Source organism: Neisseria sp. 83E34 (assembly GCF_001308015.1).
Classification (GTDB): domain Bacteria; phylum Pseudomonadota; class Gammaproteobacteria; order Burkholderiales; family Neisseriaceae; genus Neisseria.
In genome coordinates this window covers 115,343-173,013 of sequence record NZ_LGYH01000002.1, presented here as the reverse complement: position 1 = coordinate 173,013, position 57,671 = coordinate 115,343, and the positions used below count along the sequence as shown (strand labels likewise).

General features: G+C 50.7%; 55 protein-coding genes, 1 pseudogene and 1 CRISPR repeat array (2 of these 57 running past the window's edge). Of the genes and pseudogenes, 16 read left to right on the top strand and 40 right to left on the bottom strand.

Annotated features, from left to right (window positions below):
* The 3 genes from AKG09_RS03065 to AKG09_RS03055 all read left to right on the top strand — a co-directional run.
* A protein-coding gene (locus AKG09_RS03065) for an alpha-ketoacid dehydrogenase subunit beta (RefSeq protein WP_054618021.1) crosses the window boundary here: on the top strand, window positions 1–273 show its 3' end. It extends 747 nt beyond the left edge of the window; only the last 273 of its 1,020 coding nucleotides appear in the window; its start codon lies off the left edge, out of view; its stop codon occupies window positions 271–273.
* Between the two features lie 115 nt (window positions 274–388).
* Window positions 389–706 (top strand): biotin/lipoyl-containing protein, encoded by a 318-nt coding sequence (locus AKG09_RS03060; RefSeq protein WP_054618020.1) that lies wholly within the window; start codon window positions 389–391, stop codon window positions 704–706.
* Between the two features lie 271 nt (window positions 707–977).
* Window positions 978–1,604, top strand: coding sequence for an opacity family porin (locus AKG09_RS03055; protein ID WP_054618019.1), 627 nt, complete (start codon window positions 978–980; stop codon window positions 1,602–1,604).
* Window positions 1,605–1,873: 269 nt separating this feature from the next.
* Here the strand turns inward: AKG09_RS03055 and AKG09_RS03050 are convergent, their stop codons facing one another.
* Window positions 1,874–3,331, bottom strand: a complete 1,458-nt coding sequence (locus AKG09_RS03050; RefSeq protein ID WP_054618018.1) for an efflux transporter outer membrane subunit — start codon at window positions 3,329–3,331, stop codon at window positions 1,874–1,876.
* Between the two features lie 99 nt (window positions 3,332–3,430).
* Window positions 3,431–4,084 (bottom strand): DNA alkylation repair protein, encoded by a 654-nt coding sequence (locus AKG09_RS03045; protein ID WP_054618017.1) that lies wholly within the window; start codon window positions 4,082–4,084, stop codon window positions 3,431–3,433.
* Window positions 4,085–4,670: 586 nt separating this feature from the next.
* On the opposite strand from AKG09_RS03045, the gene cas9 reads away from it, so the two are divergent.
* The 3 genes from cas9 to cas2 all read left to right on the top strand — a co-directional run bounded on the left by cas9 (window position 4,671) and on the right by cas2 (window position 9,194).
* Window positions 4,671–7,880 (top strand): type II CRISPR RNA-guided endonuclease Cas9, encoded by a 3,210-nt coding sequence (gene cas9 / locus AKG09_RS03040; RefSeq protein WP_054618016.1) that lies wholly within the window; start codon window positions 4,671–4,673, stop codon window positions 7,878–7,880.
* 83 nt (window positions 7,881–7,963) lie between these two features.
* Entirely contained in the window at window positions 7,964–8,875 is a 912-nt protein-coding gene (gene cas1, locus AKG09_RS03035) for a type II CRISPR-associated endonuclease Cas1 (RefSeq protein WP_054618015.1), read from the top strand.
* Window positions 8,868–9,194 carry a CRISPR-associated endonuclease Cas2 gene (gene cas2 / locus AKG09_RS03030; protein WP_054618014.1) on the top strand — a complete coding sequence of 109 codons (327 nt, stop codon included), beginning with the start codon at window positions 8,868–8,870 and terminating at the stop codon, window positions 9,192–9,194. Before cas1 ends, cas2 begins: the two co-directional genes overlap by 8 nt.
* Window positions 9,195–9,257: 63 nt before the next feature.
* A CRISPR array of direct repeats spans window positions 9,258–12,264; the repeat unit is 36 nt; unit sequence ATTGTAGCACTACGAGATGAGAGAGGAAGCTACAAC.
* Window positions 12,265–12,311: 47 nt separating this feature from the next.
* Here cas2 and AKG09_RS12360 read toward each other — a convergent pair.
* Window positions 12,312–13,064: a methylated-DNA--[protein]-cysteine S-methyltransferase gene (locus tag AKG09_RS12360; RefSeq protein ID WP_054618013.1), complete on the bottom strand. Its 753-nt coding sequence runs from the start codon at window positions 13,062–13,064 to the stop codon at window positions 12,312–12,314.
* A gap of 244 nt (window positions 13,065–13,308) precedes the next feature.
* Here AKG09_RS12360 and AKG09_RS03020 point away from each other — a divergent pair, with 244 nt between their 5' ends.
* A complete protein-coding gene (locus AKG09_RS03020) occupies window positions 13,309–14,298 on the top strand; it encodes a nuclease-related domain-containing protein (protein WP_054618012.1) in 990 nt (329 codons plus the stop codon).
* Between the two features lie 78 nt (window positions 14,299–14,376).
* Here the strand turns inward: AKG09_RS03020 and AKG09_RS11845 are convergent, their stop codons facing one another.
* The 8 genes from AKG09_RS11845 to AKG09_RS02985 form a co-directional block, all read right to left on the bottom strand.
* Window positions 14,377–14,535 (bottom strand): hypothetical protein, encoded by a 159-nt coding sequence (locus tag AKG09_RS11845; RefSeq protein WP_156320784.1) that lies wholly within the window; start codon window positions 14,533–14,535, stop codon window positions 14,377–14,379.
* An 18-nt stretch (window positions 14,536–14,553) separates the two neighbouring features.
* Window positions 14,554–15,597 (bottom strand): ACP S-malonyltransferase, encoded by a 1,044-nt coding sequence (locus tag AKG09_RS03015; RefSeq protein WP_054618011.1) that lies wholly within the window; start codon window positions 15,595–15,597, stop codon window positions 14,554–14,556.
* Window positions 15,598–15,662: 65 nt separating this feature from the next.
* Window positions 15,663–16,784 (bottom strand): ABC transporter permease, encoded by a 1,122-nt coding sequence (locus AKG09_RS03010; protein ID WP_054618010.1) that lies wholly within the window; start codon window positions 16,782–16,784, stop codon window positions 15,663–15,665.
* Between the two features lie 31 nt (window positions 16,785–16,815).
* A complete protein-coding gene (locus tag AKG09_RS03005) occupies window positions 16,816–17,682 on the bottom strand; it encodes an alpha/beta fold hydrolase (RefSeq protein WP_054618009.1) in 867 nt (288 codons plus the stop codon).
* Window positions 17,683–17,804: 122 nt separating this feature from the next.
* Window positions 17,805–18,257, bottom strand: coding sequence for an isoprenylcysteine carboxylmethyltransferase family protein (locus AKG09_RS03000; RefSeq protein WP_054618008.1), 453 nt, complete (start codon window positions 18,255–18,257; stop codon window positions 17,805–17,807).
* 35 nt (window positions 18,258–18,292) lie between these two features.
* On the bottom strand, window positions 18,293–21,427 hold the full coding sequence (locus AKG09_RS02995; RefSeq protein WP_156320783.1) for an ATP-binding cassette domain-containing protein: 3,135 nt from the start codon (window positions 21,425–21,427) through the stop codon (window positions 18,293–18,295).
* A 56-nt stretch (window positions 21,428–21,483) separates the two neighbouring features.
* Window positions 21,484–21,786: a hypothetical protein gene (locus AKG09_RS02990; RefSeq protein ID WP_054618007.1), complete on the bottom strand. Its 303-nt coding sequence runs from the start codon at window positions 21,784–21,786 to the stop codon at window positions 21,484–21,486.
* Between the two features lie 176 nt (window positions 21,787–21,962).
* On the bottom strand, window positions 21,963–22,379 hold the full coding sequence (locus tag AKG09_RS02985) for a VOC family protein (protein ID WP_054618006.1): 417 nt from the start codon (window positions 22,377–22,379) through the stop codon (window positions 21,963–21,965).
* 325 nt (window positions 22,380–22,704) lie between these two features.
* Here AKG09_RS02985 and AKG09_RS02980 point away from each other — a divergent pair, with 325 nt between their 5' ends.
* The gene (locus AKG09_RS02980; RefSeq protein WP_054618005.1) at window positions 22,705–22,956 is read left to right on the top strand and encodes a hypothetical protein; all 252 of its coding nucleotides are present in this window, start codon (window positions 22,705–22,707) and stop codon (window positions 22,954–22,956) included.
* A 128-nt stretch (window positions 22,957–23,084) separates the two neighbouring features.
* Here AKG09_RS02980 and AKG09_RS02975 read toward each other — a convergent pair whose 3' ends face one another.
* From AKG09_RS02975 to AKG09_RS02900, 17 genes are all read right to left on the bottom strand, one after another.
* Complete coding sequence (locus AKG09_RS02975) at window positions 23,085–24,227, bottom strand: NADH-dependent flavin oxidoreductase (protein WP_054618004.1); 1,143 nt, start codon at window positions 24,225–24,227, stop codon at window positions 23,085–23,087.
* Window positions 24,228–24,266: 39 nt separating this feature from the next.
* Window positions 24,267–24,884 (bottom strand): alpha/beta fold hydrolase, encoded by a 618-nt coding sequence (locus AKG09_RS02970; protein ID WP_054618003.1) that lies wholly within the window; start codon window positions 24,882–24,884, stop codon window positions 24,267–24,269.
* 270 nt (window positions 24,885–25,154) lie between these two features.
* A complete protein-coding gene (locus AKG09_RS02965) occupies window positions 25,155–25,598 on the bottom strand; it encodes a hypothetical protein (RefSeq protein ID WP_054618002.1) in 444 nt (147 codons plus the stop codon).
* Window positions 25,595–27,031 (bottom strand): amidase, encoded by a 1,437-nt coding sequence (locus AKG09_RS02960; protein ID WP_054618001.1) that lies wholly within the window; start codon window positions 27,029–27,031, stop codon window positions 25,595–25,597. The genes AKG09_RS02965 and AKG09_RS02960 overlap by 4 nt, the downstream gene beginning before the upstream one ends.
* A 140-nt stretch (window positions 27,032–27,171) precedes the next feature.
* A complete protein-coding gene (locus tag AKG09_RS02955) occupies window positions 27,172–27,837 on the bottom strand; it encodes a glutathione S-transferase (protein WP_054618000.1) in 666 nt (221 codons plus the stop codon).
* A 33-nt stretch (window positions 27,838–27,870) separates the two neighbouring features.
* Complete coding sequence (locus AKG09_RS02950; RefSeq protein WP_054617999.1) at window positions 27,871–28,191, bottom strand: TfoX/Sxy family protein; 321 nt, start codon at window positions 28,189–28,191, stop codon at window positions 27,871–27,873.
* A 234-nt stretch (window positions 28,192–28,425) separates the two neighbouring features.
* Entirely contained in the window at window positions 28,426–29,391 is a 966-nt protein-coding gene (locus tag AKG09_RS02945) for a S9 family peptidase (protein ID WP_054617998.1), read from the bottom strand.
* Window positions 29,392–29,605: 214 nt separating this feature from the next.
* Window positions 29,606–30,472, bottom strand: a complete 867-nt coding sequence (locus AKG09_RS02940) for an ABC transporter six-transmembrane domain-containing protein (RefSeq protein WP_054617997.1) — start codon at window positions 30,470–30,472, stop codon at window positions 29,606–29,608.
* Between the two features lie 63 nt (window positions 30,473–30,535).
* Window positions 30,536–30,964 carry a hypothetical protein gene (locus AKG09_RS02935; protein ID WP_054617996.1) on the bottom strand — a complete coding sequence of 143 codons (429 nt, stop codon included), beginning with the start codon at window positions 30,962–30,964 and terminating at the stop codon, window positions 30,536–30,538.
* Between the two features lie 326 nt (window positions 30,965–31,290).
* On the bottom strand, window positions 31,291–33,048 hold the full coding sequence (locus tag AKG09_RS02930) for an ABC transporter ATP-binding protein/permease (protein WP_054617995.1): 1,758 nt from the start codon (window positions 33,046–33,048) through the stop codon (window positions 31,291–31,293).
* Between the two features lie 184 nt (window positions 33,049–33,232).
* Window positions 33,233–35,440, bottom strand: a complete 2,208-nt coding sequence (locus AKG09_RS02925) for a TonB-dependent siderophore receptor (protein ID WP_054617994.1) — start codon at window positions 35,438–35,440, stop codon at window positions 33,233–33,235.
* A gap of 390 nt (window positions 35,441–35,830) precedes the next feature.
* A complete protein-coding gene (locus AKG09_RS02920) occupies window positions 35,831–36,187 on the bottom strand; it encodes a DUF4298 domain-containing protein (protein WP_054617993.1) in 357 nt (118 codons plus the stop codon).
* Complete coding sequence (locus tag AKG09_RS02915) at window positions 36,184–36,963, bottom strand: hypothetical protein (protein WP_054617992.1); 780 nt, start codon at window positions 36,961–36,963, stop codon at window positions 36,184–36,186. Before AKG09_RS02915 ends, AKG09_RS02920 begins: the two co-directional genes overlap by 4 nt.
* A gap of 41 nt (window positions 36,964–37,004) precedes the next feature.
* Window positions 37,005–37,976 carry an HlyD family secretion protein gene (locus AKG09_RS02910; RefSeq protein WP_054617991.1) on the bottom strand — a complete coding sequence of 324 codons (972 nt, stop codon included), beginning with the start codon at window positions 37,974–37,976 and terminating at the stop codon, window positions 37,005–37,007.
* Entirely contained in the window at window positions 37,973–38,602 is a 630-nt protein-coding gene (locus AKG09_RS02905; protein WP_054617990.1) for a TetR/AcrR family transcriptional regulator, read from the bottom strand. The genes AKG09_RS02910 and AKG09_RS02905 overlap by 4 nt, the downstream gene beginning before the upstream one ends.
* Window positions 38,603–38,933: 331 nt before the next feature.
* Entirely contained in the window at window positions 38,934–39,104 is a 171-nt protein-coding gene (locus AKG09_RS12380; RefSeq protein WP_197272103.1) for a bacteriocin, read from the bottom strand.
* Between the two features lie 191 nt (window positions 39,105–39,295).
* Entirely contained in the window at window positions 39,296–40,351 is a 1,056-nt protein-coding gene (locus AKG09_RS02900; protein ID WP_054617989.1) for a nitronate monooxygenase family protein, read from the bottom strand.
* Window positions 40,352–40,632: 281 nt separating this feature from the next.
* Here AKG09_RS02900 and AKG09_RS02895 point away from each other — a divergent pair, with 281 nt between their 5' ends.
* The 5 genes from AKG09_RS02895 (at window position 40,633) to AKG09_RS02875 (ending at window position 44,384) form a co-directional block, all read left to right on the top strand.
* On the top strand, window positions 40,633–41,595 hold the full coding sequence (locus AKG09_RS02895) for an amidase family protein (RefSeq protein WP_054617988.1): 963 nt from the start codon (window positions 40,633–40,635) through the stop codon (window positions 41,593–41,595).
* A complete protein-coding gene (locus AKG09_RS02890) occupies window positions 41,513–42,001 on the top strand; it encodes an amidase family protein (protein WP_197272102.1) in 489 nt (162 codons plus the stop codon). The genes AKG09_RS02895 and AKG09_RS02890 overlap by 83 nt, the downstream gene beginning before the upstream one ends.
* A 176-nt stretch (window positions 42,002–42,177) precedes the next feature.
* The gene (locus AKG09_RS02885) at window positions 42,178–43,062 is read left to right on the top strand and encodes a polysaccharide deacetylase (RefSeq protein WP_054617986.1); all 885 of its coding nucleotides are present in this window, start codon (window positions 42,178–42,180) and stop codon (window positions 43,060–43,062) included.
* A 294-nt stretch (window positions 43,063–43,356) separates the two neighbouring features.
* Window positions 43,357–43,983, top strand: coding sequence for an FMN-dependent NADH-azoreductase (locus tag AKG09_RS02880; RefSeq protein WP_054618133.1), 627 nt, complete (start codon window positions 43,357–43,359; stop codon window positions 43,981–43,983).
* A 101-nt stretch (window positions 43,984–44,084) separates the two neighbouring features.
* Window positions 44,085–44,384 (top strand): hypothetical protein, encoded by a 300-nt coding sequence (locus tag AKG09_RS02875; protein ID WP_054617985.1) that lies wholly within the window; start codon window positions 44,085–44,087, stop codon window positions 44,382–44,384.
* A 216-nt stretch (window positions 44,385–44,600) separates the two neighbouring features.
* Here AKG09_RS02875 and fabG read toward each other — a convergent pair whose 3' ends face one another.
* The gene (fabG, locus tag AKG09_RS02870) at window positions 44,601–45,362 is read right to left on the bottom strand and encodes a 3-oxoacyl-ACP reductase FabG (protein WP_054617984.1); all 762 of its coding nucleotides are present in this window, start codon (window positions 45,360–45,362) and stop codon (window positions 44,601–44,603) included.
* Window positions 45,363–45,631: 269 nt separating this feature from the next.
* On the opposite strand from fabG, the gene AKG09_RS02865 reads away from it, so the two are divergent.
* Window positions 45,632–46,594: a GTP-binding protein gene (locus AKG09_RS02865; RefSeq protein WP_054617983.1), complete on the top strand. Its 963-nt coding sequence runs from the start codon at window positions 45,632–45,634 to the stop codon at window positions 46,592–46,594.
* 60 nt (window positions 46,595–46,654) lie between these two features.
* Here AKG09_RS02865 and yidD read toward each other — a convergent pair whose 3' ends face one another.
* Both yidD and AKG09_RS02860 read right to left on the bottom strand, forming a co-directional pair.
* Window positions 46,655–47,095 (bottom strand): membrane protein insertion efficiency factor YidD, encoded by a 441-nt coding sequence (gene yidD / locus AKG09_RS11600; protein WP_082391743.1) that lies wholly within the window; start codon window positions 47,093–47,095, stop codon window positions 46,655–46,657.
* 148 nt (window positions 47,096–47,243) lie between these two features.
* Window positions 47,244–49,160: a sigma-54-dependent Fis family transcriptional regulator gene (locus AKG09_RS02860; protein ID WP_054617982.1), complete on the bottom strand. Its 1,917-nt coding sequence runs from the start codon at window positions 49,158–49,160 to the stop codon at window positions 47,244–47,246.
* Between the two features lie 228 nt (window positions 49,161–49,388).
* On the opposite strand from AKG09_RS02860, the gene AKG09_RS02855 reads away from it, so the two are divergent.
* Window positions 49,389–49,721 (top strand): zinc ribbon domain-containing protein YjdM, encoded by a 333-nt coding sequence (locus tag AKG09_RS02855; protein WP_054617981.1) that lies wholly within the window; start codon window positions 49,389–49,391, stop codon window positions 49,719–49,721.
* Between the two features lie 581 nt (window positions 49,722–50,302).
* Here the strand turns inward: AKG09_RS02855 and AKG09_RS02850 are convergent.
* From AKG09_RS02850 to AKG09_RS02845, 3 genes are read right to left on the bottom strand one after another with little or no spacing between them, the layout of a single operon-like run.
* A complete protein-coding gene (locus AKG09_RS02850) occupies window positions 50,303–50,896 on the bottom strand; it encodes a hypothetical protein (RefSeq protein ID WP_054617980.1) in 594 nt (197 codons plus the stop codon).
* A 55-nt stretch (window positions 50,897–50,951) separates the two neighbouring features.
* Window positions 50,952–51,083 (bottom strand): hypothetical protein, encoded by a 132-nt coding sequence (locus AKG09_RS12325; RefSeq protein ID WP_255351113.1) that lies wholly within the window; start codon window positions 51,081–51,083, stop codon window positions 50,952–50,954.
* A gap of 50 nt (window positions 51,084–51,133) precedes the next feature.
* Entirely contained in the window at window positions 51,134–51,727 is a 594-nt protein-coding gene (locus AKG09_RS02845; RefSeq protein WP_054617979.1) for a hypothetical protein, read from the bottom strand.
* Window positions 51,728–51,911: 184 nt separating this feature from the next.
* Here AKG09_RS02845 and AKG09_RS11595 point away from each other — a divergent pair.
* A pseudogene (locus AKG09_RS11595) lies at window positions 51,912–52,251 on the top strand (transposase); the annotation flags it as partial.
* Window positions 52,252–52,458: 207 nt separating this feature from the next.
* On the opposite strand, the gene AKG09_RS02840 reads toward AKG09_RS11595, so the two are convergent.
* The 6 genes from AKG09_RS02840 to AKG09_RS02815 form a co-directional block, all read right to left on the bottom strand.
* Window positions 52,459–53,055: a hypothetical protein gene (locus AKG09_RS02840; RefSeq protein ID WP_054617978.1), complete on the bottom strand. Its 597-nt coding sequence runs from the start codon at window positions 53,053–53,055 to the stop codon at window positions 52,459–52,461.
* A 152-nt stretch (window positions 53,056–53,207) separates the two neighbouring features.
* Window positions 53,208–53,633: a F0F1 ATP synthase subunit epsilon gene (locus tag AKG09_RS02835; protein WP_009115497.1), complete on the bottom strand. Its 426-nt coding sequence runs from the start codon at window positions 53,631–53,633 to the stop codon at window positions 53,208–53,210.
* A gap of 10 nt (window positions 53,634–53,643) precedes the next feature.
* Window positions 53,644–55,041 carry a F0F1 ATP synthase subunit beta gene (atpD, locus tag AKG09_RS02830; protein ID WP_054617977.1) on the bottom strand — a complete coding sequence of 466 codons (1,398 nt, stop codon included), beginning with the start codon at window positions 55,039–55,041 and terminating at the stop codon, window positions 53,644–53,646.
* A 39-nt stretch (window positions 55,042–55,080) separates the two neighbouring features.
* A complete protein-coding gene (gene atpG, locus AKG09_RS02825) occupies window positions 55,081–55,956 on the bottom strand; it encodes a F0F1 ATP synthase subunit gamma (protein ID WP_054617976.1) in 876 nt (291 codons plus the stop codon).
* Between the two features lie 27 nt (window positions 55,957–55,983).
* A complete protein-coding gene (gene atpA / locus AKG09_RS02820; RefSeq protein ID WP_054617975.1) occupies window positions 55,984–57,531 on the bottom strand; it encodes a F0F1 ATP synthase subunit alpha in 1,548 nt (515 codons plus the stop codon).
* 10 nt (window positions 57,532–57,541) lie between these two features.
* Window positions 57,542–57,671, bottom strand: the final stretch of a protein-coding gene (locus AKG09_RS02815; protein WP_054617974.1) for a F0F1 ATP synthase subunit delta. It continues 419 nt past the right edge of the window; the window shows 130 of its 549 coding nt (coding positions 420–549); its start codon lies off the right edge, out of view; the stop codon is at window positions 57,542–57,544.

Genomic DNA, 57,671 nt, shown 5'->3' with positions numbered 1-57,671 from the left:
CCGCTCGACATCGACACCGTATTGAATTCCGTAGAAAAAACCGGCCACTTGGTTGTGGTCGACGAAGCCAGCCCGCGCTGCAACATCGCCACCGACATTTCCGCCCAAGTGTGCCAGCACATGTTCGGCGCACTCAAAGCAGGCATCCAAATGGTGTCGCCGCCGCACACGCCCGTGCCGTTCTCCAACGTGCTGGAAAAACTATATCTGCCCAGCGGCAAACAAATCGCCGAAGCCGTGCACAAAACATTAGGTAAGGTTGAGGCCGTCTGAAAACCATGATCAAACAAACGGCGGGCAAAAATGCCCGCCCCGCCGAAGCCATACCTTACCTGCACCCGCTGAAAACTTTTTCAGACGGCATTCACAATAAACAAAGGAGAAAACAATGAGCAACATCAAACCCGTTATCATCCCCAAATGGGGTCTGACCATGGAAGAAGGCACCATCAGCGAATGGCTGGTTGATATCGGCACCCCCGTAACCGTCGGCATGGAAATCCTCAGCATCGACACCGACAAGCTCACCAACGCCGTCGAAGCCGCCGACGCAGGCGTATTGCGCCGCATCCTGCACGGCGCAGGCGAAACCCTGCCGGTCAAAACCCTGATCGGCATCCTCGCCGACGCCGACACCCCCGAAGCCGACATCGACGCCTTTATCGCCAACTGGATACCGCCCTCTGCCGACGAAGTGGACGAATAAGCCACATTTTAAAATGCACAAACCCGGTTTGAACGGTTCGTAACCATGCCTGTCTGAAACCCAATTTAACGTTTCAGACAGGCATCTGAAACTCGTTGAGCTGTTTTTACAATCCGCAACAATTCCGGCACAAATAAAAAACAACCTTACACAAAACCTGTTTGCTTTAACATCAGGCTTGCTACAATTTTAAGCACCTGTGTCAATATTGACGAAACAGGCAAATGAGCATATCCGCTCATAATCAAATCAACTCAAGAAAGGTTTCCGCATGAAACATCAATCTGCACGTTTGGCTGCCTTTATGGTGGCAGCTTTGGGAGCATCGTTTTCTACCGCTGCAATGGCCGATGAAGTAACCGGCCCCTACATTCAAGGCGATATCGGCTTGGCCAATGTAAAAGTAGATGATGACGAGAAATTCAAAGTGCGTGACACATTCAAAAGCCTGAAAAACTCGTACAAAGATTCGGGCTTTATGCCCCGTGTGAGCGCCGGTTATGATTTCGGCGACGTGCGCGTGGCCGGTGATTACACCCACTACAAAAACATGAATGACAGCGCCAAAAAAGGCGATGAGCAGCTGGACGTTAAAGTGAAAGCCCAAGGCATGGGCGCATCTGTGATTTACGATATTCCGCTGCAATCCAACTTCCAACCCTACGTTGGCGCGCGCTTATCTGCCAACCGGTTGAAGTATGAATCGCATGGCGTTTCAGCCGGCATACGCTCTCACTCTTCCGAAAGCAAAACCAAAGTAGGCTACGGTGCGATGGCCGGTGTGGGCTACAAATTCAGCAACAATCTGGCCGCCGATGTGGGCTACCGCTACAACCGTTTGGATTCAGACCTGAAAGCGCACGAAGTATCTACCGGTTTGCGCTACACATTCAACTGATTCAAAACCCTTTGTGGCTGACATAAATAAAGCGTACTGCTTCGGCGGTACGCTTTTTTACATCATATAGTCAATCAACTTAAGAAAAAGTACACACGTCATACTCGGGCTTGCCCCGAGTATCTTGAGTTTCAGTAAATTTGGGGGTATTCGGGTCAAGCCCGAGTATGAGGGTACTATTATTATGTAAGTGGTTTAACTATATGCCTGTCTGAAAACGCATTTTTCTTTTTCAGACAGGCATGCTCTGTTTTCTTTTAAGTTTTCTTCTAATTGGCAGCCCAGCCGCCGCCCAATGCCTTATACAAACCAATCAGCATCCGCGCGCGCGCCAGTTGCGATTGAATCAGGTTTTCCTGCATCTCTTCTTCATTCAAGCGTGCGGTAAGAGCGTTATCCAGCGTTTTATTGCCGTATTTAAACAGTTTTTCGGCATCGCCCGCCTGTTTGGCCGCCTGTTTATGCGCAGTAACGAGCAAGGTGTTTTGGCGGGTAAGCGCGCTGTGTGCCTGATATGCGCTGTCCACTTCGCCGAGGGCTTTAAGGATGTTTTGGTCGTATTGCAATAAGGTCGTCTGAAGCCGTGCATCGGCGGCGGCGATATTGGCTTTGATGCGCCCGTTGGTGAAAATCGGCACTTGGATGCCTGCTTTGATTAAGCTGCCCCAGCCTTTTAAATCACTGTCGCTGTCGATGCTGATGGTGCCCCTGCCCAAAAATTCGATGGTAAACCGCGGCAGCAAATCGGCTTTGGCGCTGGCGAGCTTGGCGGCATAGGCATTCACTTGCGCGGCATGGGCGCGGATGTCGGGGCGGCGTTCAAGCAAGCCTTGCGGGGTTTGGCCGCTGGGCGCGGCGGGTTGCGCGGTTAAAACGTCGGCCTTGCTTTCGGGTAAAGTGAATGTTTGCGGGGTTTGGCCGGTAAGCACGGCGATGCTGCGCACATGGGCGGCGTATTCCGATTCGATGGTGCTTTGTTTGGCACGCAAAGCGGTGAGCTTGCTGGCGACTTCGTCTACTTCATAAGCGGTAACGTGGCCTGCTTTGAAACGGCCCTGCACATATTTCGCCAGCCGCTCAACGGTGGCGATATTGCGGTTTACCGATTTCAAACGCGCTTGGGCGGCGCGGGCTTGCAGATAATGCTCGGCGATTTCCCCGCCAATCAGCACTTGCGTGCCGTACACCTCTTCCTGCCGGCCGAGCGCGGCATAAGCGGCGGCATCGGCATCGCTGCGTTTCTGCCCGAAGATATCCGGCTCCCACGACGCGGAAAAGCCGCCCGTGAGGCTGTTGCCTTTCAAGGTAAAATGCTCGCCTGCCAAATCGGCAGCCTGCGGAATCCTGCCGAGCATGACGCGGGTTTCGTCGCTCAGCGGGTTGCTGATGCGGGCATTGATGCGCGAGGCTTCAGCGCCCGCACCGACTGTCGGACCTTTATCGGCATTCGCTAACCGCATAATGGCGCGCGCTTCGTTTAAACGGCTGCGGACGATTTGGATATCGTGGTTTTGCTGCAAGCCTTGTTCGATTAAACGGCTGAGTACGGGATCATTCCAATGCTGCCACCAGCGGCCGATTTCCACGCTGCCGCCCGCTGCTTCCGCCTGACTGAAGGCTTGCGGAACGTCGATTTTGCTTTCGAGCGGCACGGTAGTGCTTTTACAGGCGGCAAGTGCCAACGCCAGCATCAAGCTGCTTGTAAGATGGTTCAAATGGGGTTTCATAGCTTTTCCTTTATTCTTTTTTCAGACAAGCATAGAGGCCGTCTGAAGACTCCTTGTGTATATCGTTTAAGTAAATTCGAGAATCCGACTTACGGCGGGCTACACATATTTCTCCGCCTCACGGATACTGAGTTTCGCCATGCGGCTGCGGTATCGCTCGATAAATGCCCGCACCCATTCGGGGTTGGTTTTGCTGTAATCGCGCAAGGCCCAGCCGATGGCTTTATTAATGAAAAATTCTTTTTGATCCAAATTGTTGCAGAGGATTTGCTCCAGCAAAGCAGTGTCGGTTTTGTCTTTGCGCAAAAGCTGGTGATCGATGGCCACGCGCCGCAGCCAGATATTATCGCTGTTGCTCCAATCCAGCAGCACGGCATTGGTTTCGGGGTAAACCAAAGCGATGCCGCCGACAATGCGGTCGAGCACGTCTGACGTATCCCACCATGATTTTTCGGTAATCAGCTTTTGCAGGCGCGGAATATCCTGCGGCGTGAGCTTTTTCTGCATGGTTTTCAGATACTCAAGCGCACAGTATTGCAGCTCGCGGTGCGGATTGGCCCAGCATTGTTCGACAAACCGCCAATCAACCTCTTCCGCTGCTCCGCTTTTAAAAAACGGTTTGCAGATTTTTACCAAGCGCGGCTTAGAAATACCGAGATAGTCGAAACGGTGTCTCATATAGGCTTTCATCGGCATGGCGCGCTCAGGGTCGGCTTCGCGGGTAAGGATAGCAAGCAGTTCTTCGTAATTCATTGTATGCACCTTTTCAGACAGGCATTGCGCCTTCCTGTTCCAACAATATTTTTTGTCCAACCAAACTGCCATATCAAGATTCACGGCTTGGGTATATTGGATATTTTATATTTATTAAGAATACCGCACCTTTGATATCAATTTTAAGGTTCCTAACTTTGGAACAGTTGATTGTTTTCAGACGGCCTGCTCCTTGTATAGTCAATCCACTTAGATAACAACGATAGCGTCATACTCGGGCTTGATCCGAGTATCTTCTGAGTTTATCGGAGCTCGAGATACTCGGGTCAAGCCCGAGTATGACGAGCGTACTATTTCTAAGTTGATTCACCATAACAGGCTTTTTCAGATATTAATAAAGACGATGCCCCTGTTTAAGCGGACTTAAACAGGGGCTCAACTCATTTCTGAATCTTTACGTCGCGGCACGTCTTTTCAGACGGCCTTATTGTAGCAACGGCTCTCATCTCGTAGTGCAACAATAAATTTGATTCTAATGATGATGAAAACACTTGTCAAATATTTATTTCTTTACTATAAATAAGCGTATGTATTTTTTTGTAAATCAAGATGAAAAGGGGAAGAAATGAAAAAACAGCCGCAACGCTATATTTTGGGTTTGGATTTGGGTATTGCTTCAGTAGGCTGGGCCTTGATCTTAGTGGATGGAGCGGAAAATCCCGTCGGCCTGCTGGATTGCGGGGTACGCACGTTTGAACGGGCGGAAGTGCCGAAAACAGGCGATTCTTTAGCCTTGGCCCGCAGGCAGGCGCGCAGTGTGCGCCGCTTAATCCGCCGCCGCGCCCACCGTTTACTGCGGTTGCGCCGCCTGCTCAAGCGCGAAGGTATTTTGAGTGCTGCCGACTTTAATTCAGACGGACTGCCTAATCTGCCGATTGATGCTTGGCAGTTGCGTGTGGCGGGCTTGGAGCGAAAACTGACAAATCAAGAGTGGGCGGCGGTATTGCTGCATTTGGTCAAACACCGCGGTTATCTGTCGCAACGAAAAAGCGAAACCCAAACGGAAAACAAAGAATTAGGACGTCTCCTTGCCGGCGTGGCCGAAAACAGCAAACTGCTGTCAGAAAGCTCCGAACAATACCGCACGCCTGCCGAATTGGCGGTTAAATTATTTGCGGAACAATCGGGGCGTTTGCGCAATAAAGGCGGTGATTACACCCACACTTTCAACCGCTTGGATTTACAGAAAGAGCTGCATTTGCTGTTCGAGCGGCAATGTGCGCTCGGAAACCCGTTTGCTTCGGCAGAGTTGCAAAGCAAAGTTGACGAATTACTGATGACGCAACGCAGTGCCTTACAGGGTGAAGCAGTGTTGAAAATGCTCGGTAAATGCACATTTGAGCCTTCCGAATACAAAGCGGCTAAAAATACTTATTCTGCCGAGCGGTTTATTTGGCTGACCAAACTAAACAACCTGCGGATTCTGTACAACGGCGAAGATCGGGCTTTGGATGAAGGAGAGCGCAAACAACTGTTGGACGAGCCGTATAAAAAAGCCAAACTAACGTATAAACAGGTGCGTTCAATATTGAATCTGCCTGAAAGCGCAGTATTCAAAGGGCTGCGTTACGGAAAAGATTCAGACGGCCTCAAGGCGGAAAACGGCGCATTGATGGAAATGAAGGCCTACCACAAAATCCGCACAGTACTGGAAAAAGCAGGTTTGAAAGGCGAATGGGAAAACCGCATCCGCAACCCCGAAATACTGGATCAGATTGGTACGGCATTTTCAGTATATAAAACCGATGAAGACATTAAAGCAGAGTTGGCCGCTTTAAGGCTGCCTGAAAACGTGTTGGATGCGCTGCTGGCCGGTTTGAACTTCGATAAGTTCATCCAACTTTCACTGAAAGCCTTAAGCAATATTCTGCCTTTAATGGAACGCGGCATACGCTATGACGAAGCCTGCAAAGAAGTTTACGGCGATCACCGTGCCTTGGCAGAATCAAAAAACCAAATGCTGCTGCCACAAATTCCTGCCAACGAAATCCGCAATCCCGTGGTACTGCGCACACTCACACAAGCACGCAAAGTGATTAACGCGATTATCCGCCGCTACGGTTCGCCACAACGGGTGCATATCGAAACGGCGCGCGAGTTGGGCAAATCGTTTAAAGACCGAAAGGAAATCGAAAAACGTCAGGAAGAAAACCGCAAAGAACGCGAACGTGCGGCGGAACATTTTAAAGAATTGTTCCCGCGTTTTACCGGAGAACCTAAAAGCGGCGATATTCTGAAACTGCGCCTGTACCAACAGCAACAGGGCAAATGCCTGTATTCGGGCATACCGATAGATTTAGGCCGTCTGAATGAAAAAGGCTATGTGGAAATCGACCACGCCCTGCCGTTTTCCCGCACGTGGGACGACAGCTTTAACAACAAAGTGCTGGTGTTGGGCAGCGAAAACCAGAAAAAGCGCAACCAAACGCCTTATGAATATCTTGATGGTGCTCGCGACAGCCAACGCTGGCGCGAATTTCAGGCGAGAGTACAAGGCTGTCGTTTTCCTTATGCTAAAAAACAGCGTATTCAGACGGCCAAATTGGACAGCAAAACCGAACAAGGCTTTTTGGAACGCAATCTGAACGATACCCGTTATATTGCCCGCTTTTTATGCGGCTTTATTGAAAAAAGCCTGCATCTGCAAGGCGCGGGCAAACGACGCGTATTCGCCTCAAACGGCCAAATCACTGCCTTGTTGCGCGGTCTGTGGGGCTTGAAAAAAGTTAGGGAAGACAACGACCGCCACCACGCACTCGATGCTATCGTAGTCGCCTGCTCCACCGTTTCCATGCAGCAGAAAATTACCAAAGCCATGCAGCGGCGTGAAACCTTGGAAACAATAAATACCGAAACCGGCGAAGTCAAAACCCGCATTCCGCAGCCGTGGGATTTCTTCCGCCAAGAAGTGATGATACGGGTGTTCAGCGACGCCCCGCGCGAAGAGTTGGCAGAGAAATTAAACAGCCGGCCTGAAGCGCTGCATGATTTTGTATCGCCTTTATTTGTCTCACGCGCCCCCAACCGCAAGATGACAGGGCAAGGGCATCTTGAAACCGTCAAATCCGCCAAACGCCTGTCTGAAAACATCAGCGTGGTGAAAAAACCGCTGACAGCGTTAAAACTGAAGGATATTGAAAACATTGTCGGCTATCCCGACCGCGAGCCTGCTTTATATCGAGCTTTGCAGGAGCGATTGCAGGCATATAAAGATGATCCTGCCAAAGCGTTTGCCGAGCCGTTTTACAAGCCTGCGAAAGATGGCGGACAAGGGTCATTGGTCAAAGCAGTGCGGATTATTGAAAATACCAAACATGGCTTAAAAGTACGTAACGGCATTACCGATACTAACGGTGATATGGTTCGGGCGGATGTCTATCAAAAAGCCGATAAAAAAGGGAAAAGGCAATATTTCATTGTTCCCGTCTATGCTTGGCAAGTTGAAAAAAATGAGCTGCCGACAGTTGATTGTAAAGGATATGAAATTGATGACACTTATGAATTTTGTTTTAGTTTATATAAATATGACATTATTGAAATTCAAAACCCTGATAACATGAGCAAAGAACTCCGAGTTTACTATATCAATTGTGACAGCTCGGATGGTAGATTTTGGCTGGCACATCATGATAAAAGCGCTAAAGAACAGCAGTTCCGGATCAGTACGCAAAATCAGCCGATCATAAAAAAATACCAAGTCGACCCATTGGGCAAAGAAATCCGCTTGTGCAAAGCAGAAAAACGCACTGAATTGAATGGCAAAAAGAAAAAATAAATCCTCAGCGGCTGCACCTTCAATGGTGTAGCCGTTTTGCTGTATAACCCATTTAAAAACAGAATACTTACGGAGAAAACCAAATGACTTGGCGCAGTATTCTAATCAGCCGCCCTGCACGCCTGTCGCTGCAACAAAGCCATCTGCTGATTCAACAGGACGAAGCCATACCTATACCGCTGGAAGACATCGCCGTGATTGTGGTCGAAGCACGGGAAGTGGTACTAACCGCACCGTTACTGTCAGCCCTGGCACAACACGGCATCACCCTGCTTACCTGCGACGAACAGTTCTTGCCCTGCGGCCAATGGCTGCCGTTTGCACAATATCATCGCATCCTGAAAGTGCTCAAACAACAAATCAATATGACAGAACCGCAAAAAAAGCAGCTGTGGCAACAGATTGTGAAACAGAAAATCCGCAATCAGGCTTGGCTGCTCGATTACAGCGGCCACGATATTGCCGCAGGCCGTCTGAACGCCTTGGCCGACAGCGTAAAATCCGGCGATAAAGACTTTGCCGAAAGCCAAGCTGCCGCTGTGTATTTCCGCGTACTGTTCGGAGAACAATTTACCCGCAGTCATGAAAACAGCGTCAATGCCCATTTGAATTACGGTTACAGCATTCTGCGCTCGGCCGTTGCCCGCGCGCTTGTGCAATACGGCTTTCTACCTGCGCTCGGACTGCACCACCGCAGCGAACTCAATCCTTTCAATTTGGCCGACGACTTTATCGAACCATACCGCCCCATTACTGATTTATTGGTTTACGACAAGATGCTTTCAAACAGTCTGCCAGAGGAGCTTACACCCGCAAACAAACAACAACTAATCTCTTTGTTATGCTGCCAAACAGCTTTGGACGGAAACAAATATAGTGTATTGGCTGCCATAGACCGCACCATACAATCTTTTCAGACGGCCATCAGCCAAAACAAGCCCAAGCTGTTAAAGTTGCCACAAATGCTGAGCTTAAAGGTACATGATTATGAGTGAGGCCCAATTTATGCGCTTAATCGTTTTCTTTGACTTACCTGTAACCACTACAGCCAAGAGAAAAGCCGCCAATCAATTTCGTAAATTTTTACAGAAAGACGGCTATCACATGCTGCAATTGTCAGTTTATTCGCGCATTGTAAAAGGAAGAGATGCGTTGCAGAAACACCACAAAAGACTGTTACTACATTTACCCGAAGAAGGCCAAGTCCGCTATTTAGAGGTAACAGAAAAACAATATGCAAGCATGGTTATGCTTATTGGTGAGCCAAAACCTCGCGAAAAAAAGGTGAATGCCGACCAACTTTTGCTTTTTTAAAGTCGTTTTTTTAACCAAAATAAAACAGGGAAACCTTATTTTATAAGGCTTCCCTGTTGAGGTATTGTAGCACTACGAGATGAGAGAGGAAGCTACAACGGAAGTGCTGTTTCTACACTAATCCACCTAATTGTAGCACTACGAGATGAGAGAGGAAGCTACAACTGCCCCTCGCCTCAAACAATCAGTATTATGATTGTAGCACTACGAGATGAGAGAGGAAGCTACAACGATATTATTCTTATAACCCAGCATCCGAGTATTGTAGCACTACGAGATGAGAGAGGAAGCTACAACGACTGACGCCGTCTTCCGCTGCCCGGTAAAATTGTAGCACTACGAGATGAGAGAGGAAGCTACAACTTAACGTAAGACCGCCTGTTTAAATTCAATATTGTAGCACTACGAGATGAGAGAGGAAGCTACAACCGGCGGTTCGGGTGGTGGCTCTAAGGTTAAATTGTAGCACTACGAGATGAGAGAGGAAGCTACAACGCAAAAAGCGAAGCATACGAACATTTCGTAATTGTAGCACTACGAGATGAGAGAGGAAGCTACAACGATAGTCATATTGCATACACAACCTTAAGCATTGTAGCACTACGAGATGAGAGAGGAAGCTACAACTCGTTTTTTATGCTGTTTGCCGTGATGTTCATTGTAGCACTACGAGATGAGAGAGGAAGCTACAACACCACGATCAACAACACGGAAAATAACACGATTGTAGCACTACGAGATGAGAGAGGAAGCTACAACCCCGCATCGGCTTTCAGCATGGCCACTATCATTGTAGCACTACGAGATGAGAGAGGAAGCTACAACATGATTAATGCCGTTATCTCCATGTTTCCGATTGTAGCACTACGAGATGAGAGAGGAAGCTACAACTTGATCTTGAGGGAGGGGGGAACTGCTAGTATTGTAGCACTACGAGATGAGAGAGGAAGCTACAACGCAAGATGCAAAACTAATAGCTGAATATTGATTGTAGCACTACGAGATGAGAGAGGAAGCTACAACATGATAGTTGTCGTAGCAATGAAATTAGTGATTGTAGCACTACGAGATGAGAGAGGAAGCTACAACCCAAATTCAACAGGCAGCATCGCCGAAAGGATTGTAGCACTACGAGATGAGAGAGGAAGCTACAACAGGGAAAGAATTGGGTGATAACTTGGTTTTATTGTAGCACTACGAGATGAGAGAGGAAGCTACAACCGGCGTAAGACTGATAAAAAAATGCAGCGTATTGTAGCACTACGAGATGAGAGAGGAAGCTACAACAAAATCTTATCATTTGGCCGTCTAAAGCGTATTGTAGCACTACGAGATGAGAGAGGAAGCTACAACTCACTTATTTGTGGGAATACCGCCATTAATATTGTAGCACTACGAGATGAGAGAGGAAGCTACAACCTGAAAGTATGTCCCAGCGCATTGATGCGTATTGTAGCACTACGAGATGAGAGAGGAAGCTACAACAAGTACGTTAGGCTTAGACGATAAGGTGAGATTGTAGCACTACGAGATGAGAGAGGAAGCTACAACTATGTTGCTAAGGTCTATGCTGAAAAAGCAATTGTAGCACTACGAGATGAGAGAGGAAGCTACAACTCAGGTTGCTTAGCTTTACTTCGGCTACCCATTGTAGCACTACGAGATGAGAGAGGAAGCTACAACATCAGGTTCAAAATCTCAAGCAAAGGCTCTATTGTAGCACTACGAGATGAGAGAGGAAGCTACAACCGGCAGCCTGTTGCCTGATTTGATAGATGCATTGTAGCACTACGAGATGAGAGAGGAAGCTACAACGCGTGGCGTGGCCATAACACCATGCCCAATATTGTAGCACTACGAGATGAGAGAGGAAGCTACAACCGGTTGCAACGCGGCAAAAACGGGTTGGGAATTGTAGCACTACGAGATGAGAGAGGAAGCTACAACGCGAAAAAGTCGGTTCCGATTGGGAATCCAATTGTAGCACTACGAGATGAGAGAGGAAGCTACAACCGAGTATTTGGAGCGGCACGCATCTTTACGATTGTAGCACTACGAGATGAGAGAGGAAGCTACAACATAGCTGGTATTGTTGTTGGTGAGGCTGCTATTGTAGCACTACGAGATGAGAGAGGAAGCTACAACATAGCTGGTATTGTTGTTGGTGAGGCTGCTATTGTAGCACTACGAGATGAGAGAGGAAGCTACAACCTTGGAAACTTGCCATACACCATGACAGGAATTGTAGCACTACGAGATGAGAGAGGAAGCTACAACTGCCGATAAAGTGGATTAAATATCTCCCGCAATTGTAGCACTACGAGATGAGAGAGGAAGCTACAACAGAAGACACAGCCCACTCCTCCGCATTATTATTGTAGCACTACGAGATGAGAGAGGAAGCTACAACGAAGCGAGTAATGCGGTTATCACCGTTTTTATTGTAGCACTACGAGATGAGAGAGGAAGCTACAACCGAACGCTGCCCGGGATGGTATCAAAACCGATTGTAGCACTACGAGATGAGAGAGGAAGCTACAACCCAAAAATGCCTGCATGGTTGCCATTTCCTATTGTAGCACTACGAGATGAGAGAGGAAGCTACAACTTTTAAAGGGGCAGGAAATGACTAATTGGGATTGTAGCACTACGAGATGAGAGAGGAAGCTACAACAAGCCACTCAATCGCTTTATCGGGCTTCAAATTGTAGCACTACGAGATGAGAGAGGAAGCTACAACTATAACGGGCGTTTTCCGGAGGAGGCACGCATTGTAGCACTACGAGATGAGAGAGGAAGCTACAACTATAACGGGCGTTTTCCGGAGGAGGCACGCATTGTAGCACTACGAGATGAGAGAGGAAGCTACAACTATAACGGGCGTTTTCCGGAGGAGGCACGCATTGTAGCACTACGAGATGAGAGAGGAAGCTACAACGAGATGGATGTGTTGGCGCATATCGGCCAGATTGTAGCACTACGAGATGAGAGAGGAAGCTACAACAAATCAGGACGCGGGGTGCGGGTTTCCCTTATTGTAGCACTACGAGATGAGAGAGGAAGCTACAACCACTTTCCACACCATTATGACTATATCAACTTCCATCTTATCCTTTTTCAGTCAAGCATTGCGCCTTCCAATTCCAACAACGCCCTTTTTCGCACAAGGCCGCCGCCGTAACCGGTTAAATCGCCATTGCTGCCGATCACGCGGTGGCACGGTATCAGGATGGAAATTTTGTTCTGACCGTTGGCAGAGGCTACGGCACGCACGGCCTGCGGTTTGCCGATGCGTTCCGCCTGCTGCTTGTAGCTGCGTGTTTCACCGTAAGGAATACTTTGCAGCTCGCGCCAAACTTGCTGCTGAAACGGTGTGCCGACCGGATCGAGCGGCGTGGTGAAATTTTTCAGACGGCCTTCAAAATACAGATCCAACTCTTGCTGCAAAGTTTGGCTGCGCACCGTGTCGCGCCACACAAAATCCGCCTGAAATGCTTTTTGCACGGCCAAGAGTTCGCTCTCCAGCATTCTGCGCTCGGGAAACTCCAGCAGGCACAAACCTTGTGTGCTGAATACGGCCAGCATCTGCCCCAATGGGGTGGCGCGCACAGAGACTGTCAGCCTGTTGTCGTATTTGCTATTGCGTTGTGCCATCAGGTGCGTGATGCGTTTTAGACGGATATACTGCCCGAGCGACATGCCGACGTGCCGCTCGAAATCTTTTTTCAACATAACCAGTTCGTCTGCCGATTCAAGCGGGTGTGCGTGATAAGATTTAGGCGGATTTTCCTGTGCTGCCAGCCATGCGGCATAAGGTTGCCACTGTGATGAAAGCAAGGTTTGCGGATCGGGCAGCCGGCGGATATTCATGGAGTTTCCTTGCAGTGTTCAGATAGGTATCAGCATTTCAAAACTAAAAGTCTGATAAACAATCAAAAGAACGAATTTTTGATATTAATGTATTACCCAAGTTCAATATTATATTTATCTCATCAATTTTCAGACGGCCTGCACAGGCTTCGCAAGCCCGTGTCAGCCTATTGTTTTCAATCTATCTTTGTTAGAATTATATTCTTTTGAAATATTAAATAAGCTAATCAAGCAAAACACCGTCATGATTATCAAACAAGGACATAATCGGGAACATGATATTGAGGATCTAAACACATTATTGGCTTTGCCTTATATCGATTCCGATACCAAAGACAAAATCAGCCGTGAAATCAGAAATATCCAGTCCGGCATCAAAGGCGAAAAAGAAGCGGCCTACCACATGAATTTTCAGTGGAGTGAATCCAAAAATTGGATGGTTATCCATGATTTAAGGCTGGAATATAAAGGTCATGTAGCTCAAATAGACCATTTGCTGCTTAACCGCTTTATGGAAATTTATGTCTGCGAAAGCAAACGCTTCGGCGAAGGCATTGCCATTAATGAACATGGCGAATTTTCAGCATTTTATAAGGGAAAATCTTACGGCATACCTTCCCCGATAGAGCAAAACAACCATCATATCAAACTGCTTCAAAGACTTTTCGACAGCGACTGCATCGAGCTGCCAATCAGGCTGGGCGTTAAAATGAAGCCCAAGCTCATCAGCCTGATTTTAATCGCCAACTCAGCGCGTATTTCACGCCCTAAAAATGAAAAAAGTGTTGAGAGCTTAGACAGAATCATTAAAAACGAGCAAATCGTTAAAAAAATCAACAGAGATATTGATGATGAAAATATCTTTAGCATGGTTAGGTCGGTATCTAAAATCATCTCTCCGGAAACTTTGCAGTCGTTCGCCGAATCTTTAGCCGCTCTGCACAGGCCATTGGAAATGAATTGGCGGGCAAGGTTCGGTATCAATGAGCCGGCTGAATCCGATCCGGTTAAAGCGGAACATGTCGATTCTGTTCAATCTCAAGATGAGATTCAGCACCAAGCCGATGTGCAAGATAATGCTCCGAATGCTGCGCCGGCCCGCTTGTTCTGCGCCGGCTGCAAAAAAACGGTCAGCCCTAAAGTGGCAAATTTTTGCTGGAGCAACAAAGCCCGCTTTCAAGGCAGGGTGTATTGTTACAACTGCCAAAGAAGTATCAAAAAAACGGTAGATTAGCGGATACACACGCTCTTTACACGGCAGGCATGATGGATAAAAATGCACAATCTGCTACGCGCTTGATGCCTTAAAGTATTAGCGTGAAATTACCTTGCCCGCCGCCTGATTGCTTTGGTCTTTGGCTTGCTGCTGGTTTATATAGGGGCGGAAGGATTGATCAGCCTTTTTGTATAAAGTTTTCAGACAGGCATAACTTTGCGCAATGCCTGTCTGAAAACAATGCTTTCTTTTCAACGTAAAAACCAACGTTTATCACGCACCGAACAACACGGCCTTGCCTTTCGCGTCGGACACATCCAACACATCTATATTCTCCCCGTCCAACACCGCCTCTGTGAGCATGGCCACGCCGCCGGAGGGGCCGATTTCCAAAATGCGGCGGACGCCCAAATCTGCCATGCGGCGGCATTCTTCTACCCAACCGACCGGATCGACCAATACATTTTGCGCAATGCCGCGCGCCTGTTCTGCGTCCAAACCGCAGGCCGCCGCCCATTCGGCTACTTGCGCTACGGCGGGTACCAGCGCGGGATGGTGGAAGCCGACTTCCACTTCAAGCGGCACAAGCAGCGATTCGGGGGTAAGGCCGTCTGAATCTTTTATTGTGGCTGAGAGCTCATCACACACGCGCTGCACCGATTCCGGCCGCCCGCTGACCACAAAGGCTTCTTGGCTGTTGCGCAGGCCGATGCACGGGCGAGCGGCTGGGTCGGTTGAGGCGGCGGGGAACAGGCTATCCACCATATCGGCAAGCTGCGATCGGCTCACGCCCTGCACCATCACCATCGCATGGCCGCCGTCGTGCATATACATGCCGGTTTTTCTGCCTTGCAAAGTAGCGGCCGCGCCGATCAGTTCGGCCAATGCCAGAATTTCGGCGGAGCGTTGCGGTTCGCTAACCAGATAACGCCCGAGTATGCCTTGCGAATGCCCGATCACGCCTGCTGCTTTGCCGATGTCCAACCCGCGTGCTTTCAAGGTGTGCAGATTGGCGATTTGCGAAAGGAAAATGCCGGGCACGCTCACGGCAGCGCGTACTAAATCAATTTCGCTACTGTCGCTGTCTGCCCACGCAATCGGCGCAAAACCCTGCGGGCGGGCGGCGGCGAGCTGCTCCGCCACGGGCGCCACCATTTGGGCGGCGGCATCGGCAATCTTGCCGGTTTCCTCCCGCGCGCCTTCGGCCAAAGCCTCGCGCAACATGCTGATCCAATCAAACCCTTGACCGGAAAAACACAGCGCAAACGGTTCGGCATGCACACGCTCAAGCAGGCGTTTTTGTTCGGTTTCACTCATTGTCTCACTCCTTTGTATGATGGTTTTCAGACGGCCTCAGCGGCCTTTGTCCGCATCCTCAACACTCAGCCATGCTGCTCCAGCATTTTTCTAAACCGCATCAAGGCAAATGCCAAAAACAGCAGCCCCGTCAAAGCCATTGCCAAAAGCTGCGGCCACACGATGCTCAAGCCGGCATTGCGGAACAGCACGCTTTGGGCAAACTGGATAAACTGCGTGCTCGGCCAATATTCGCTGATCCATTGCGCCGCTGCGGGCATATTGTTGCGCGGCGAACCCACGCCGGAAAACAGCAGCAGCACCATATACAGCGGAATCATCAAGAGGCCGAACTGCGCCATGCTCGGCGCAATCGTGGCAAGCATCACCGCCAGCGCGGCAATGGAAAACAGATACACGGCCACGCCGAAGCCGTAGAGCAGAAGGGAGCCGTAAATCGGCACACCGAGTATCCCCTTTACCACCAACCACATCGACAGCATACTCACCAGCAAAATCACCGCACTGTTGGCCAGCACTTTCGCCAGCATGATTTCGGCGGCGTTTACCGGCATCACCAGCAGATGCTCGATGGTGCCGTGTTCGCGTTCGCGGATCACCGCCGCGCCCACCAAAATCAGCGCCAACACCATCACCATATTGCCCAACTCCATCGGCGGCCCGTAATAGCTGCCTTCGGCATTGGCGTTGAAATGCGAATGGATCACCGGCTTCACAGGCAGCCATTTCTCCGCCGACTGCTGCCGCGCAAACTCCGCCGTTTCACGCTCCAGAATGCGGGTCAGATAAGCCGCGCCCAAACCTGCCTGCGACATGGCGGTGGCGTCCACTTGCAGCAGCAATTCGGGGCTGCGCCCCATCAGCACGTCGCGCTCGAAGTTCGGCGGAATTTCCAAGGTAAAAATGTACTCGCCCTTATCCATCGCCTCATTCACCGCTTCTGCCGCCACTTCCTGCGGCGGCTGGAAAAACGGCTCGCGCACGGCATCGCGCAGGCGGTAGGAAAGCGCCGAACGGTCGCCGTCCACCACCGCCACGGCAGCGTTTCTCACTCCGGAGTCGATTCCAGCTGCGGACAAAACCGTTATCGTAAACATAAACACAATCAACACCATCAGCACCAAGTCGGAAAACAGGCTGCGGAGTTCTTTTTGTGCTAAGTAGAAGATGTTTTTAATGCTGCGCATGGGCTTGCCTTGGGGGTTTCAGACAGGCATTTCACACCGATTCGGCGGTTGCATCGGTAAATTCGGCCAGTGTCTGCAAAAATCGTTCGGGGCTTTCTTTTTGCGGCCAGTGCTTGTGCTCTTCAAACACTTCCAGCCGCGCCTGCGGCATGATGGTGGCGGCCGCTTCGGCATCGGCCAGCGGCACGGCCGGGTCTTTGCTGCCGTGAACCAGCAGCACGGGGCAGTCGATTTTCGGCAGCTCCGGCAGCAGGCGGCCTGTGGGTTTGCCGCCGTAGGTTTCGCTGAGCTGGAAAGATTGGAACGCTTTGCCGGCATCTTCTGCCAAGGCGGCCGCGCGCACTTCGTCCACCAGTTCGGTGCTGATTTTGCCGGCATCGCCGAATAGTGTGGCGGCAATCAGGCGGCGGGTCAGCAGGCGGCTGGTGCACAGGCGGTAGGCCGGCAGGTTCCAGCGCGAGCGGGCATACCAGCCGCCCAACCGCGGCCACGGCAGCTCGGTGCTGATGCCCCACGGCGCCACCAACACCAGCCGCTTGAGCAGGTGGGGGTAGCGCAAAGCAAACTGCAAAGCCACGCTGCCGCCGAGCGACAGGCCGCATAAGTTGATACGCTGCAGGCCCAGCGTTTTCCAAAGCGTGTAGAGAAGCTCGGTGTAAAAATCCAGCGTGTAGTCGATATCGGGTTTGCTGCTTTGGCCGTAGCCGGGCAGGTCGGGGGCAACCAGGTATTCGTTGCCCGGCCACTGCGTTATGATTTCGCGCCACGACAGCATCGCCGAATCCAAACCGCCGCCGTGCAGAAATACCCAGGCTTCTTCTTCGGGCCGGCCTGCGGTGTGGCAGGCGACCGAAAGGTCGTCAGACAGGGTTAAAGTATGTGTTTCGATAGTGTTCATAATGCATCTTTTCCAAAATATGAAGCGCGTTTATATTTTCAGCCAACCCGTATGGATTCAGTATCTCAATATTCGGGCCGGCTTATAGAATGGTTGTATAGCCTTTTCAGACAGGCATTCCCTCAAACCCAACGCCGTACCTTACGGCAATAGCTCAAATAATCCTCGCCAAACTTGTGCGCCAGCACGCGCTCTTCGTGGCGGATTTGAAAGCGGTTCATACCGGCGACAAACAGCGGCAGCCCGAGCCAAGACAGGACGTGCCCCAGCCACAACGCCCAAGCCGCCAGCATCAGCAATAAGCCCAAATACATCGGATTGCGGGTAAAACGGTAAACGCCGCTGCTCACCAAACGGGAGGCTTTGTCGAGATAAACGGGGTTTATCGTGGTTTGCGCCTGCCTTAACGCCGCCACGCCCGCCGCGCCGACGGCCAAACCTGCCGCCGCGGGCAGCAAGGCCCAAACTCCGGCAGACGGCCATTGCAAAGCCGCCACCGGCACGCCCGCCAACAGCCGCATCAATAAAGCGCAGGCGATCAATTGCAGCACCGGCGGGATTTTCAGGTTTTCCATATCGCCTCCTTTTGCCCGATACGTTCAGACAGGCATTATTTTTCCTGCTTCTTCAAAATCCAGCAGGCCGAAGTGAAATACACCACATAAAACGCCAGCAGCACCAGCATTTCGCGGCTCAGGTCGTGCCCGCCCAAGCCTTTGGTGAAGCTGCCGATGCTGATGTTGAGATACCACGACGCGGGCATCAGCTTGCCCATCCAGTATGCCCCGCCTTCCATCGACGAGAGCGGATGCAGAAAGCCGGAATAGTTGAAGGTCGGGATCATAATCACAATCGCGGTGAGGCTGATGGCCGCCATTTGCGAGCGCACGACAGTGGAAGCCAGCAAACCCAGCGCGGTGGACACGAACAGCAGAATCAGCGTGCCTGCCGTCAGCACCAGCAGCGAACCTTTCACCGGCACGCCGAAGCCGAACACCATCATCGCCGTGAGCACCACATAATTCACCATGCCCACCGCAATATACGGCAGCTGCTTGCCGAGCAGAAACTGCGGCACGGTGGCGGGCGAGGTGTAGAAATTGGAAATCGAACCGATTTCGCGTTCGCGCACCACCCCGACCACCGACATCATCGCCGGAATCAGCATCAGCACCAACATCAACACGCCCGGCGCAATGGCGAAAATGCTTTCAAAATCCTGATTATACATAAACCGCTGCTCGATTTTGGCTGCGGGCGGCGGCAGCGTCATCCCTGTTTCGCGCGCCAAATCCTGCCCGTACAGCGCAAAAATGCCGCCGATATAGCCTTGAATATTGCTGGCGTTGAACGGCATCGCGCCGTCGACATAAAACGCCGCCTCCGGCCGCCTGCCCGCCAGCATATCGCGCCCGAAGCCTTCGGGAATCTCAACCACCAAGCGCGTTTGCGCCGACTGCAAGGCGGTGTCGATATCGCTTGGCGACGAGAGCGGCGGCTGTTCATGAAAATAGCGCGAACCGGAAAAATATTCGGTGAGGCGGCGGCTTTCGGTGGTTTGGTCGCGGTCGAGCACGGTAAACGTGAGGTCTTTCACGTCGAACGACACGCTCCACGATAGGGAAATCATCAGAATCACCGGCCCCATCACCGCAAAAAACAGCCGCACCTTGTCGCGCAGCAATTCTTTGGTTTCACGCAAAGCAAACGTGCGCACACTGGCCAGCCAGTATTTGAGGGTGTCGGTCGGCGGTGTGTTTTCAGACGGCCTGTTGCCTGTTTGCGCATCCGAAACCTGATTTTCCTGCGCACTCCTTGCTGCAACTTGAGGCACGCTTTCGGTTTCAGGTAGCCTGTCTGAAACATCGGCGGCTTGTTTTCTTTCTGTCATCTTGCCGGTTTCTGAACGCGGTTCGGCTGAGGTGGAAGAAATCGGGGGTTCCGGCGAAACAACCGTTTGCTCCTCCTCCGCTTGCAAGGAAGCAAGGCCGCTGTCGGAGCGAACATTTTCAGACGGCCTTATCCCTGCCTGTACATCCAAATCCTGATCGGCCCGCACCACCCTCGCCGCCAGTTGCGCCACGCTTTCGGTTTCAGACGGCCTCTCCGAATCGTTGGCAGTTTGTTGCGGCGGCACGGCGGCATTATTTGTTTGCGCGTTTGCTTGCACGGAAGCCGCCGTTTCAGACGGCCTTTCAGACAGGCCTTCCCGCGCTTCGTCGTCCAACAAATACTGCACAAACGCCTCCTCCAGATTCGGCGCGGCCTGCCGTGCGGTCAGCTCCGACGGCGTGCCCACCGCCAGCACGCGGCCTTTGTGCATGAAGGAAATGCGGTCGCAGCGTTCGGCCTCGTTCATAAAGTGGGTCGACACAAATATGGTGATTTTGTCTTCGCGCGAGAGTTTGAGCAGATGCCGCCAGAACATGTCGCGGGCGGCGGGATCGACGCCGGAGGTCGGTTCGTCGAGAATCAGCACTTCGGGTTTGTGCAGGCAGGCCGCCGCCAGTTGCAGCCGTTGGCGGATGCCCAAAGGCAGCGAAGCGGGTTTGGCAGCAGCGGCATCGCTGAGGTCGAACTGCACCAACGCATCGGCCACCGCCTGTTCGCCGGCCGCGCCCATTTGGTAGAGGCGGGCGTGCAGTTTGAGGTTGTCGATCACGCTCAATTCTTCATATAGCGAGAACGCCTGCGACATATAGCCGACGCGCATCCGCGTTTGGATATTGCCCGCTTCGATCGGCCGCCCCAAGAGTTCGGCCGAACCATCGCTGGCTTCCAGCAAACCGGTGAGCATTTTCATGGTGGTGGATTTGCCGCAGCCGTTGGAGCCGAGAAAGCCGAAGATTTCGCCTTGTGCGATTTTGAAACTCACCCGATCGACCGCGGTAAAGCTGCCGAAACGCTTGGTCAGCCCGTGTGCTTCGATGGCGGGCGGGGCATCGGGATCGGCGACAAACGGGGTCATCGCCAACCCGCCCGAACCTTGCTGCTTTTCAGACGGCAGCATCTGCACATAGGCGGCTTCCAGCGTGGCGGCACCGCTGTCGCGCATCACCTCGCGGGTGGGCTTGTTGACCAGCAGCTTGCCGTCGTCCATTGCCAGCAGATGGCCGAAGCGTTCGGCTTCTTCGATATAGGCGGTGGCAACGATCACCGTCATGCCTGCGCTTTCGGCCTGCAATTCGTCCACCAACGCCCAAAACTGGCGGCGCGACAGCGGGTCGACGCCGGTGGTCGGTTCGTCGAGAATCAGCAAATCGGGCGAATGCACCAGTGCGCAGCATAAGCTCAGTTTCTGCTTCATCCCGCCCGAGAGCTTGCCCGCCGGGCGGTCGGGGAACGGCGCCAAACCGGTGGCTTCGAGCAGGCGGGCGATGCGGGCTTGGCGTTCGGCGGCGTTCAACCCGAACAGCCGCGCGTGGAATTCGACGTTTTCATAGACGCTTAAAGTGGGATAGAGGTTGTGACCCAAACCCTGCGGCATAAAGGCGATGCGGTGCGACAACGCCTGCCGCGCCGCTTTGTCGGCCATGTTCCGCCCGAACACTTCCACCGTGCCTGTCTGAATGATTTTGACGCCGGCAATCAGCGACAGCAGCGTCGATTTGCCCACCCCGTCGGGGCCGATCAAACCGACGGTGGCGCCGCGCGGGATGGCCAGCGATACGTCGTCCAGCGCCGTTACGGTCTTGCCGTAGCGGTGGGAAACGGAGCGGAGGGAGACGGCGGGGTTATTCATCATGGTTTTACTCTGTTTTCAGACGGGCATTGGGAGGTTTCAGACGGCCTTCTCTTTCATCAATACTCTTCGGCAAAGCCTGCAAACGGATCACCGCCCGGCCAGCACAATGCCAAGTTTTCGCCCGCAAGTGTACCGTCTATCACTTTCCAGATAAGTTGTAAGGTTTGAATGCCGTCTAGAGCGTGGATTTGAAAATTGATGTCTTTACCCGCGCCGACGATGCGGTAGGGGCAAATCCATTCTTCTTCGTGCAGTTTTTCGGGTTTGCCAATAAAAATGTTCACGTTCTCTTTGGGATTGCCTGCCAATTCAAGCGTACGGTAGGCGATGGCGGTGTCAAAGTTCAGTTTTTCGGCCATGATATTTTATTCCTTATTGATTTGGCGGTCTGCAATGTTTTCAGACGGCCTCACTTTACGGTGCAACTATAGGGCGGACATCCCTGCCCACCATGCAATCTAAACATGCAAGTACGAATGACGGTCAAGGATGCCCGCCCTACATACACGCATACACGGCGATTTTCAAACAAGCGTTAGCACGCCTCTAAATCAAACAAATCTCCACGAAACACGATATGCACTTTATTACCGTCCGGATCGCGCAAATAAGCACCGTAGTAGCCTTTACCGTAATGAGGCCGCTCACCCGGCGCACCTTCATCGGTTCCGCCTGCATCTAAGCCTGCGGTGTATGCGACATCCACTAATGCTGCACTAGATGCAAGAAAAGCCACCATACTTCCATTTCCTGCTGTAGCAGGCAGACGGTTAAAGGTTTCGTGTACATAAAAAATCGGCAGCATTTGACCCGGCAATCCGTAACATGCAGCATCAGGGCCGCCGTCCGGTTGTTCATGCCTGCGTTGCATGCCTAGCGGCAGCAATAGAGCATCATAAAACGCCGCCGAACGTGAGAGATCATTGGTACCGACAGTAATATGGCTGAACATATACACTCCCAATATAGTTATAGTTAAACCACTTACACAATAACAGTTCAGTCATACTCGGGCTTGACCCGAGTATCTTGAGTTCCGGTAAATTTAGGAGATACTCGGGTCAAGCCCGAGTATGACGAGTGTACTATTTTTAGGTTGATTCACTATACAGGTAAATATGCCGCTCTACCGATATCCGCATTCACAAATGTCCACAGATTTGATTTTCTGATTGCCTCCAGAAAAAATGCCGATAGGTATGATGAAAACAATGTGTTAGATTATATGCAACTGTTTCTGTTCCTTTTTCCCCTCTACAATCGGAAAGGAGCATGCCATGCGCCGTTTGCATATCGGTTCTATCATTATTTTAATCTGCGGCCTGTGTGCCGTTATTCCCGGGCTGATGGTGCTGTTCGGTTTGGGCGGTTGGGTGCACGATTTGCTCGACCAACCCATCGGTGCGATAGCTTTGCTGGTTATCGGCGGTTCGTGCGTGCTGGCGGCATTCTTTCCGCTGGCGGCGACTTACCTGACACGCAAGGAGATGGGCAAAACGCCGTTTGAGGAAGATGAAACCGGCGATTGAGGTTTTCAGACAGGCATTTTTCAGACGGCCTCTTCAAACAATTGAGCATCCTTGCCCGCCGTGCAACCAAACAAACCAATCCGAATAGCGGGCAAGGATGCCCGCCCTACGCACGAAACCCTATCCAATCAAATATCCACCGGCTGCCAGTTTTTGCTGCCTTTTACCGGCGGCAGGTAGGCCAGCTCCATTTGGCATTGCTGCCACAATCTTTCGGGAATGCGGTAACGGTCGGCTTTGTCGGGGTCAAGTTCGCACACGATTTCGGCTTCGCGGCCGCTTTCAATCAGTTCGGCCAAATCGGGGTTGAGCAAAACGGTTTTACCCAATGCGATAAATTCCGCCCAGCCGGTTTGGTAGGCCGCCAAAATCTGTTCTGCGCTGAAGAGGTTGCCTACGCCGATCAGGGGCAGTTTGCCGCCGATGCGTTGGTGTATCTGTTCGATGCGCGTCAAATTTGTGTCGGCTCCGCGGCGGGCTTTTTTGTAGAAATCCCAAAGCGAAACGTGCAGATATTGCAGCGGTTTTTGCACCATGGCATCAATCAGTGCGAACGTATCCTGCATGGTTAGGCCGTTGTCGCCGCCTTCTTCGGGCGAGAAACGGTAGCCGAGGATGAAATCGGGGCGGTTGTGTTTGCGGCGCACGGCATCGACGGCATCGACGACGGCCAGTGGAAAGCGCAGGCGGTTTGCCAAGCTGCCGCCCCATTCATCTGAACGGCGGTTGCTTTGGGCGGAAACAAACTGCTGAATCAGATAACCGTTGGCACCGTGTATTTCCACGCCGTCGAAACCTGCTTCGAGTGCCAACTCGGCGGCGCGGGCAAAGGCTTCAATCAGCGCGCGGATTTCTTGGTCGGTCAGCGCGCGCGAACCGCCGGCTTCGTCATCCGACGGAGCCACTTTGTCGGCCCCTTCCAGCAAATCAGCCATGGCTTTGGTGCCGCCGTGGTGAAGCTGCAAAACGGCTTTTGCGCCTTGTTCGTGAGCAATCTGCGCCACTTCTTTCAAGTTCGGCAAGTCTTCCATGCCGATGGCTTCCGGCTGCCCGCCGAATGCCTTTCCTTCGGGCGACACCAGCGTAGCAGCGGCGATAAACATGCCGAATCCTTCAAAGCGGTTTTGCAAAAAACGGCGCTCGCTCTCGCTAATGCTGCCGTCTGCGTTGGAAGCCCAATGCGTCATGGGCGCGACCACCAAACGGTTTTTCACAACCACGCCGTTGTTGAGTGTGTAGGATTGGAAAAGCGGAGTGTATTTCGGGTTCATTTTGCGTGACTTTCTCGTAATTCAGACAGGCATGGGGTTTCAGACGGCATCATTCAAATAATCGCGAATCCGCGCCGCTACTTCCACCGCATGAGTGTGTGCCACATCGTGTCTGCCATTCGGTATCACCGCCAGTTCGGCATTCGGCAGTGTCTGCTGCAAAAAACGGCCGACGGCGGGCGGACTGATGGAGTCAGCGCCTCCCCAAATCAGCAGCACGGGCACCTGAAGTTCGGCAAAATCCGGCGACAAGTCGCAATCTGCTTCTATAAACCATGTCGGCAGCTGCGGCTGTTCCAACAGATAAGCGCTGCGCCAGTCTTCCGCACCGAAAGCCGATACATCCATGCCGCCGGATGTAGCAACCAATACCAAACCACACACTTGCTCAGGCTTCCGCAAAGCCGCCTGCATAGCAATGATGCCACCCATCGACTGTGCGACCAGCACGGTAGGTTCTTGGATTTTTGCCAATACCCAGTCACACAAGCCGGCAAAATCCTGAACGGCGGGGTGAGGAGGCTGTCCGGCAAATTCAGGATAAGTCTGTACGGTGCAGCGGCAATCCGGCGGCATCAAATCCGCCACCGGCTGCCAAAATGCCGGATCCCCCGACGCTCCGGGTAAAAACAAAATGGATTTGTTTCGGCTATTCACAATTGAATCTTCCTTGCGGTGGCCGTTAAGGGCAATTTGCCGCCGATGTGTTGGCATATCTGCTCGACGCACGTCAAATTTGTGCCGGCTCCACAGCGGGCAAGGATGCCCGCCCTACCCACAAAAATGTTCAGACAGGCACGGTTTTCAGACGGCCTGTTGATAAACTTTTGATTCAAATCATTGAAAATTCATGCAGCCATTTCCGTCGGCATCAATATGCGTCATCTCGTACCGGCCGTTGAGGGCCCGCCCTACGTACCGTGCCTGTCAAAAGCCGCTCGATAAAGCTGACCATTTAAGCCGCGCGCCGATGGCATACAGGCCACCTATTAGCAAGCAAAGGGCTGAGGTGATGAACCAAAATGTATGGCTATTCTCGGGAAACAAGGGTTTGAGCAACGGAAAAGCCAGCCCGCGAGTGATAAAAGCCGCGGCTGTGGCAGCCAGAATCCAGCGATGCAGAGGCAAATGAAGCTTGCCTTTGGCGGCAGTAAGTGCATAGAAAGAAGTGATCAGCAACGCGCTGCCGACAAAAGCGGCAATAAAATAAGGATACCAATGCCCGCTTTCAGCCATCTTGACTATTGCCCTGCCTGCTCCCATAAAGCGAAATCCGTCAGCTCCCCATACGATACACAGATAATGTAGCATGGCAGCCAGAAAATTGAGCGCCGACGCGAAATAGAGTATCGGTTTGGCAAGGCTTTTCATAGTATTGTCTCCGGTTGTTGAAACCCTTGCAGAACACGCTCCACCGCTTCAGCACAATCCAGCAGGGCTTCATCCTGCCAGCGTCTGCCTACCAGTTGCATGCCGACAGGTAGGCCGTCAAACAGACCTGCAGGAAGGCTGATAACAGGATGACCCGTTAAGGAAAACGGTGTAACCAGCGATGTGGTAGCTTCTAAGTAAGGCATGCTTTGGCTACCGATTGAGATTGAGCTTTGCGGCTTGCAATGGGGAAAGGCAGTAGTTGGTGCCACAGGACAAAGCCATATGTCCCATTGCTGTAAAAAATGCTCCAATGAAGTAATCAGCCGTTCGCGCGTGTTCAGTGCTTGATTGTAGCGCCGCATATTCAGCCTCATCCCGCTGCCGACCGACGTCATAATAAAACGTGATTTTGGCATTAGGTAGCCTGCCGTACCGAAAGCTATGCGCTGCCACACCGGCATCCCCATGCCCACTTCTGCACCCATTATTTCACCATATGCTTCCCATGCTGCCTGAAAATCGAAGTCTGTGGGCTTGATACGCTTGACCGTCATGCCCGCGGATTTTAGTTTTTCAACCGTTTGTTGTAGGGCTGTTTGAGTACGCGGGCACAGCGGCAAACCGTTGAAATCATCCCAATAGGCGATACGCAGTTGTGTTTTGGTTTGCGCTGCTTGTACTGGCAACGGAGGAACGGTGCTGTCGGTAATCGCAGCGCCTTGCTCAGGTATCAGCAATGCAGCCAGACCTAGCCGCAAATCATCCACATAACGTGCCAGTAATCCGAAAGACAACAAATGCCAAACCGAGCGCTGCCTGTTCGGAAGATGCGGGATGTGGCCGGTTCGCGGCAGGCGGTTTTCGGTGGTTTTTATCCCAGCAACACCACAAAAAGCGGCAGGTAAACGGATGGATCCTGCCAAATCACTACCAATATCTAACGCCGAAAAGCCTGCGGCAACGGCAGCAGCACTGCCGCCGGAGCTGCCTCCACTGGTCAAACCTAAGTTCCACGGGTTGTGGGTTGCACCGAACAGCGGGTTGCAGCATTGCATATCGGCCCCCAATTCCGCGGTGTTGGTTTTACCCAGCAAGATTGCTCCAGCCGCCTGCGCCCGAGCCACCAAAACCGCATCTTCCGATGGAACATAATTGGCCAAAGCTTTGAAGCCTGCCGTTGTTTTTAATCCGGCAGTGGCGTATAAGTCCTTAACTGTCAGTGGTAAACCGAACAAGGCAGGTAATGCCGCGCCGCTTTCGCGCAAACGGTCAGCCGCCTGTGCTTGCTCCAAGGCGTGTGGACTGAGGGTTACAACGGAATTGATTTTAGAATTGAGCCGTTCAATCCGCTGCAAACGCTCGCGGATATGGGCTTCGATGCTGATTCGGCCTGCGGCTAAATCAGTCAATAACTGACGGTTGGTAGGCATAGCTTCTCCTGATTTAAAACAGAGCAATGTGCGTTTTATTTATAAGTAGCCTTAGAAAATAGGCTTCTCGTATCCGATTTTCGGCGACAGTTCGTTGGGATGCCCGCCCTACGCACAAAAATTTTCAAACAGGCACGGCATCACAGCAATTCCAGTTTCCCGATGCGCTCTTGCGCCCGTTGGTAGGCGGGGTCGTTTTCAATGCGGCGCACATAGGCGGAGATATTCGGCAGGTTCAGCGGGGTGCGCGACACGGCGGCCTGCAAAGGAAAACCCATCATAATGTCGGCACCGCTGATTTCTTCGCCCAGCAGCCAAGTGCGGCCGGCCAGTTTGCTTTCGACAAATTCCAGATGCAGTTTGAGCTGCGGATTCAAAAACGATGCGCGCACGCCGTCGGTAATTTTGCGGGCAACGGGTTTGGCGAAAAACGGCATTTTGCGTGCTTCAATTTTGCGGAACACCAGCGACATTACCAGCAGCGGCATCAGCGAACCTTCCGCATAATGCAGCCAAAACAGATATTCGGGATAAGCCGCGCTGTTTTCAGACGGCCTCAAGGCCGTTTCCTGACCGTAGCGTGTGATCAGGTATTCGACAATCGCGCCGCTTTCGGCCAGCACCAAGCCGTTGTCGTCTATCAGGGGCGACTTACCCAGCGGGTGAATACGGCGCAAGCTGTCGGGCGCAAGCGAGGTTTCGGCATCGCGCGCGATCACTTCCGCGCGGTATGCCAAGCCGAGCAACTCGAGCAGCCATGCGATACGGTAGGCGCGGGATTGTTTGAGTGCATATAAGGTAATCATAGTGAACTTCCTTTTCATTGCTGATTTTGCGGCCTACTTCTTTTTCTTAGGCTTTGGATCGGGTAATTCATCATACATGGCTTCAAACAGCCCTGCTAAAAACGCCTTGTCATCCACCTCGTTCACAAGCAGCATTGCTTTTGCGCCTTCGTAAGGCAACTCATAAGCTGCATTCGGCATATAGTCGATTGCCGACTGAACGGGCTTAACCAGCAAGCGGTCATCATAGATGCCGCCGACGATTTTCTGCTTATAGTAGAGAATATACTCGCCCATCATGGCTCGATAAGTGATGTCGTCCAAGTCGGATAATTGCTCCAAAATAAAATCCAAATATGCTTTGCTTGATGCCATGCTCTCCTTCTTTCATTGTTTCAAATCAATCATTTACATATAATTCGAGCCGTCATACTCGGGCTTGACCCGAGTATCTCCCGAAATTATTGGAACTCAAGATACTCGGGTCAAGCCCGAGTATGACGGGCGTGCTGTTTCTTAAAATGCTTTTTTCAGACAGGCATGGTTTTTCAGACGGCCTGTTTTTATCAAATCCAACATTTTTACGGCTTTATCGGATTCAACCTACACTTACCTCATATACTTGGCAAAGAAATCCAGAACGATTTTCGGTTCACGGCCAAACCAATTGTAGCCGTCACGGAAGCGTTTGGTGGTTCCTTCTATCCAGTAGAGTTCTTTTTCTTTCGCACCCAACAAATCAAAGGTTTTTTGGCCGTCTTCAGGGTTACGCGTCCATTCGTCGTCACGCACTTGGAACATGAAGGTCGGCATTTTCACGGCATGCGCCCAAAGCGCGCCCGCCATTTCTTCGGCAGTAAACGCACCCATTTTCATCAGTTCCAAATCAATCAGCGGCTGGTATTGCCGCACGCCCTGCAATTCGGAGAAAGCGTCGAAAATCGCGCTCATCGACGGCACAAGCGGGCTGACCATACAGCGCACGTTTTCAAACAGTTCGGGGCGTTCTTTAATGGCTCGGAACTGTGAAACACCACCCAAGCATTGGCTGTACAGACCCACGGTCATTTTAGAAAATTCGGGGTGGGCATCAACCCATTTTTTCACGCCCACGCAATCACGCCATTCCCAATTGCCGATGCCCGACAAACCGCCGTTGGCCGCGGCACTGTTGCCGTGGTTGCGGAAGTCGTAGGTTAGCACGTTATAACCGGCATCTGTTAAATGCTTGTATTGAATAACGAAGTCGATTTCCACGGCATCAAAGCCCGCCCACGGCAGGCCGAAATGGCCGGGGAAACCTGCACGGCACATCGGTAGTGCGTGGTTGAAGATAATCAGTTTGCTGCTTGTTTTTTTGGCCGGGATATACCACGCTTCCAGCGGTATGCCGTCGTCGGACGGAATCACGACATCTTGGTAATTCATGCCGTATTCGTCAGGTGTTTTAAAGATAAAGCTGCGCAAGGGACGGACAATATTCGCCAAACCTTTGACTTTTTCGTAGTCTTCCGGAGAAATGGTTTTTTCCTGCTCGCGGGCGAGTGCAAGGCGTTCGGGTGATAAACGTGACATGGGACAACTCCTTTAATTAATAATCATGATAAACATACGGTACAGAACGGTTGACTCAACCGCCGACCGCTTCGGATTTACATTAGCAGCAAGCTGAATGCAGGCTGTGTACTACACCGCAAAACCACTATTTGTGATTCCAGCCGTTTAGCCATTACAGGAACAGCCTTAACATCTGCCCTATGCATGTAAATTTTCAGACAGGCATGGTTTTTCAGACGGCCTGTTTGGGGCCGGTGCTTTCCACTTCCACGCGGCGGGCAATATCTCTCAAATTGGAATAACTTTCCACCAGCTGCGGCATGTCGTCCAAGCTCATGGCAAACATCCACAAATAAGTGGTCAGCGAATAAATATGCCCCGCGCTGCCGTAACCGTTTAAGGTTATCCACACGAAAGTAAAGCCGAACAATACCGCCATCGCCGCGCCGATACACAAATAGCCCAATGCTTCGCGGTTGGAAATCAGGATACGCAAGCGGGCAACCAAGCCGAAATGTTTGTGCAGCATGGCTTCGGGTGCGGCCTGAATCATGTCCACATCGCGCTCCAAACGGTTGTTGAGTTTGAAATACAGCTTTTCGCTCATGCGGGAAAATCCGGGCAGCAGCAGCAAAAACACCGCCAACACCATCATGCTCAACACGCCCACCCAAAATTCCAACAGTACAAGCATGATCACCGCGCCAAACACCGACACCAGCGAAGTAACCGCCATAGGCAGGTGCATTTCAAAAAAGTCGACAAACTCCCGCGACAACGCCACCCGCGCCGTGATTTGAGACGGCGTTTGACCTTGTATGCGCTGCTTCACAATCACCGGCACAACGATTTCGCTGTAAATGCGGGCAAACACGCGCGTATCCGCACTGCGCCGTGCCGCCCCCACCAGCCATATCAGCAAAACCACCAGCGCGTAAGCCAGCGCGTGCCACACCTTGCCCTGCATCACCGCGTTGACGGCAAACCCGCCGAACACGGGGTAACTCAGAAACAGCAGGTTTTCCAAAGCAACGATGCCGAAGGTAACCAGCAGCTTTTTACGGTGTGCAATACCGATGTTTTTTAAAGTTTTCCACATGCTTTTTCATCCTTTGCTTCTTTCGTACGGAAGTACGGACAGGCAGCCTTGCGGGATACTCAGTCAGGTAGGCGCGGTTCCGTATGCGCCGCGTACCGCGCAGCCTTTCGTGGTTTTGCCCCTGTAATGCAGCGTGGCGGTAAATTCGTTCAGACGGCCTCCCGCATCACGGCAACGTTTGCCGTTGATGTTCAGCACCACTTCACCGAAACGGGTTTTGCCTGTCAATTCAACGCCTTTAGCATAAGCAGAACGCCGGACGGGAATGCTGCGGTGGTATTCGCGGGGGCGGACGGTTTCCAGCTCCATACGCCCGCCGCGCACAACCGCACGCCAGCCGTTTTCAGCGTCGCCACGGAAAGCCGTAAAGTTACGCACCACCGTATCTTTCGGCTGTGCCTGCCGGTCTGCCTTTTGGCTGACGGTATTTCGGGCGGATGCAGGCATAACGGCACACAACAGCGATACCGCCGCAATCAGATGTTTCAACATTTGTTGATTCCTTTCTCAACATGGCTTTCATAGTTAAACGGAAAGCCGGTCTTTCAAAGCCCATTCCAACGCAACCATCGATATCGGACAGCAAACCGGAGACGGCACGGGCAATACGGAACCGGTTCTGCGGCTTCAACAGCTTACAAAATGGAATCGGCAGTTCAGACGGGCATGGTTTTCAGACGGCCTTTCGGCGGTTCGGTTTCCCGAACCGATATTTTTGATAATTTTAAGGTTTTCCAGCAAATCAATTCCACTTTTGCTGCGGCGTTGCCGCACCTTAAATTAAAAATGTGTCGATTGACTATACATGATATGTCGGATCAGCCATTTATCCGCATGGTTTTATTATGCAGTGTGCTGAGCGTATTACGGTGGCCGATGCTGACAATGATGCTTTGGGGAAGGTTGTTGCGGATTAACGTATAAAGCAGGGCTTCGGTAGTCTCGTCCAACGCCGAAGTGGCTTCGTCCAACAAAACCAATTTGGGGCGGGTCAGCAAAATGCGGACAAAAGCGATACGCTGCAACTCTCCCGGGGAAAGACGGTGCTGCCAATCGTCGGTTTCGTCTAAAAATCCTGCAAGGCAATCCAAACGGCAGTCTTTCAGTTTCCGCCTCAATTCCTCAGGCGAAGGCCGGAGGTTCGGATAACATATGGCTTCAAAAAGCGTACCTTGCGGCACATAAGGGCGTTGCGGCACAAACAGGGTCGATTGGCGCGGCAAACGCCGTATTGTGCCGCTGCTGCCAAACGGCCACAGCCCGGCCATCACGCGTATCAATGATGTTTTGCCGCAACCGCTCGGCCCCTGAATCAGCAAAGCATCGCCGCTGCCGGCCTGCAAGCTGATATTTTCAAGCAATGCCGAGCCGTCGGCACGGTAAACGGCAACATTGTCCAACTCAAGCCTGTCTGAACGGCCGTCAATCATGCTGGAGGGATGCTCCGACCGGGTTTCCAGGCTGGAAATAAAGCCGCTTAAGCGTTCGAGGCGGGCGCGGTAGGCGGTAAATTCTTCATAAAAATTACGGAAGAAAGACAAAGCGCGCTGCAAACGGTTGAATGCCTGCACGGTTTGGTGCATATCGCCGATTTTTATCTGTCCGGCAAAAAAGCGCGGTGCTTGCAGCATCAAGGGAAGCAGTTGCACGCTTTGGGTCAGCAGATTGTTAAACCCGCCCAATGCCACGTTTTGGCGGGTAATTTTCCAGCGGTTGCGGATGATGGCTCTGAAACGGCTGCCCAACTGCTGTTGCTCTTTCCATTCTCCGTCGTAAAAAGCTATGCTTTCCGCGTGGTCTCTGATACGTATCAGGGAGTAACGGTAGTCGCCGTTGAGTTTTTCATTGTCGTAATGGTAGCGGATGAGGGGTTTGCCTATCCACATGGTTGCCGCAGTGGAAAGCAGCACGAAAACGAACACGAAAAAAACGATACCGTGCGGAATACTCAAGCCGAATAAATGCAAAACGCCGGACAAACCCCATAATACGATGGTGAACTCAATGGACGACAAAACGGAATTCAGCATACCGCGCACAAATTCAATGGTATTGGCAATGAAATCCTGGGCATCCTGCTGGATGCGTTGGTCTATATTGTCCGGCCCGTGCCGCCGCATGTGCAGGGCGTAATAGTTTTTATCGGCGAGCCAGCCCGCAACCAATACGCTATTGAGTTTTTCAGACCATTTGATGGCAAGCGACTGGTCTAAAAAATCGTTGATGATGCCGTTAAGTGTGCGCATGATCACGACACCTGCGTTAATTAGGGCGAAAAACCAGAAAGACTCGGCTTTTTTGTCTTGCAATGCACTATACAACCCATTGTAAAAGAAAGTATTTAAAACATTGAGCCGGATTTCCGTCAACAGCAGCATAATCATGAAAACCAGCACCAGCAAAACTTTGGCCTTGCTTTTTTTATCCAGGCAAGGGGAAAGGATTTGCCGAAACTGCTTGCCGAAGCGGGTTTTACTGATGAGGGAAATAATCAGAATAAGGGAAATAAAAACACCTGCCGAGGTTTGCAGAAACCATACCGGCGTGGCATTTAATTCGATTTGCCATTTTTCCATATTGAATAGGATGCCTGTCTGAAAAAATTCAGACAGGCACGGTTTGTCAGCTTTGGTTGTCGGGAGAAGTATGGCGAGCCGAGCCGAAATCAGTACGCCTGCCACACGGATAATTAAAGATACCGTTATGATGCAAACGGTTTGCCATAGCCAATCGAATCACATTGATGCGAAGCAGCAAGCATCAGAAACTCAATTTCGCACCCAAGGTTACCGTGCGCGGCTCACCGATAGACAGATGCTGCATGGTAGCGGAGGTATGCGATACGAAGTATTGCTTGTTGCCCAGATTTTTGCCCGTCAGGCGTAGATTCAACGGTTTGCCGCCAACTTTGGTGTCGTAAGAAACAAACGCATGATATGTGGTTGCCGAAGGCATTTCGAACCATTGCGCCTGATTGTTCCGCACATAATTGAAGCCCCATCTGCCGCGGTAATCCAAACCCGCTCCCGTGCGCCAATTGCCGCCCAAAGCACGGCCGAAGTCGTAAAACAGTGTCAAACCGGCGGTATGTTTGGGTATGCTGCCGAATCGGTTGCCTTCGTTGAGCGGCTCGTTTTTATCTTCAAGCACTTTCGTGTCCGTGAGGGTGTAATTGGCGGAAATACCTAATTTGTCGGTAATTTTCCCGTTAACATCCACTTCCACCCCCTGCGAACGGTTTTTTTCGATGATGCGTGTTTCCACATCGCCGTTGGCCAAAATTACGGGGCGCGCGACATTGTCTTTTTTGATATGGAACAAGGCAAAATTTGCGCTAAGGTTTTCACTGTGGTATTTGCTGCCCAATTCGAATTGGCGGCTTTTTTCCAAAGGAATTTTTTTACCGGCATAATCGATATTGCGCGAAGCGTTGGGTTTGGCCGACGTACCGAAATTACCGTAAACAGACCACCTCGGGTTTATCAAGTATACCGCACCGATTTGGGGAAACAGGTTGAAGCCGCTGCTGCGGTTGCGGAAGCGTATCGGGCGGCCCTGGCCGGATTCGATTTTGTGCCACTGTCCGCGCACGCCGCCTGAAACAATCCAATGATTACCGATATAGGCTGAATCCTGCAGCAACAAGGCGGCAGTTTTATAGTGTTCGAGCGTGTCGCTGGTACGGGCGTCTGCCGTCGGATTGGCAGATTCGATCCAATTTTGCCCGTAAACGGGGTTGTCCACACTCATATTGTGCTGGGCGGCACTGCGGCGCAAATCGCCCAATTTCAGCTTGTAGTCCTGCAATTGCACGGAAGCGCGCAATTTGTGCGTGATATTTTCTCCTTGATCAACGAGGCCGTTGGCAGAAATATTCAAACTGTGTGTACTGGCATCTGACGGCCTGGTACCGTCGATACGGCGGCGTACTTCCCTCGTGGCCGCATTGTAGTTCATTACGCGAGCCTGCCAGTCGTTATAATGGTTTTTGCTGAAGCCGTATGCCGCCCTCAGCTTCCAGTTTTGATTCAACTTGTGTTCGCCGTTTAATTGGAATGTGTGGGAGTGGCCTTTCGTTACGTTAATCGGATCGTCCAAGCGGCGTTTGAGGGGAATATCCAAAACTTTACCGTAATTGGGATTATTAGCCGCCGTTCCGCTCACATCCAGAAAAGTGCCCCGATCGAATACGCCTTTGTAATTTTGGTATTCATAGCCGGCCGAAACCTTGGTTTTATCGTTTTGCCAAGATAAAGAAGGCGCAACGATGTATTCGGTGTTGCTGCCGAAGCTGCGCCAGTAATTTTGGGTTTTGTAATCGGCAACAAAGCGGTAAGCGGCACCGCTGTTACCGATGGGGCCCGTCGTATCGATACCGGCTTTCTTCGCCGCATAATTACCGTAACCGATATTGAGCGTAGTCGTGTGTTTAGTGTGATCCGGCTTTTTGGTTACAACATTGATCACCCCGCCGGGGTTTTGCATTCCGTAAAGCACCGAAGCGGGGCCTTTCAACACTTCCACCCGTTCGACATTGGCTGTAAAGTTGCGTGCCATCGGGCTGCCCAAACCGTTGCGCATAATCGAACCGTCGCGGTTGCTGCCGTAACCCCTGCGCATAACCGTATCCAGCGTGCCTGCCAAATTATTGCCTTGGGTCAAACCGCTGATGCCTTTTACAGACTCTTCCAACGTTTGGGGCTGTTTATCCTCCAGCCGCTCTTGGGTTACCACGTCAATGCTGTAGGGTGTATCGAGAATGGACGTGTCAACACCGGTAATATCGCTGCGCTCCGCTTTGTAACCCTTTTCCATCACCATATGTTTCCCCCGCACTGTTACGGTACCCAAATCCACCGTTTCAGACGGAGATTGCCCTGCGGGTCGGTACGGTGTATCAGCCCATACCGCACCGCCCGCCCCCATTGCCGATACCATTACAGCCAAATACGTAGAATACACATTCATATCAAAATACCCTGTTATTGATAAAAATTATAAAGATAAAAATAAATTTCTATTATATCACTGCATTTAAAAATCATTATCATTTATTTCATAATATACCAAACTGCGCCAATGAAATTACATCAGTACAAAGCAGCAAGCCGGTTGCAGACAATATTCAGCACAGCTAAATGCGGCCGCACCGTTACAAAATGAAGTTGCGTCGTTATATGTCCGACATCACAATAAAATGCCTGTCTGAACAATCATTTCAGACAGGCTTTACCTATCGGCAGCTTCCATACGGCCGAATAAAGTTACCCCGCGGTACATCATGTGAGAAGCAAAGGGGTTTACAGACCTGGCGGGCAGCAAATACCAAGGGGTGATTTTTCAGACAGGCATGGTTTTTCAGACGGCCTCTTCCCCGCCCTCCTCCCTGTCCAATACTGCCACTGCCGAACGCAGCCGCTGCCATGCGAGGGATCGTTGTTCTATGGATGCGTTCCATAAGGCATCTTCACTCATAATGCTGTATTCGCCCTCGGTGTGCAGGTTTACATCCAGCCCCTCTTCAAGGGCTTGGTGGTAACGGCTGTATTCGCCTCCAAAATAAAAATGCTCCAGCTCGCGCATAATGGCGTCGCCGCGCAGCCAGTCTTGGTGGGCGGCTTCGAGTTTGGGGAGCAGCTGGGTCCATTCTCGGTAGAGTTTCTGAATATGGTCGATACGCGCCTGTGCTTCGGCTTGCAGAGGGAGGTCGTTCATGGTGTTTCCTTTCGGTGTTGGCGTTGGATCAATTTGTCGAGGGCGGCGGGGCCGTGCGTGGCAAGGCGGTAGTGGCCGGTAGCGGGGACGACTTCAAATTCGGCATCGGTAAAACCGGCGGCGCGGTAGCGACGGTAAGCTTGGCGGGCTTCGTTCAGCGCGTCGAAGCCTTTGTCGCTGCCGCCTTTGGCGGGCGTGTCGTATTCTCCGGCCAGCCATTTCAGGGCGAAACGGCTTTTGAATGTTTCAGACGGCCTCTGTGCGAATGCGTCCTTCTCGCCGAACCCGCCGCCGCCCACCATCAATGCGCCGCCGCCGTGAAACAGATGGCTGTGGTCAGCCAACAGATGGTAAGTGATGACTTCCGCGCCACCTGAATAGCCTGCCAGCCAGATATTGCCGGTATCGACGGCATAGCGGCGGGAAATGTGGGCAATCAGTTCGGCGGCATAACGCGGCGCGGTGTTGCTGCGCCACCATGTGCGGCTGCGGTGGTCGGGCGTGAGCGGGGCAATCATCAGCAGGCGGTGTTTGCGGGCTACCGCGGCATAGCCATCAAGCTGATTGCTGCCTGCTGCAAACTCGTCTGCGCCATCGCCGTGCAGATAAACCAGCAGGCCGAACGGAGCGGCTTGTTCGGATAAATGCGCGGCATAGAGGCGGTAAATGCTGCTGCCGTTGTGCCGCGTGCCAAACCGCTCTTGGCTGCGGTCGGCAAAATCAGGCGCGGCAAATGCAGTGCGGCACAGCAGCAGCCAAACGGCAAGGGCTTTCATGCGGCTATTCCGTTTTATGATTTTGGCTTTCAAACGGCCTGTTAATGCGGCAGCTTCACCGCCAGTTCAGACGGCCATGTCTGCGCGGCATCGGTGCGCACATAGCCGTTGCCCGTCATGCCGCCTTTGAGCAGGCGGTTGTAGCGGGAAGCGGTTTCGGGCGTGATTTTCAGTTTAACTTTAAACATCAGCTTTTCACGCTCGTTTTCGGTTTCCACCGATTTGGGCGTGAACTGGGCTTCGGTGGCGATAAAGCTGATTTTGGCGGGGAACACTGCGTCCACACTATCCAGCACAATCCGCGCCTCGTCGCCCACTTTCAGACGGCCTGCCTGAGCGTTGGGCAGAAAAATATTCATCGACACATCCATCGGATCAAGCAGGCTCACCACTTTGCTGCCCGCCGCAATCACGCTGCCCACTTCGGCGATTTTGTATTCCACCCGCCCCGCTTTCGGGCTGCGGATGGTCATGTCGTCATTGGCCGAAGCCGCCTGATTAATCTGCGCCTGAGCCGCCGCTACCGCCGCCATCGCTTCGGCGCGGGCGGCACGGGCGGCGCGCACGGAAGCCGCCGCACCGTCGCGCGCGGCCAGCCTTTTGGTTACTTCCGCCGGCGACACTAACTCATCGCGCTTCAAGTTTTGCGCATTGCCCAATTCCATCTGCGCCACTTTCTGCTGCTGCTCGTAAGCCTTGATTTCGGCATCCGCCCGCGCCACCGCTTCCTGCGCCCGCTGTTTCTGGGCTTTGGCGGCCTCAAGCTGGCTGGTGCTGGTCACGGAAGAAAGCTCGACCAACGCATCCCCTTCCTTCACTTCGCTGCCCTCGTCCACCAACACCGCCTGCACCCGCCCCGGATACAGGCTGGCGATGTCGAAGCGGTTCAGTTCCAAACGGCCGTTGGATTGTGCAAACCCTTCAGGCAGGCCGCTTTGGCTTTGTCGGCTGTATAGATACCAACCGCCGGCGGCAAGCGCGGCTATTACAACGGCAATGATCATTTTTTTCATGATTTTCCCTGCAAACAATGATTGGGAAACAACGCGGAAAACGTCCATTGGATGCGCTCTTCAATTGCAGCATCATCCAGCACGGCAAAAATATGGCTGCGCACTTCTTCAGGCAGCATGCCCATATGGTTGAAACGAATACCCAGAAACATCGGCGCCGCCACCGACGCGCTGATATACGACATGCGTTTCACCAATTCGGGAAACGGCGTATCGGGGAAACAGTCGCTCAAAAGGGTGTAAAGCCAGCCTGAATAGCTGTCAAACTGGCGGCGCAAAAACGTTTCCGCAGTTTTCACGCCGTCGGCACTGTCGGCAAAAATACGGTTAACCCAAGCCAAATTATCCCGCAGGCAGAATGCGAGCAAGCGGATCACATGGCGCAGCCTCCGCACCGCATCCGCATCTTTTTCGGAGAAAAAATCCACCAAACCGAAAGTGTTTTCATACTGCGATCGCAAAAGCTCGGCCACAAATTCATCTTTGCTGGCAAACAAATGGTGAAACATTCCCGGGCTCAACCCCGCCTCGGCTGCCAAAAGCCGCACAGAAAGCTTGCGGTAGCCCAGCTGCGGATAAAGGCGCACACCGGCTTCAATAAATTGGGCGCGGGCGGATCGGGTCATAAAGTGTTTGATTTCTATATTGGACGGATGTCCAGTATAGTTTAGAAAAATGTCAAATGCAAATGCCTGTCTGAAGCCCATTAGTGCTTTTCAGACAGGCATTTGCGTTCGGTCAAATATTATTTTGGCAGCCGGCAATATCCGGTGATTTTGTAGCGTAACACGATATCGTCAATGCTCAACAGGCGTTCAAGTTAAGCAGCCTAGGGGAGCTTTCAATAACTTTAGATAACATAATGCTGCCTGAAAAAGAATATTTTCAGACAGCATTGGAAATTAAGAATACCTAATGATTTATAAGATTAAGTTAAATCTTTTACTTTCTTTAATACTAACGGAATTTAGGCAGCCGATTGTTATTTACAGATCCTCCCGTCCGACCTGTTATTAATTCATAATAAAAGTCCTCAGCAGCTTTGTCCACCGGGTCTAGTATACGAATCATGCGGTCAATCCATCCTCCAGAAACCTGTTGCAGTTCAGATGTATTTAATTGTTTCATAATAAACTTCTCCAACCACTTCAGACAAAATCCATTTAAATAAAAATAACATAATTTATATGTCATTTTTATTTGTGACAGTACAGCTATGCTAATAATTCTCTAGTTAAATTAAATTAATGTAAACATTTGGAATTCTGCAAATAAAATATGCCTGTCTGAAAAGAAAGTTTTTATAGTTAAGCCACAATTCACCCGGCCAACCCTTCGGCCAAGCTGTGCAAAATTTCCTCCGCGCTGCCTGCTTGGGCAAACCGCGCGTTCTGCCCAGCCCAGAATGAAGAAAATTCATCCGAACCCGCCCGCTCCGCTGCGGCTTTCAACACGCCGGCTGCTGCGCCGGAAAAGGGAAACGGCAAGGCCGAGGCATTAATCGGCCCGGCTTCGCGGATAAACCGGTTTGCTATGCCGCGGGCGAAGCCGCCGCTGAACAAGTTGGTAATCACCGTATGCCCTGCCCGCGGGCTTTGCAGCGCGGCGCGGTAAGCGGCGGAGGTGGTAGCTTCGTCGGCCAGCAGAAACGCGGTGCCGGGCTGCACGGCGGCGGCACCCAAATCAAACGCGGCGCGTACGGTTTGCGCGTTGCTGATGCCGCCTGCGGCAATCACCGGCAACTTAACCGCCGCCACGATATTGGGCAGCAGGGCGAAAGTGCCCGATTGCGCACCCAAGTCGCGGCTTAAAAACATGCCGCGGTGGCCGCCCGCTTCCCAGCCTTGCGCAATCACGGCATCGGCGCCGTTTGCTTCCAGCCAGCGCGCCTCTTCCACCGTGGAGGCGCTCGACCAAACCTGCGCACCCGTGGCTTTCACCGCCTCCAGCAGCGGCTTTTCAGGCAGGCCGAAATGGAAGCTCACCACCGGCGGCTTGAATGCCTGCACCATTTCCAGCGCGGTTTCGTCAAACGGATTGCGCCCGCCGCCTGCCGGAATATCGGCTTGGGTTAAGCCGAACTCTTCAAAATAAGGCTTGAGCACATCAAACCACGCGGCTTTTTGCGCTTCGGAAACTTCGGGGTTGCGGTGAGCAAAAAAGTTGACGTTATAAGGTTTGCCGCCCACCGCATCGCGGATAGCCGCCAATTCTTCGCGTAGTTTTTCAGGCGTGAGCATGGCGGCGGGCAGCGACCCGACACCACCCGCCCGGCACACAGCCACCGCCAGCGCGCTGCCCTGCACGCCCGCCATCGGCGCCTGAATAATCGGTATCTCGGCGCCCAAAGCGTGTAAGTATGGATTGTTCTGCATGATGTTCTCCTTTGTTTGCGTATGGGGATTATAGCCATGCCTGTCTGAAATGTTTTTTCAGACAGGCATGGCTAGTGATGAACTTTTCCGCTCCAAGCAACACTCTTAACTATATAGTTAATCAACTTAAAAATCGTACACTCATCATACTCGGGCTTAACCCGAGTATCTTGAGTTTCAGTAACTTTAGGAGACACTCGGGTCAAACCCGAGTATGACGGTGTTGTTATTATATAAGTGGATTGACTATATAAAGAAACCAAGCAACACAAGGACAAATCATGAATCTGCCCCTGCTTACCCTTGCCGATTGGAACGCCGCATTCGAATCCGGCGCAGCCGATCCTATTTCCCTGCTTGAATCCGGCCTGATCCGCGCCCAAGAAGCAGGCGGCCGCGCCGTGTTTATCCACATCACCGAAACCCGCGCCCGGCTGGCGGCCGAGGCGGCAACAGCGCGGCTGCAATCGGGAAAGCGATTGGGGGCGCTCGACGGCATCACCGTATCGTGGAAAGACTTGTTCGACCAAGCCGGAGAAATCACCCGCTCCGGCAGCTTAACCACAGTGCAGAATCCGCCCGCAGCGCAAGATGCCGCCGTTGTGTCGCTGCTGGAAAGCTTGGGCGCGGTTTCCATAGGGCGCACCAACCTCACTGAATTTGCCCTTTCCGGCCTCGGCCTGAACCCGCATTTCGGCACGCCCGCGAATGTGTGGCCTGCGGCCGAACCGCTGGCGCCGGGCGGCTCGTCTTGCGGGGCGGCGGTTTCGGTGGCGGCGGGCATCGTGCCTTATGCCATAGGCACCGACACGTCCGGCTCCGTGCGCATTCCCGCCGCACTCAACGGCCTGGCCGGGTTTAAACCTACATCCGCCCGCCTGCCGCGCATCGGCGTGTGGACGCTTTCGCCCACACTCGACAGCATCGGCCCGCTGGCGCACACCGCCGCCGATATCTGCACCGTGATGCGGGCGTTTCATATTGATTCGGCAAGCTGTTCAGACAGGCATTTCAAAGCCGTGGTGCCCGAAGGTTTGTTTAGCGAAGATGCCGAACCGCAGATTCTGGCGGCTTTCGAGCAGAACCTTGCCCGGCTGACCCGGGCGGGCGTCAGCATCACCCGCAAGCCGCTGCATGCGCTGCAACGGCTGGAAAGCTTGTTTGACGAATACGGCACGCTGGTCGGCATCGAAGCATGGCAGCTGCATCAAAACGCCCCCCCTTCAGACAGGCATCATAGATGAACGGGTGGCGCAGCGTTTGCAGAGCAACCGGATTTACCCGCTGCACCATCTGTTTGAATTGCTCACTTGGCGCGCCCGCTTGCAACGGCAGCTGGCGGAAGAATTGCAAGACGCGCTGCTTTTGCTGCCCACCACCGCCATCGACGCCCCGCCGCTCGCCCGCTTGGAAAACGACCGAGAATTTTTTGCCGAAGCCAACCGCAAAATCCTGCGCAACACCATGGCGGGCAGCTTTCTGGATATGCCCGGCCTCACCATTCCCACCAGCCTCAACCGCAACGGCCTACCTGCCGCGCTGCTGATTTCGGCAGCGAGCGGGCGCGACGAATATGTGTTGCACGCGGGCAAAATCTTTGCCGGCCTGCTGACCGACGATACGGCTTTAAACCGCCGAAGGTTTGAATAATGCCTGTCTGAAAGCCGTTCAGACAGGCATTGCCTCGTTATTCCGCCCACGAAAGCGAACGCTGGCCCGCAAAAATTGTCTAATTCTATACAACAAAAAAACTTGCACACATCAACCGCCCTTCTTTTTCAGACAGGCATTTCGCCTAAGTCTGCACAACACAAGGAGAAACAACGATGGCAAAGAAAATCTTAGTAGCCTACGGAATTGATGTGGACGCAGTGGCCGGCTGGCTCGGCTCTTACGGCGGCGAAGACAGCCCCGACGATATTTCGCGCGGACTGTTTGCAGGCGAAGTCGGCTCCATCCGCCTGCTGGATTTGTTCGACAAATACAAGCTGAAAACCACCTGGTTTATCCCCGGCCATTCGGTTGAAACCTTCCCCGAGCAAATGAAAGAAGTGGCACGGCGCGGCCACGAAATCGGCATGCACGGTTACAGCCACGAAAACCCGATTGCCATGACCCGCGAGCAGGAAACCGCCGTGCTCGACCGCTCTTTAGAGCTGATTACCGAACTGGCGGGCAAACGCCCCACCGGCTACGTTGCCCCTTGGTGGGAGTTCAGCCCCGTGACCAACGAGCTTTTGCTGGAGCGCGGCATCAAATACGACCACTCGCTTATGCACAATGATTTTCACCCTTACTATGTTCGCGTGGGCGACAGCTGGACCAAAATCGATTATTCCAAACACCCCAGCCACTGGATGAAACCGCTCGTACGCGGCAAAGAAACCCCGCTGGTGGAAATCCCCGCCAACTGGTATCTCGACGACTTGCCGCCGATGATGTTTATCAAAAAATCGCCCAACAGCCACGGCTTCATGAATCCGCGCGACATCGAGCAATTATGGCGCGACCAATTCGATTGGGTGTACCGCGAAAACGATTACGCCGTGTTTACCATGACCATCCACCCCGACGTGTCCGGCCGCCCGCAAGTGCTGCTGATGCACGAGCGCCTGATTGAGCACATCAATAGCCACGAAGGCGTAGAATGGTGCACGTTTGACCAGATTGCCGATGATTTCATCGCCCGCAATCCGCGCGAGTGGAAATGAAGCAAATGCCTGTCTGAAAGTTTATCGTGAACCAACTTAAACATAGAGCGCCCGTCATACTCGGAGCAAAACCGAGTATGACGGTGCGGTTATGATGTAAGCAGTTTGAACCGTATGCACGCAGTTTTCCTGCCCTCTATGCTTTTCAGAGACAGCTTTTAAGGTTTTCGTGAGATTGTGTCGAATGCAAACGGGCATGCAAGCTACTGACAAAAACCGGCAAAACCGGCTTTTATAATGCCTGTCTGAACAGTGCTTGAAAGCCCGCCGCTTCCGAAATTGAACGAGGTATATATGAAAACCCTGATTATCAACGCCCATCCCGACCCGCACTCAACCTTATCTGCCACCAACCAAATGGTGCGCCACCTGCTCGCCAAGCTGCCCGCTGAAGATGTGGAAGTGGTTAATTTGGCCGAAACCGACATTCAGCCGGTGGATAAAGCCGTGCTGGATATGTTTGCCCAAACCCTACTCGGCGAAGAGCAGCTTGATGCGGCGCAAACCCAATTGCTGGCGCGCATAAACGCAGTAACGGCGCAGTTCAAATCAGCGCCGCGTCTGGTTATTGCCCTGCCGCTGTATAACTTCAGCGTCCCCGCACGCCTGAAAGACTGGATAGACAACATCGTTATCCCTAATCAAACGTTCAAATATGAAAACAACATTCTTCAAGGCCTGATGGGCGGGCACAAAGCCTTGATACTGCAAGCCAGCGGCGGCGTGTTCAGCAGCGGCAGTAATGCGCATATGGAATTTACCATTCCCTATCTGAAAGCATTGCTGGGCGAATTCTTAGGCTTTTCAAGCGTGGAAGCCGTACGCGCCGAAGGTACGATGGAAAACATCGGCCTTGAAGCTGCCGTGAAGCAGGCCTGTGCAGATATCGATGCGAAGTTTGAAGCGTTTATGGCAGAGTAAGGTGAAGCCGGTTTCCGAAAACTTTGGATAAAGACGTTTCAAAACCCAATCCGAATGCCAACAAAATAATCAGCAACCCATTGCTAGAAAGGTGCTCCATTATGTGCGGACTATGCGGCATGTTCGGCGAAGAAGCCCACTGGGTCACCCTCCTTGAGAGCAACGGACAAAGCAGCGACAGCGTGCGCCGGCGCCAATTACGGGCGCGTCGCATTGCCATCATCAACCGCCTGCTCGAACCGCACCATATTAAAGTGAGCGACTGGCAAGGCGCGCAATACCAGCTTTGCGGCGCAACGGGCAAAACCGCCTTGGCCGAAAACCTAAGCCAGATTTGGCTGGCGGTGGAAAGCATCAGCGGCAGGCCGTTTGATCCTTTAATTGATAGCGAACCAACTTAAAAAGAAATGCCTGTCTGAAAAGTTTTTCAGACAGGCATTGTGTTACCCGATTTTATAGTCAACCGACTTACATAATAACAACACCGTCATACTCGGGCTTGACCCGAGTATCTCTTAAAGTTACCGGAACTTGGGATACTCGGGTCAAGCCCGAGTATAACGAACGTACTATTTTTAAGTGGATTGACTATAGAAAAGCTTCCGGTATAGCAATGTTTAAAGCAAGGCTTCCGGCGATTCGGGCAGAATCTGGCCGCCGTCAACAATCAGCGTTTGGCCTGTGATATAAGCGGCTTCTTTGCTGGCCAAGAAGCAGGCGGCATAGCCGATGTCTTGCGGCGTACCGAGGGTGTGGGTAGGAATGGCGGCACGCATTTGGTTCAGATAAGTTTCGCCTTGAGCCTGCAAGCCCTCGGTCAGAATATTGCCCGGCATCACAGCATTGATGGTAATGCCGAAGCGTGCGTATTCTAGCGCCGCGCTGCGCATAAAACCAAGCTGCCCGGCTTTACTCGCGCCATAATGGCTCCAACCGGGAAAGCCGGTAACCGGGCCGGTGATGGATGAGGTAATCACAATCCGCCCGTAATGCTTCGGCTGCATCACCCGAATAGCAGCCTGCACGATAAAGAACGTGCCTTTCAGGTTGATGCCGTGTGTTTCATCCCAATCAGTTTCGTTCATGTCGGCTAGGTTTTTTTGCGGGAAAATACCGGTGTTGGAGCACAAAATATCCAATTTGCCGAATTTCTCCACCACCGCCTCCACCGCCTCGCGGCAGCTTTGCTGCGAACGCACATCCAGATATTGGTAATGCGCGCCCAATTCGGCCGCCGCCCGTTCGCCTTGTGTGCGATCGATATCGGCAATCACAATATCCGCTCCAGCCTGCTTCAAAACTTCGGCAATGCCTTTGCCAATGCCTTTGGCCGCGCCGGTAATCAAGGCTACCTGTCCTTGCAGGGAAAACAAACTCATATTAACTCCTCTCTGAAATTGTTAGATTGTTGCAGTGAAAAGATGAAGATGGCTAACGCCGCAGCAGTTTATTAAAACTATCCACAAATATTGGAATAAATTTGGAATAAATATAGTACAGCAAGCTTCTTCCGGCTTTATAAGTGTTTCAAAAAGATTTGACCACAAACAGATAAACCTATGTTAAAACAATATCAATAATTCAATGACATTGAATCGGCCAAAGTGTTTCATCCGAATTTAAGCTTATTCCCAACACAGGTGAACCCATGAACCCAACCCAAAATCCCGTTATCATCCTCACCGGCTTTCTTGGTTCGGGCAAAACCACGATACTGCAAAAAATGTTGGCAGCGGAGCATTACGGCGACACGGCGGTGTTGATTAATGAATTTGGCGAAGTCGGTATCGACCAGCAGCTTGTTGCGCCGATTTCTCCCAATGTGGTGTTGCTTGATTCCGGCTGCCTGTGCTGCCAAATTCGCGGCGAGTTGAAAGATTCACTGGTCGGGCTTTTAGATGCGCGCGCGCAAAAGCAGGTGCCGCCGTTTAAGCGGATTGTGATTGAAACCACGGGTTTGGCCGAGCCGACGCCGATCATCGCCACCATACAGGCCGACCCGCTGCTCACACACCAGCTTAGGGTTGAGCGTACGGTCACTGTGGTAGATGCGGTAAACGGAAATGAAATGGCTCAAAGCGGTAATCAGGTATGGACGCAGCAAGTTTCCGCCGCCGATATTATCCTGATTGCCAAAACCGACCTCGCTCCCGAAGCGGCTGCGCAATTGGAAACCCGTTTTGCCGCTATGCTGCCGGGTGTAACCGTGCTGCGCCACGGCCTTAATGACCCCCTGCCTGATTTCAACGCCCTGCCTGCGGCAACCCATCCGAAAGATGTCGGCTACCGCCCGCAAAATATCACCAGCCACGGCGGCGTGCATTCTTTGGCGTTCAGCATCAGCCAACCGGTTGATTGGACGGCATTCGGCGTGTGGCTTTCCGCCTTGCTGCATGTGCACGGCCGCTCGATTTTGCGGATTAAAGGGATTTTAAATATTGGTGAGGAGTATCCTGTGTTGATTAACGGCGTACAGCACATGATTTACCCGCCGCAGCATTTAAGCGAATGGCCGCACGAACCGCACGATTCGCAGCTGGTCATCATTATGACGGGGCTGGAAGCCGGCCGGGTAGAAGCATCTTTCCGGCGGTATGTTTTGGAAGTATAGGCGCCCGAATATCAAAATGCCTGTCTGAAACCCTAAACCGACTTTCAGACAGGCATAAGTTTAAGCCGCCGTTTTGCTACGCTGCCGTTTTTTCGGCTTGGCTTTTTTCTTCTTTTCATCACTCCGCCAATCGCAGTCGGCGCAATCAAGCAATTCCACAATGCCGCAATATTTTTGTCCGCCGGAGGCGCAACGCTTAACGTCGGCACAATCCACATCACACGCATCAAGCATATCGCAAAATCCTTGCTCTGCGTGAAGATGTGCCTTTCTTTCCTGAAGCTGCCCGGCAGCATAACTGCAATAGGAAAAGCGCTTCTGCAAAACCGCCCACCCCTTAAGCCATCCATAGCGTCGGATCAAACGGTAGCCGACACCCGAGCAGCCGCTACCGCCGTACACACAACGGTAAGCGCAGCCATATGATTTATGCGGGGAAAACCGATGCTGGTAAAACTTGATCACGGCAAGCGCCAGACGGGTAGTGAAAGAAAGACGCATGATTGGGCAATAGACAAAAAAGTGAATAACCGGCAGATGATAAACAATTTGGCGTGAAATTGCTTGCTTCTCTGTCGGATGTCCGCAAAGAAACAATGCCTGTCTGAAAACCAACTTTTCAGACAGGCATTGCTTGTTTCAAGCCAGCTCAATACTCGATACCGTATTTTTTCAAATAGCGGTACACCGTCATCCGGCTCACGCCGATGGCGCGGGCGAAACGGGTAACATTGCCTTCAAAATCAGCCAGCGCGCGGCGCAGGTCGGCTTCGTCGGCCAACGTATGTTTGCCCCATGCTGCAAGCGGACGTTCAGCGTCGGCTTCACAGGCCGGCCGCAAATATTCGGGCAGGTCTGCAGCCTCAATGCTTCCGCCCTGCGCGGAACACAAGGCCACTTCCAACGCGGCGGCCAGTTGGCGCAAATTGCCCGGCCACGGAAAATTACGCAATGTGTGCAAGGCATCGGCTGAAAGCGGCTTAAGCGGCAAGCCGGCTTTTTCGGCTGTGTAGTCCAAAACCGATTGCACGACATAATCGATATCGTCGCGCTCGCGTAATGGCGGCAATGTGGTTTGAATGCCGTTGAGGCGGTAATAAAGATCTTCGCGGAATTTGCCGGCAGCAATGCGCTCCTGCAAATCGTGGTGGGTGGCGCAGATAATACGCACATCCACTTTGCGGGCGCGTACCGAGCCGACAGGCGTAACTTCGCGCTCGGACAACACGCGCAGCAAGCGCGATTGCAGAAACAGGGGCATATCGCCGATTTCATCAAGAAAGAGCGTGCCGCCGTCGGCAGCGCGTATCAACCCGGGCTTACCTTTGCTGCATGCGCCGGTGAAACTGTGCGGCTCATAGCCGTAAAGCTCGCTTTCAATCAGGTTTTCGGGAATAGCGGCGCAGTTAACTGCAATAAAAGGCCTGTCTGAACGGCTGCCGGAAAGATGCACGGCCCGCGCCAGCCATTCTTTGCCGGTGCCGGTTTCACCGTTGATTAAAATCGGCACCTGCGTATCAGCCAACACAGACAAACGCTGCAACATCTGCCGCTGGCTGCTGCCGGGGCCGCACAGCTTGGCCAACTCGGGCGCCAGCTCAGTATCGGCTGTATCGGTTCGTGTTGCGGTCGAGCCGCTTTTAGCAGCAGGCGGATTCACATGTGCGAAAAGCTGTATGTCGTCAATATCAACCAGCGGCGCGCTGTCTTGCCGGCTGTAAACACTGATTAAGTTTGCCCCGAACAGGGTTTCAAAAGCGCAGCCGATCAACTTGGGCTGCTGCAAATGCTTGGCGGCCCATGTGTGAAAGGCATGGGATGCGCCGGAAATATTACCGGCCTGATCAACTGCCAGCAGGTATTCGGGAGAAACGTCGAGAAACACTGGTGAATAACCGATGCGTACCAGCCAGTCGTTTTGATGCGCCCGAATCAAGGCTGCATGCTCCACCAACACGGCAAACTGACGCACCAGCCGCGCCGCCCAATATTGGCTCTGGCGTGCATGTTTCGGGCGGATGGAAGAAACATCAAGTACGGCGCACAAACGGTTTTGTGAATCGTAAACCGGTGCGGCGGAGCAAGTCAGCCCAATGTGGGTGGCATCGAAATGGTCGCCTCGGTGAACAGTGGCGGATTTGCCGGTGGCAAGCACCATGCCTACCGCGCTGGTACCGTTTTCAGGCTCGTTCCACAGTGCGCCCAAATGCAGGCCGCTGCGTTTAAACGTGTCCAGCTCGGCATCGCTACCGTAACGCTCAACCACTACGCCCGCGCTGTCGGCCAGCAACACCACATAATCCATATCGCGAAGCTGCCGCCAAAGTGCATGCAGGCCGTGCCGCGCCAGCGCGGTTAAATCACTGATGGCATCCTGATGTTCGATCAGGCGGCTATGAGGCACAATCAGCGCTTCATTCAGTTTTTCGGGATTCAGGCCATGTTTAAACACACAGCGGCGCCATGACTCAACAATATGCGGCTCAAAGCGTACGGGGTTAACCTCCGTATCTTGCTGCACACACAGCAACACATCGTATATATGGCGGGCTTGTTCGGCTAACATTTCATTTCTCCCTGCTCCATTTATGGAATGCTAATGTAATTTTTATTTATTATTAATTGGTTATAAACAAAAAAACCCGCTTTGCCAACTGCGTTTACAAGTATTTAAATAACCTTATATGAAGTAGGGTTATTACATTATTCAGACAGGCATTCCCCGCCGCCTGCTTCAGTTGCTATATAATCTGCCCACACGATTCCACTCAATCACAATAAGGAAACAAACCACATGACCTACCCAGCTTGCCCTCAATGCGGCTCAAACCTCACCTATCACGACGGCCTGCATCTGGTCTGCCCCGAATGCGCCTACGAATGGGACGAACACGCCGACAATGGCAACGACGACACATTGAGTGTAAAAGATGCCAACGGCACACCGCTGGCCGACGGCGACAGCGTGGTGCTGATTAAAGACTTAAAAGTAAAAGGCAGCTCGCAAGTCATCAAACAAGGTACCAAAGTCAAAAGCATCCGCCTGCAAGAAGGCGACCATAATATCGCCTGCAAAATCGACGGCAGCGCAATGAATTTGAAATCAGAATTTGTAAAAAAAGCATAGCCCTGTAAGCGTGCCACGATAAAATATGCCTGTCTGAAAGTTTTTCAGACAGGCATTATCTTTAACCTATTCGCATTCGCGACCTACTCTTTGTTGCCCCAAAATCTGAACAATCTCTCCGGTTAGCAATTATGTGCCTAACGGAAATTTGAAATCATGCTTATGATTCCTTTTATTTCATCCATTCAATCCCGATATCATGTCGCTCTCAATCCTACCATCTCTCTTGCTCCCGTTTCTTCCCAAGCTTCCCATTTATGTAGCCGGAGACCTTTGCAAAAGTCTCAGATTGGGTTACAAAACAGCATACCCGTACCGATGAGGAAGGTTCTATCAAGAAACTGCACATCACCGCGGCCAATGCCCATGAATGCAAACACCTAAATTTTTATCTTTAATTTACAATAGCGATCTCTATTTGCTTCTCTTTTGAAAAATCCACCTCAAAAAAAATCAACATAAGCTATTTCAACTAATAAAACATAGTTCGAGATATTATTAATACTCATTAAAAACCCCTTTCAAGAATATATTAAAAATTACTTGTACTGCTATCATTTATTTCAAAGTTATCTAAAAAGTTATCTTAAATATTGTTTTTTAAGCTCCCAGTCATCAAATGAATCACAGCCTTGAACCGTTTCAAGCCAAAATTTCAATCCTTCTAAATCATTAGCTATTGCAGGCACTCTTATGCGGACTTCCATAATTTTAAATAAAGCAATCCTGTCTTTTTCATCATAAAAAATGTCGTAATCCGATACTATATGTGGCTTATATTCGCTATAGCTGTAATTAACAATTCTATTATTATATCTATATGATGCTTTATATTTTTTATCTTCAAACACCAATACCCTCCCATCTTTTACTCGTTCCTGGACGGTTTCCAAATCCTGCCGTTCTTGTTCACTGATTTTTGCCCAATATTCTTCAGGCGTAACATAAACGGTAAAACCTGAATTTTTACACCACTCCTGCGCAGTCTGCCGAAGCGTCCAATATTCCATAGCCCAACTAACCATCCAGCCGCCCATCAGCAGCACAAACCCGGCAAACCGGCCTATCCGCCTTCCCAAACCCAGCTTCCAAGTAAGCTTTCCACATAAATAAGCGGCCAAAACCGTCAGACCAATCCAGACTAATAAACCAAACAATACAGCCAATCCCAACATGGATATTCCTATTCCCGTATGTAAATATATTCAGTTGTAATAATTAAAAAGGGGGTTAATGATCTTCTTTATCTTTATTTGCAATAGCGCTCTTTATCTGATCCTCATTTGAAAAATTTACCTCAGAAAAATCGACATAAGCTGTTTCAGCTAATAAAACATAACTTGAGATATTATTAATACTCATTAAAAACCCCTTTCAAGAATATATTAAAAATTACTTGTCGCACTTAGTAGTTATCTTAAATATTGTTTTTTAAGCTCCCATTCATCAAATGAATCACAGCCTTGAACCGTCTCAAGCCAAAATTTCAATCCTTGTAAATTATTAGCTATTGCAGGCACGCCTACGCTGACTTCCATAATTTTAAATAAAGCAACCCTGTCTTTTTCATCATAAAAAATTTGGTAATTCGCTACTATATATGGCTTATATTCGTTATATCTGTAATTAACAATTCTGTTATTGTATCTATATGATGCTTTATATTTTCTATCTTCAAACACCAATACCCTCTCATCTTCTATTGGTTCCTGGACAGTTTCCAAATCCTGCCGTTCTTGTTCACTGATTTTTCCCCACCATTCTTCAGGCGTCACATAAACGGTAAAGCCTGCATTTTTACACCACTCCTGTGCAGTCTGCCGAAGCGTCCAATATTCCATAGCCCAACTAACCATCCAGCCGCCCATCAGCAGCATAAACCCTGCAAACCGGCCTATCCGCCTTCCCAAACCCAGCTTTGAAGTAAGCTTTCCGCACAAATAAGCAGCCAAAACCGTCAGGCCAAGCCAAATTAATAAACCAAACAATACAGCCAATGCCAACATGGATATTCCTATTCCTGTATGCAATATATTCAGTTGTAATAATTAAACGGGGTGTTCATGCCCGCCCAAGCACAACAGGCAACACAATAACATCCTTACAAAATAATTACAAATACAGTATTTAATTTAATTAAATTAAATATTTTTAATAAATATAAAATAATTAAGCGGATTTATTTATAAACTGAGGCCTTTGTTGGAAGGCGTAGCAAAAGGTACGACCGTCTATGCCGATAAAGGCTGCGACAGTGCAGAAAACAGGTAATATCTGGAAGTCAGCGAATTGAGGGGCGGCATTATGCGCAAATCCCACCGCAACCGCTCACTGTCGGAAGCTCAAACCAAACGCAACCGGCATCTCTCGAAAACCCGTTGTAGTGGAACAAAGCTTTGGCACGCTGCACCGTAAATTCCGCTACGCCTAGGCAGCCTACTTTGGTCTTTGCAAAGTGACAGCCCAAAACCACCTGAAAGCAATTTGTTTGAATCTGTTGAAGGTAGCTCAGACAAAGGGGATATATTGAATTAAAAACAGCCGAAATCCTGTGCTCGGACTTCGGCTGTCGGGAAAGAGGTTATTTTGCAAAGGTTTCTATCTATATTATTTTTTAAATCCTTAATCTCTGAAAAATTAACATAACTAACTTCAGCTAATCTAGTGTAATCAGAAATATTTTTAATGCTCATAAAATGCCCCTTAAATAAACAAGCTTAAATAAAATTTGATTATTTTATAAACCCAAGTATTCGTTTAATAATTCCGAATCTCCCAGCTTATAACAATCCGGTATTGTTTCCATCCAAAATTTGAGCCCTTCAAGACTGTTGGCTATTGCAGGTTTACTTACACTGGCTCTAATTGATTTAAATAATACGATTCCGTCTTCTTTATCGAATATTATCCTATAATAAGATGAAACTCTCTTCTTATATGCATGACTTTCATATAAAAATATTCTATCATTAAATTTGTGAGATATTTTATACACTCTATTTTCAAATATTAATTCCTCATTACTTTCCACGCGTTCTTGAACAAGTTTGAAGCTCTTCCATTCTTGGTAACCAAGTCTCCTTCTCCAATCCTCAGGTGTAACATAAACCGTAATACCTGCATCTTTACACATCGTCTGCGCAGTCTGCCGAACCGTCCAATATTCCATAGCCCAACTAACCATCCAGCCACCCATCAGCAGCATAAACCCTGCAAACCGGCCTATCCGTCTTCCCAAACCCAGCTTCGAAGTAAGCTTTCCGCACAAATAAGCAGCCAAAACCGTCAGACCAATCCAGACTGACAAACCAAACAATACAGCTAAACCCAACATGGATATTCCTATTCCGGTATGTAAATATATTAATGTTTCAGGTTAATTCACTAATCATGACTAAATAATAATGCCTGTCTGAAATTTTCAGACAGGCATTAATTTATGCACACTTGACAGGTTCCATAAGCGGAAACCAACAAATAAATCTATTAACGTTTTGTTTGCGAACGTAGGTAATCCAGCGTTTTGAGTTCAGCAATCGCTGCTGCCAAGGCAGCATGTGCTTTAGCCAGCGATTCTTCATCTTTAGCTTCAGAAATACGGGCTTCAGCAGCCTTTTTAGCTTGTTCTGCACGTGCCTGATCCATTTCTGCACTACGCACGGCCACATCAGCTAAAACAGTGATTTTATCAGGCTGAACCTCTAACAAACCGCCCGAAACTGCCACCAACACCTCTTCCGCCTGACCGGGAACTTGCAAACGCAGCGCACCCGGGCGAACTAAACTCATAACCGGCTCGTGTCGCGGATAAATACCAAGCTCACCATTTTGGGTAGGCACTACAACAAAACTGGCCTCTCCTGAAAAAATGTTGTGTTCGTTACTTACCACTTCAACTTGCATGACACTCATGCCGGCCTCCTTAACTTAAGGTTTTACCTTTTTCAACGGCTTCTTCAATACCGCCTACCATATAGAACGCTTGTTCTGGCAAATGGTCATATTCACCGCTCAAAATAGCTTTGAAACCCGCAATTGTGTCGCGCAAGGACACATATTTACCCGGCGAACCTGTAAACACTTCTGCAACGTGGAACGGTTGTGACAAGAAACGTTGAATTTTACGTGCACGCATTACAGTCAGTTTGTCTTCATCAGACAATTCATCCATACCAAGAATCGCGATAATATCACGCAATTCTTTGTATTTTTGCAATGTCGATTGCACGCCACGTGCTACATCATAGTGTTCTTGACCCAATACCATCGGATCCAATTGACGCGAAGTAGAGTCAAGTGGGTCTACGGCAGGGTAAATACCTAATGAAGCAATATCACGGCTCAATACTACGGTTGCATCCAAGTGGGCAAATGTTGTTGCCGGAGACGGGTCAGTCAAGTCATCCGCAGGTACATATACGGCTTGGATAGAAGTAATAGAACCGGTTTGAGTTGAAGTAATACGCTCCTGCAAACGGCCCATTTCTTCAGCCAAAGTCGGTTGATAACCTACCGCTGAAGGCATACGGCCCAACAATGCAGATACCTCTGTACCGGCCAAAGTATAACGATAAATGTTGTCTACAAAGAAAAGTACATCACGGCCTTTACCGTTTTCATCTTTTTCATCACGGAAAAATTCCGCCATAGACAAGCCGGTCAAAGCAACACGTAAACGGTTACCCGGAGGTTCATTCATCTGACCGTAAACCATGGCTACTTTATCCAATACATTGGAATCTTTCATCTCATGGTAAAAGTCATTACCCTCACGAGTACGCTCGCCAACACCCGCAAACACAGACAAACCGCTATGTGCTTTTGCGATGTTATTAATCAGCTCCATCATATTTACGGTTTTACCTACACCGGCACCACCAAACAAGCCTACTTTACCACCTTTGGCAAACGGACAAAGCAAATCAATTACTTTAATACCAGTTTCCAAAATCTCGGTGGCACTAGACAACTCATCGAATTTAGGAGCAGGTTGGTGAATAGCACGAGTCTGTTCGGAACCGATTGGACCTGCTTCATCAACAGGATTGCCCAATACGTCCATAATACGGCCCAGTGTCGCTTTACCTACCGGAACAGTAATCGGAGCACCAGTATTAGCAACCGCCAAACCTCGCTTTAAACCATCCGAACTACCCATTGCAATAGTGCGGACAACTCCATCTCCCAACTGTTGTTGTACTTCCAACGTCAAGTCAGTATCGACTAACTTCAGGGCATCATATACGCGTGGGATAGCATCTCGCGGAAACTCCACGTCAACTACCGCACCGATAATTTGTACGATTTTGCCTTGGCTCATTATCGTATCCTATATTGTTTAGTTGGCAGACTGCACACCTTAAACGGCAGCAGCACCTGCCACAATTTCTGACAATTCTGTGGTAATTGCTGCTTGGCGAGATTTGTTATACACCAAACGCAATTCTTTAATTGCATTACCAGCATTGTCTGTTGCGGCTTTCATCGCCACCATACGGGCAGCTTGTTCTGAAGCCATATTATCGCTTAATGCTTGGTAAACCACAGACTCTAAATAACGGCGGACTAAATATTCCAACACTGCTGACGAGCTCGGCTCATAACGGTAATCCCAATTGTATTTACCGTCTCCCATTTCCTCAAGAACACTTTGACCAATCGGCAAAAGTACTTCCATACGCGGCTCTTGTCGCATCGTATTGATAAAACCTGAATATACAATATGAATTGTATCTAACTCATGTTTTTCATATCGTTGGAAAATCTCTGTTAATGGACCCAACATCATTTCCATCTTAGGTGTATCACCCAAGTTAGTAACGCTGGCAATCACATTTAAGCCGATACGCTGGCACGCAGCCAAACCTTTGCTACCAATACAAACAACATCAACTTCAACACCTTGAGATTGATATTCCTGCACTTGCATTAAGAACTTTTTCAGAATGTTGGCATTTAAACCACCACACAAACCTTTATCAGTGGTAATCAAAATAAAGCCTGCACGCTGTACACTTTTATGCTCTTCTAATAGCTTAATGCCGTGCTCTTTATCGCTAGCTTGAGCCAATCGGCTCATTACAAACCGGACTTTCTCAGCATAAGGTCTAGCCAAACGCATGCGCTCTTGAGTCTTCCGCATTTTAGAGGTTGACACCATCTGCATCGCTTTAGTGATCTTTTGAGTATTCTGAACACTGCGAATTTTGGTGAGAATCTCTTTTCCTACTGCCATTTCAGACTCCTTTCAGTTTCTTTAATCTTACGCTTGATAATTGTAAGAAGATTTGAAGGACTTCATGGCTTGAGTCAGCACTTGTTCACTCTCATCAGACATCGCACCAGATGCATTAATAGCATTCAAAACATCAGGATGCTGAGTGCGCACATAGCTCAAGAATTCTGCCTCAAAAGCTAAAGCTTTAGAAACGGGAACGTCTTCGTAAGAACCATTATTAATAGCCCACAAAGTCAATGCCATTTCTGCGGTATTTAAAGTGCTGAATTGTTTTTGTTTCATCAATTCAGTCACAACCTCACCATGCTGCAGTTGTTTGCGAGTAGCCTCATCTAAATCTGAAGCGAATTGTGAGAACGCTGCCAACTCACGATATTGCGCCAAAGCCAAACGAATACCGCCTCCTAATTTCTTAATAACTTTAGTTTGAGCAGCACCACCCACTCGCGACACCGAAATACCAGCATTGATTGCAGGGCGGATACCGGAGTTAAACAAGTCAGTTTCCAAGAAAATCTGACCATCAGTAATCGAGATTACGTTAGTCGGTACGAATGCGGAAACGTCACCAGCCTGAGTTTCAATAATTGGCAGTGCTGTTAATGAACCCGTCTTGCCTTTTACCTCTCCATTGGTCAACTTTTCTACTTCATCAGCATTAATACGAGCGGCACGCTCTAATAAACGAGAGTGCAAGTAGAATACGTCACCAGGATAAGCTTCACGGCCAGGAGGACGACGCAACAGCAAAGAAATTTGACGATAAGCAACTGCTTGTTTCGACAAATCATCATATACAATCAATGCATCTTCACCACGGTCACGGAAAAATTCACCCATCGTACAACCAGCATACGGTGCAATAAATTGCAGAGCTGCAGCTTCGGAAGCTGTGGCAGCCACGATAATGGTGTGCTCCATTGCACCATGCTCTTCCAATTTACGCACCACGTTGGCAATAGATGAAGCTTTCTGACCAATAGCAACATAAATACAGATAACGCCGTTACCCTTTTGATTAACAATAGCATCCAAAGCAACAGCTGTCTTACCTGTTTGACGGTCACCAATGATCAACTCACGTTGTCCCCTACCAATAGGAACCATTGAGTCAATAGATTTCAAGCCTGTTTGCATTGGCTGGTCTACCGATTGACGGGCAATTACACCCGGAGCAATTTTTTCAATTGGTGCAGTCAGTGTTGTATGGATTGGGCCTTTTCCATCAATAGGCTGACCCAAAGCATTAACTACGCGACCAACCAATTCACGACCAATTGGCACTTCAAGAATGCGGTTAGTGCATTTAACTTCGTCGCCTTCTTTAATATGCTCGTACTCACCTAACACAACGGCGCCGACGGAGTCTCGCTCCAAGTTCATTGCCAAACCAAAAGTGTTACCGGGAAATTCAAGCATTTCACCTTGCATTACATCTGACAAGCCATGTACGCGAACAATACCATCAGTTACAGAAATCACAGTACCTCGTGTGCGTATTTCCTGTTTGGTATTCAGGTTCTCAATTTTGGCTTTCAGCAAATCGCTAATTTCAGCAGGATTAAGCTGCATGAAAACTCTCCTAATTCGTCATTGCCGCATACAGGTTTTTTAATTTCCCCTGCACGGACAGATCTAGTACTTGATCACCCACCTCAATTTTAAGGCCGCCAATCAATTCTGGATCAACCTCAAATTCTGCCTCCAAGCGT

Coding starts and splice junctions, on each gene's coding strand:
- AKG09_RS03050 (WP_054618018.1), bottom strand. CDS start 3,331: ATGAAACCCCATTTGAACCATCTTACAAGCAGCTTGATGCTGGCGTTG.
- AKG09_RS02885 (WP_054617986.1), top strand. CDS start 42,178: ATGGCAAAGAAAATCTTAGTAGCCTACGGAATTGATGTGGACGCAGTG.
- AKG09_RS02860 (WP_054617982.1), bottom strand. CDS start 49,160: ATGTTAGCCGAACAAGCCCGCCATATATACGATGTGTTGCTGTGTGTG.
- AKG09_RS02960 (WP_054618001.1), bottom strand. CDS start 27,031: ATGCCTACCAACCGTCAGTTATTGACTGATTTAGCCGCAGGCCGAATC.
- cas2 (WP_054618014.1), top strand. CDS start 8,868: ATGAGTGAGGCCCAATTTATGCGCTTAATCGTTTTCTTTGACTTACCT.
- AKG09_RS02880 (WP_054618133.1), top strand. CDS start 43,357: ATGAAAACCCTGATTATCAACGCCCATCCCGACCCGCACTCAACCTTA.
- AKG09_RS02840 (WP_054617978.1), bottom strand. CDS start 53,055: ATGTTGGGTTTAGCTGTATTGTTTGGTTTGTCAGTCTGGATTGGTCTG.
- AKG09_RS02935 (WP_054617996.1), bottom strand. CDS start 30,964: ATGTTGAAACATCTGATTGCGGCGGTATCGCTGTTGTGTGCCGTTATG.
- AKG09_RS02940 (WP_054617997.1), bottom strand. CDS start 30,472: ATGTGGAAAACTTTAAAAAACATCGGTATTGCACACCGTAAAAAGCTG.
- AKG09_RS02995 (WP_156320783.1), bottom strand. CDS start 21,427: ATGATGAATAACCCCGCCGTCTCCCTCCGCTCCGTTTCCCACCGCTAC.
- AKG09_RS03000 (WP_054618008.1), bottom strand. CDS start 18,257: ATGGAAAACCTGAAAATCCCGCCGGTGCTGCAATTGATCGCCTGCGCT.
- fabG (WP_054617984.1), bottom strand. CDS start 45,362: ATGAGTTTGTTTTCCCTGCAAGGACAGGTAGCCTTGATTACCGGCGCG.
- AKG09_RS02915 (WP_054617992.1), bottom strand. CDS start 36,963: ATGAAAGCCCTTGCCGTTTGGCTGCTGCTGTGCCGCACTGCATTTGCC.
- AKG09_RS02845 (WP_054617979.1), bottom strand. CDS start 51,727: ATGTTGGCATTGGCTGTATTGTTTGGTTTATTAATTTGGCTTGGCCTG.
- AKG09_RS02925 (WP_054617994.1), bottom strand. CDS start 35,440: ATGAATGTGTATTCTACGTATTTGGCTGTAATGGTATCGGCAATGGGG.
- cas1 (WP_054618015.1), top strand. CDS start 7,964: ATGACTTGGCGCAGTATTCTAATCAGCCGCCCTGCACGCCTGTCGCTG.
- AKG09_RS02975 (WP_054618004.1), bottom strand. CDS start 24,227: ATGAACCCGAAATACACTCCGCTTTTCCAATCCTACACACTCAACAAC.
- AKG09_RS03010 (WP_054618010.1), bottom strand. CDS start 16,784: ATGCGCAGCATTAAAAACATCTTCTACTTAGCACAAAAAGAACTCCGC.
- AKG09_RS12380 (WP_197272103.1), bottom strand. CDS start 39,104: ATGAAACAATTAAATACATCTGAACTGCAACAGGTTTCTGGAGGATGG.
- AKG09_RS02955 (WP_054618000.1), bottom strand. CDS start 27,837: ATGATTACCTTATATGCACTCAAACAATCCCGCGCCTACCGTATCGCA.
- AKG09_RS02980 (WP_054618005.1), top strand. CDS start 22,705: ATGCGCCGTTTGCATATCGGTTCTATCATTATTTTAATCTGCGGCCTG.
- AKG09_RS02875 (WP_054617985.1), top strand. CDS start 44,085: ATGTGCGGACTATGCGGCATGTTCGGCGAAGAAGCCCACTGGGTCACC.
- AKG09_RS02865 (WP_054617983.1), top strand. CDS start 45,632: ATGAACCCAACCCAAAATCCCGTTATCATCCTCACCGGCTTTCTTGGT.
- atpG (WP_054617976.1), bottom strand. CDS start 55,956: ATGGCAGTAGGAAAAGAGATTCTCACCAAAATTCGCAGTGTTCAGAAT.
- AKG09_RS02990 (WP_054618007.1), bottom strand. CDS start 21,786: ATGGCCGAAAAACTGAACTTTGACACCGCCATCGCCTACCGTACGCTT.
- AKG09_RS12325 (WP_255351113.1), bottom strand. CDS start 51,083: ATGAGTATTAATAATATCTCAAGTTATGTTTTATTAGCTGAAACAGCT.
- AKG09_RS02985 (WP_054618006.1), bottom strand. CDS start 22,379: ATGTTCAGCCATATTACTGTCGGTACCAATGATCTCTCACGTTCGGCG.
- cas9 (WP_054618016.1), top strand. CDS start 4,671: ATGAAAAAACAGCCGCAACGCTATATTTTGGGTTTGGATTTGGGTATT.
- atpA (WP_054617975.1), bottom strand. CDS start 57,531: ATGCAGCTTAATCCTGCTGAAATTAGCGATTTGCTGAAAGCCAAAATT.
- yidD (WP_082391743.1), bottom strand. CDS start 47,095: ATGCGTCTTTCTTTCACTACCCGTCTGGCGCTTGCCGTGATCAAGTTT.
- AKG09_RS02920 (WP_054617993.1), bottom strand. CDS start 36,187: ATGAACGACCTCCCTCTGCAAGCCGAAGCACAGGCGCGTATCGACCAT.
- AKG09_RS02965 (WP_054618002.1), bottom strand. CDS start 25,598: ATGAAAAGCCTTGCCAAACCGATACTCTATTTCGCGTCGGCGCTCAAT.
- AKG09_RS02855 (WP_054617981.1), top strand. CDS start 49,389: ATGACCTACCCAGCTTGCCCTCAATGCGGCTCAAACCTCACCTATCAC.
- AKG09_RS03055 (WP_054618019.1), top strand. CDS start 978: ATGAAACATCAATCTGCACGTTTGGCTGCCTTTATGGTGGCAGCTTTG.
- AKG09_RS02835 (WP_009115497.1), bottom strand. CDS start 53,633: ATGAGTGTCATGCAAGTTGAAGTGGTAAGTAACGAACACAACATTTTT.
- atpD (WP_054617977.1), bottom strand. CDS start 55,041: ATGAGCCAAGGCAAAATCGTACAAATTATCGGTGCGGTAGTTGACGTG.
- AKG09_RS03045 (WP_054618017.1), bottom strand. CDS start 4,084: ATGAATTACGAAGAACTGCTTGCTATCCTTACCCGCGAAGCCGACCCT.
- AKG09_RS03060 (WP_054618020.1), top strand. CDS start 389: ATGAGCAACATCAAACCCGTTATCATCCCCAAATGGGGTCTGACCATG.
- AKG09_RS02910 (WP_054617991.1), bottom strand. CDS start 37,976: ATGAAAAAAATGATCATTGCCGTTGTAATAGCCGCGCTTGCCGCCGGC.
- AKG09_RS03020 (WP_054618012.1), top strand. CDS start 13,309: ATGATTATCAAACAAGGACATAATCGGGAACATGATATTGAGGATCTA.
- AKG09_RS02950 (WP_054617999.1), bottom strand. CDS start 28,191: ATGGCATCAAGCAAAGCATATTTGGATTTTATTTTGGAGCAATTATCC.
- AKG09_RS02900 (WP_054617989.1), bottom strand. CDS start 40,351: ATGCAGAACAATCCATACTTACACGCTTTGGGCGCCGAGATACCGATT.
- AKG09_RS02895 (WP_054617988.1), top strand. CDS start 40,633: ATGAATCTGCCCCTGCTTACCCTTGCCGATTGGAACGCCGCATTCGAA.
- AKG09_RS02945 (WP_054617998.1), bottom strand. CDS start 29,391: ATGTCACGTTTATCACCCGAACGCCTTGCACTCGCCCGCGAGCAGGAA.
- AKG09_RS03005 (WP_054618009.1), bottom strand. CDS start 17,682: ATGAACACTATCGAAACACATACTTTAACCCTGTCTGACGACCTTTCG.
- AKG09_RS12360 (WP_054618013.1), bottom strand. CDS start 13,064: ATGAATATCCGCCGGCTGCCCGATCCGCAAACCTTGCTTTCATCACAG.
- AKG09_RS03015 (WP_054618011.1), bottom strand. CDS start 15,597: ATGAGTGAAACCGAACAAAAACGCCTGCTTGAGCGTGTGCATGCCGAA.
- AKG09_RS02930 (WP_054617995.1), bottom strand. CDS start 33,048: ATGGAAAAATGGCAAATCGAATTAAATGCCACGCCGGTATGGTTTCTG.
- AKG09_RS02850 (WP_054617980.1), bottom strand. CDS start 50,896: ATGTTGGGATTGGCTGTATTGTTTGGTTTATTAGTCTGGATTGGTCTG.
- AKG09_RS02905 (WP_054617990.1), bottom strand. CDS start 38,602: ATGACCCGATCCGCCCGCGCCCAATTTATTGAAGCCGGTGTGCGCCTT.